Raw genomic sequence first — 56719 nt, 5'->3', positions numbered from 1 at the left:
GAGCTCCACCGCGTCTGCGCGTACCTGGAGCAAGTGCCCAAGGTGCTGGTCCTGGCCGGCACGGAAGGCGTGTTCGCGTCCGGCGCCGACATCGCGCAGCTGCGTGAACGACGGCGCGACGACGCGCTGCAGGGCATCAACTCCACCATCTTCGTCCGGATCGCCAAACTGCCGATGCCGGTCATCGCGGCCCTCGACGGGTTCTGCCTGGGCGGCGGCGCCGAACTGGCCTACGCGGCCGACTTCCGGATCGGCACCCCCGGGGTGCGGATCGGCAACCCCGAAACGGGACTCGGCATTCTTGCCGCCGCCGGGGCCAGCTGGCGGCTCAAGGAACTGGTGGGGGAGCCGGTGGCCAAGGACATCCTGCTGGCCGGCGCCGTGCTCCGCGCCGACCGGGCGCTCGCCGTCGGGCTTATCACCGAGATCCACGAACCCGAGCAGCTGATGGACGCCGCCCACGCGCTGGCGGACCGGATCGCGCAGCAGGACCCGCTCGCGGTGCGGATCACCAAGTCCGTGTTCCATGCCCCGGCCGAGGCGCACCCGCTGATCGACCAGCTGGCACAGGGCATCCTCTTCGAATCCCAGGCGAAGTTCGACCGCATGCAGGCCTTCCTCGATAAAAAGTCCAAGAAATCAGCCACGAAGTTCGACCAGAATTCAGACCGGAAGAAGAACTGACGATGAGCAACTCGGTACTCCCCGCTAACCTGCCCGCAACTGTCGGGGTGCTCGGCGGCGGCCGGATGGGCGCAGGCATCGCCCACGCCTTCCTGATCAACGGCGCCAACGTGCTCGTCGTCGAGCGTGACGAGGAGTCTGCCGAGGCCGCCCGGGAGCGCGTGGAGTCCGCGGCGGCCAAAAGCATCGAGCGCGGCGCCATTGACGGGAACCTCGACGAGATGGTCTCCCGGCTCGCCGTGACCGTGGATTATGACGACTTCAAGGATCGCCGGCTCGTCGTGGAGGCCGTCCCCGAGGACTGGGACCTGAAGGTCGCGTCGCTGCGCGGAATCGAGGAACGGCTCGCCGCGGACGCCTATCTCGCCTCCAACACTTCGTCGCTCTCGGTCAACGGCCTGGCCCGCGAGCTGAAGCGCCCGCAGAACTTCCTGGGCCTGCACTTCTTCAACCCGGTCCCGGCGTCCACCCTGATCGAGGTTGTCCTGGGGGAGCAGACCTCGGAAACCCTCGCCCTGGCAGCCCGCGGCTGGGTGGAGGCGCTCGGCAAGACTGCCGTCGTCGTCAACGACGCCCCGGGGTTCGCTTCCTCGCGGCTGGGCGTCGCGATCGCCCTTGAGGCGATGCGCATGGTGGAGGAGGGCGTCGCCTCCGCCGAGGACATCGACAACGCCATGGTGCTGGGCTACAAGCACCCCACCGGCCCGCTGCGCACCACCGACATCGTCGGCCTCGACGTCCGGCTGGGCATTGCCGAATACCTGGCCTCCACGCTGGGCGAGCGCTTCGCGCCGCCGCAGATCCTCCGGGACAAGGTGGCCCGCGGCGAACTTGGCCGCAAGACCGGCAAGGGCTTCTTCGACTGGGCCGACTGACGCCGCCTGCGGGCTAGCCTGCTGCCAGCGCGTCGAGCCTCTTTTTCATGCCGTCCATGGCGGGACCGGCCAGTGACTGGAAGGCCGGCTTCGCGAACGGTTCGGCGAGCTTGCGCCATCCCTTAAGCCGGAATTCCGCCGTGTACCGGACCTCTGAGCCCGCGCCCGAGGGCTTGACGTCGATGGTGTCCACGGAGATGACTGTCTTGTTTTCGCCGCGCAGCTTGATGACCGTTCCGGTGAGCTCCACCACCTCGTAGATCAGCGTTTGGCGTTTGCCGCGGAACTCCGCTTCGGCGTGGTAGCGGTGTCCCACCGCCACCGGGCCCTCCGAAAGCTTCCTGACCACCGGCGTGCCGGGGTCCCACTCCGGCGTGTGCTCGAAAGCCGAGAGATACGCGAAGGCTTTGCCGGCCTCCAGTGCGGAGCGGACCGTGCCGGTGACTGTGATCATGGGCCCAGCCTACCCAGAACGCCAGGCATTGCCAGCCCGCCCGGGCAGGTGGCCCGCCCAGGTGACCTTCAGCCGCAAGCCTGCCCGCGGCGTAGCCACGCCTTTAGGATGGTGCCGTGACTACCCCGGCGCTGCCCCGCATTGACCCGATCACCCTCACCGGCCAGTACGTGGTGCTGGAGCCGCTCAACCGCGCCCACCACGACGGCCTGGTGGACGCGGTCCGGGACGGTGCGCTCTGGAAGCTCTGGTACACCTCCGTCCCCGCCCCCGAGGCCATGGCTGCCGAAATCGACCGGCGCCTGGCCCTGCAGCAGGCCGGGTCGATGCTGCCGTTCACCACCCGGCTGCTGGACCCGGCCACCGGCAAGCCCGGAAAGGTGATCGGCATGACCACCTACATGAACATCGACCCGGCGACGCCCCGGGTGGAGATCGGGTCCACCTGGAACGCCGCCTCCGCGCACGGCAGCGGCAGCAACGCGGACTCCAAACTGCTGCTGCTCCGGCACGCCTTCGAAACGCTCGGCTGCCCCGCCGTCGAATTCCGCACCCATTGGCTCAACCACCAGTCCCGTGAGGCGATCGCCCGGCTGGGCGCCAAACAGGACGGCGTGTTGCGCAGCCACACCCGGACGGCGGACGGCGTGCTGCGCGACACCGTGGTGTTCTCCATCCTCGAGCACGAGTGGCCGATGGTCCGCGCCGGCCTCGAGTTCCGGCTGGCCAAGCGGCGCTAGGGAGCGGAATAGGCTCCGGCGCTGCTCAGAGCCGTGAAGTACGCTACGTAGCCCTTGGCGTTCGGGTGGAAGCCATCCGGGCTGTCCGGAATGGCGCCGTTGATCCACGGGTCTTTCGAGAGGATGCCATGGCCAGCGAAAGCGGTCCGGACGTCGACGTACTTGACCCGGAGGGCAGTGGGGTCGGTGGCTGCGGCGGCCACCGCGATGGAGTCGTTGAGGCCGCGGGCCAGGTCAGTGGCCCGGTAGATGAACTGGGACATCGGATCGGTCCGGCCGACGGGAATCGGATCAAAGAGGTAGGGGTAGCCGGTCACCACGATCTTGGCGTTGGGAGCGGCAGCCTGCACGCTCTGGATCATGGAAGCCACATCCCCGGCCAGCTGTCCGCTGAGTAGCTTGGCCTTCGCCGTTGCGCTGGCATCGGCGCACGCCGCAGCAAAGGCGGAATCGAAGATTGCCGTGCCGCAGTTGGTGACGATCTCCCCGAATCCGAGGTTGTTACCGCCGGCCGTGATGGTCACGAGCTCCGTGCTCCTGTTCAACTGGCGCAGCTGGGTGGCCACCACTTCTTGGGTCGTCTTGCCGCTGCAGGCTGCGTTGGTGACCAGTTTGATGGCCTTGTCGTCCGCGGCGAGCTCGGAATAGGTGTTATCGCTGCGGTAGCAACTGTCCAGGTAGGGCCCCGCTCCCTGTCCGGCGGCGTAAGAGTCGCCGAGCGCGATGTACTTGGTCTTCTCCGCGGCCTGCGCGGGAACCACCGCCAGACCCACCGCCATCGCCAGGGTTGCGAGACCGGCCGCCAGAGCCGTTCGCCGTCGCCGGAGTTTCAGATTTCCCATGGTGTTCCCCTTAGTAGCACGCAGGCACAGCACCCGTGCCCTACTGGGGTGCCAGTCCCGGCGGCAGGGGCTGAAAAATGGGGCTCGGCGGCTGCCGGGTCCACCGCCACCCTATGCGGCGGCCCGGTTCCGGGCCCATGCCAATAGTCCCGAGGTGTCCGTGTTTCGCGAATCGGCCCGCGCGGCGGGGCCGGAATGTGCTTAACTTTCCAGATGACAAATCCTGCCCCGCGCAGCGTCCACGCCCCCGGCCTGACGGAGCCCGGTGCGGTGGACTGGGACGGGGCCGTCAACGCGTGGCACATCTGCGGCAGCGTCTACCGGATGGGGCGCCGGGAATGGCTCACCGAGGCGGGCTGGCAGCAGGCGTACGACGGCGGCATCCGGACCGTGATCGACCTCCGCAATCCGGACGAGATCCACCGCCGCGACACCGATCCGCCGGTGGACGAGGCGGTCCTGGCCGCGTTCGACGTCGTACACGCCCCCACCGAGGATCCCGGCAACAGCGAGTTCCGGGCGCTTTGTGTTCCCTACCTGAACGACCCGGCGTCGTATGCGGACAACGCCAGGATCTTCCCCGGGAACCTCGCGGCTGTCTTCAAGGCCGTGGCGGCAGCGCCCGGCGGCGTCGTCATCCATTGCTCGGCCGGCCGCGACCGCAGCGGCATGGTGGCGGCGATGCTCCAGGACCTGGGCGGCGCGGGGGAGGCTGAAATCGCCCTGGCGTACGAGCGCGCCGTACGGGGCATCAACGACTACCACCGCGTCTCCGGGGTTGCGCATCCGTATGAGAGGTACCTGCCCGAGGAGGTCCTCGTGCCCCTGATCGAACGGCGACAGCAAAGCCTGCTGGGCTTTGTGCGGCAGGTGCGGACCGCGGAGTTTTTGGGCCACAATGGCGTAACGGTCCCGGAGGTGACTGCCATTCTGCGCAAACTGGGGCGCTAGAGTAACCGGGTGAAGACTCCCAGGTACCAGTCGGTGATGCGCGCCGTGGCGGCCGTCGCCGTCGCGCTCGCGGGGTCGTCGCTGGCCGCCCCCGCCCTTGCGGAAGCCGGGCCGTCCGGGCCCGCATCGCCGACTGCCTCCCCGCCGGCCGGCATCAGCGACGCCGGACTCGCCGAAGCGGTCCGCCGGGACCTGGGCATGACCCTCGAGGAGTTCAACGCCGCCGGCGCGCTGGCCAAGCGGGCCGCCGACGCCGTGCCCGGCCTCCGCGGGCTGCCGGGCTACGTCGGAATCCGGCTGAAAGACGGGGAAATCGTCGTGGAGGGCTCCGGCGCGGAGCTCCAGGCCCGGATCGGCGAACTCAACTCCGCCGGGCCGGCCGAATTTGCGCTGCACGCCCCCACGCTGGAAGCGCCGGCGCCGAAGGCCCCGGATGCAACCGCCCCGACGGCCGTGGCCCGGACCGCCCCGGAACTGGTCGCCGGCAGCACGGAACAGCTCTTCGAAGCCTACGTCCGGGAGGTGGGACCGGCCGGGCTGCAAGCTGTGGCGTACGCCGACGGCCACTTCATCATCCGCACCGGCGGCACCAACACCCCGGAAGCGCAGGACCCGGAAGCGCAGGACCGGGAAGCGCAGGCGGCCGGGAGCCTGAACCGGGCCGCGGAACCGGTGGCCGGGAAAATCTCGCCCGCCGACTTCGTGTCGCGGTACGCCAACGTGCTGCTGGAAAAGGGCACGGCCATCAAGACCGAAGATGACCTGTTCGGCGGCCAGGGCTACGTGATCGACAATATGACTATTTGCTCTGCCGGCTTCGGAGCCTTCGACCCGAGCGGCCTGCCCCTGGTGCTGACGGCCGGGCACTGCGCCGAAGACGGAACGGCGGTCAACGCCGACGTCGAGCCGCCCACCGCGGCGCCCGCGGGAGGCTCGACGACGGGCCTCCCGGCTGTGCTCAAACCCCTGGGGACGTTCGGGTTCAGCCAGTTCGGCGGCCCGAAGAACTCGCCCATCACGGGCTCGGAGGCGAGCCCCGGCAACATCGGCACGGACATCGCCGTCCTCAAGGGCCTGCGTCCGGGACTCAACGTCCAGCCCTCCGCCACCACATGGGAAAACCCGGCCAGCCCGGCACGGACCGCCGTGAAGATCGTCGGCACTGCGGCCCCGTACCAGGGCCAGGCGGTCTGCCGCTCCGGCCGCACCGACGGCTGGTCCTGCGGCACCGTGGCCGAGACCGGTATCTACGTCGCCGCCGGCAATCCCACCGTCGGCACTACCTGTGCCGACGCCAACGGCATGCCAGTCACCCCCTGCGATCTGCGCGCCTTCAAGGGTTTCCTCTCTTACGACGTCACCTCCAGCGGCGGAGACTCCGGAGGGCCCTGGATCAGCGGCAACTACGCGGTCGGCACGCACTCGGCCGGGGAACCCCAGGGTGCCCCCAACTTCGCCGTCGCGACCTCCCTGGAGGACGCCCTGTCCCACATCCCGGGCGGCGTCCAGCTCCAGCTCTTCCTCAACACCCCCGAGCTGACCGGCAACCCGGGCGGCGCCGGCGCCGAGGCGGTGGCCGGCGAGCCGATCACGGGCACCGTCCGCGCCGAGCCCAACACCGCGCTGCCGGCGGGCACCACAGTGCACATCACGGTTGCGGGCCCGCACCCCCTGGCGGGGCAGACCCTTGAGGTCCCGGTGGGGCGCTCGGGAGCCTGGCAGTTCCCCGCTCCGGCGCCGGCCGGGCCGCTCACCTTCACGGCCACAACGCTCAACGGCTTCAGCCGGTCGGTGCCGGCGTCGCTCACGGTGACAGTGGCGCCGGCCACCCCCGCCGCGCCCACGCTGACGACGCCGACCCGCGACCCGGTCGGTTCGCTCACCCGGATCGAGGGCACCGGGATGCCCGGCGCCGCGGTGACGTTGTCCGGCGACGTGGCCGGCGCCGGAACGGTGTCACTCGACGGCCACTGGACGGTTCAACTGGACCACCCAGCGCCCTACGGCAAGGTGGACGTGCTGGCCGTGCTCTCAACAGCGGGGGCACCGGACAGCCCCGCCGCCGCGGCAACCTTCACGGTCCGCCCGCCCGCCCCGGCGGTCTCCGGTATCACCGACGGCGCGCAGATCCGCAGCGACTCGCGTCCCCGGACTATCCAGGGGACCGGCGTCGACGGCGCCGAGGTGAAGGTGCTAATTGACGGAGCACCCGTGGCTGCTCAGGCCGGCGGGGGAGCGGCGGCCGGTTCTCGGACCGTGACCCTGGCGCTGCCGCAACTGGTGGTGGCCGAAGGGCGCTGGAGTGTTCCCTTCCCGGCCCGCCTGGCTCCCGGCCGCCATATCCTGTCCGTGACCCAGTCGGTCGACGGGGTCGCCTCGGCCCCGCGGAAGGTGGCGTTCACGATTCTGGCAGCACCGGCGGCAGCCCCGGTGGAACCCGGAACCCCGGTGGAGCCCGGAACCCCGGCTGAGCCGCCCGCCCCTGCGGCTGACGCCGCGGCCCCGGCTGCCCCGGGCGCCCCGGCGGCCCCGGCCGCTGCGACCAACGCCGACAGGCCGGTGGTGGTGACAGCCGGATCCGGCCAACTCGCGGACACCGGGGCCGGGACGATCCTGACGACAGTCGGCCTTGCCGCCGGCGCGCTGCTCCTGGGCGCCGTCGTCCTGGCCGGGGTCCAGGTGGCGGGGGTGCGGCGACGCATCCTCCGCTAAGGGCTGGCCGGCCCGCCCGGTCGGCAGGGACAGCAGCCTGCCGCGGCCGGGGCAGGGAGACCGGCGGCTGCCGCTGCTACTGGAAGTCTGCCAGCCAGAGATCGGGTCCGAAAACCTCGTACTGGATGTCCTTGGCCGGCACGCCGCCGGCGATCAGGGCGCTGCGGACGGATTTCAGGAACGGCAGCGGGCCGCAAAGGTAATACTCGGCGTCGTCGGGAAGTTCCGCCTGGCTGACATCCATGAAACCGGAGAACTCCGCACCGGACGCCGCCCCTCCGTCGGAGGGATTCAGGAACCACGTCGTCAGGGACCCGTCCGGCAGTGCCGCGAGATCTTCCCGGACCTGCGCCCGGAGCGGGAACGACGTCTCGCTGTCATCGGCATGCAGGAGCATCACCCGGCGCTGGGATCCGGACTTGACCAGGTGGGACAGCATGCCGGCCATCGGAGTGATCCCAATTCCTGCGCTCGCCATAACCAGGGGCCGGTCCGTGTATTCCAGCACCACGTCGCCAAACGGCGCCGAAAGCACCACCTCGTCGCCGACCTGCACGTTGTTGTGGAGCAGCGTAGACATCTCGCCGTCGGGAGTCGCGAGCCCATGGACCCGTTTTACGGCGAACTGCCGGTGGTGCCCGTCATCGGCCCTGGTGAGGCTGTACTGCCGGGGTTGGTGCACGCCGTCCGGCATCATCATCTTGATCGTCACGTATTGCCCCGGCAGGGACGGTTTGACGTCGCGCTCGTCGGTGCGTTCGACGACGAAAGAGAGGACGTCGTCCGTCTCCTGGATCCGTTGCACCACCCGCCATGTCCGCCAAATGGTATCGGGGGAGAGGTGCACAGCGTTGTACAGCCCGCGCTCCTTGTTGATGAGCAGGTTTCCCATCAGCCAGTAGACCTCGTCCCAGGCGGCGGCGACCACTTCAGTGACGGCATCACCGAGCACATCCACGATCGCCCACATGAGGTGGTCGTGGACAATCTGGTACTGGTCCGGGCTGAGCCCCAGCGAGACGTGTTTGTGGGCCACCCTGGACAGCAGGTGGTCCGGCACCTGGTCCGGATGCTCCACCAGCATGCCGGCAAAGGCTGCGATGGAACCGGCGAGCGCCTGTTGTTGTCGTCCGTCCGCCTGGTTCCCCCGGTTGAAGAGGCCGTCCAGAAGGTCCGGTCGCGCGTCGAACATGTGTTTGTAGAAGCGTTTGGCGATTTCCTCGATGTGCTCGCCGACCACGGGCAGCGTTGCCTGGATGACGGGAAGTGAAGTGTCTGAGAGCATGGTAGGCCCCTTCCGGTGCAACCGGTACTGCCCGGTGGTGCCGGGCGACTCAGCACTTCCACGCTAACAGCCCGGGCCGGAGGTGTTCCGGGCCGGTCGGCCCTACATCTCGGTGGCCGTGCCGTGTAGGCGGGCGGGCTGGCCTCCTCGGCCCTTGCGTTCCGGCAGCTGGTGGGTGCTCAGCACGGGGCGGGCGGGGCCAACCGGCCGCGCCCGCCGTCGTCCTAGCCGAAATCAGCGACGTAGCTGGGCACTCCGACTGCGTCTGTCGAGACCGCTGCGCCGGTGTCATTGACGACGTGGTCCAGGGTCCCGGCGCCGAGGTTGACCGTCAGCAGCCCGTGGAGCTTCACGCCTGGCGTGACCGGAACTTCGAAGCCCCGGGTGGCGTGGATGGTGGGGTCAACGTTGTTGTAGACATAGCTGCCGCCGCCCCAGAGTTCGTGCATGCGCACCGAGTCGGCGACCTTGTAGCCAGCCCAGCCCAGGACACCGTCATGCTGCCACGCAGCCTGGTTGGGGGCGTCGTACGGCAGTTCGTTCTGGAAGAAGACTGTCCTGCCATGCTCGCCGTTCCACGTGACGTTGTACTTCTGGTAGTGCTCCACGAACAGGCCGGTGGCAGTGACATGGTCACCGTTGACAATGACGCCAAAGTCAGCGGTGTTGGAGGTCCAGCCCACGCCCTTTCCGTGGTCCGCGCGCCAGGCCCAGATGTGGTCCAGGAGCACGTTGTCGCTGTTGACTTCGAGGCTGAGGGTGGCCTTGCCGACGTGCGGTCCGCCGATGCGGAAGAACACATCGTGGAGCGAGGTGGGGTTGGCGGGGTCGCTGTGCCGGCCGGCGTTGCCGGGGTTGGGCGCCTTCCCGACCCGCATCAGCGCCGGTGAGTTCACCGTTCCGGCATCAATGGTGATCCCGGCGATTTCGGCGCCGGGGACGTCCGCGACGGTCAGCGGCACGGCGCCGCCGACGGCGGTGAGGGTGGCCATGCCGAGCCCGAGCACGACGGTGTTGGCGCGCTTGACCTCGATGCTGCTGTCAATGTCGTAAACGCCCGGGGTGAACAGCAGGTTCTTGCCCCGGGCCAGCTGGGAGTTGATGGTCTTGGCCGAGTCGGATGGGCGGGCGACGAAGAAGTCGGACAGCGGGATGCTGCGGCCCGCCGTCGGGCCGTTTTCCCACGTGGTGCCGGTGGAGTCTGTCCGGACCGCGGGAACGAAGACGCTGTACCGGCCCGCGGCGTCGATGGTCAGGTACGGCTTCTCGCGGCTGACCGGGGTGCTGGGCAGAGTGGTGTAGGGCGGGTTCGGGAAGGACTGGGCCGGTGCGCCGTTGACTCCGGAGAACACCTGGTTCCAGACGCCGTTGGACCAGCCGCCGATGCTGCTGTCACGGACGTAGTACTGCTGCTGCGAACCGTTGATGACGGTACCGGTCTTCGAATCGGAAATGTAACCGCCGCTGGCGTACTGCGGCCCGGCCGTGCAGTAGTCCATCAGGGAGAGATTCCCGCCGGTGACATTGACCCGCCGCATCGGGGAGGCCTGCGACGCGGCCCAGAAGTTCGCCGAACCGCGGCAGCCGTCGAGCCCGGTGACGTTGATGGTGAGGTTGGAGACCGAGCGCCAGAAGTTGTTCAGGGCGATGCAATTGTCCGCGGTCAGGCACCGGTTGTACGCGTCGACGTGGCCGTTAATGGTGACGTCGGTGGGCGAGGCTCCAAGGCCTGCCACTTCCGTTGAATAGCCGACCTGAACGATCAGGGGATTTTCAGCGCTGCCATAAGTGCCGGGTTTGAACAGCAGGGAGTAACGGTTGGTTCCCATTTCGTCGTCAACCTGTGCGGCCGCGATGGCATCCACCGCGGCCTGGATGTCCGCCACGGGCATGCTGGGGTCGAAAATCCGGACGTTGGGGCCCAGATCGGCAGCTGCTGTGGGCCTTGCCTGGGCCGGAGCCGGTTTGCCTGGCAAGACGGCGCCTGAAGCGGAGGCGGCGCTGGCGCCGGTGGCCAGCAGGCCCAGCACGACGGCGGCGGTCCCCGCGAGCAGCTTGCCGCGGAGGCGCGCGGGCTTCCTGGGGTGGCTGGGTATGGCCGTCGGGCGGCGGCGGAAGGGGGCTAGCGGCATTGCTGGTCCTGCTCTCTGTGGGGTGCGGGGCTCTGCGCGGAGGGATGGGGAATGCCGCGCCGGCGGGGTGTGGGAGCGCTCCCGCCGGGAAGCGTAACACCCGCCTCCGACGCCGGGCAAGGGGTCCGGGTGCGCTGGGCGGCGGCGCTTGACAAGCCGAAGTGATCTGCGACACCATGCTCGTGAGAGCGCTCCCACGCCGAGGCCGAGGCCCTCTCTGCCAGCGATCCGGGGCGTCCGCCCCCGCACCGCTCCGGTGCACCCACCCTGACAAAGGAGTCCCCGCGTGAAATTTCCCCGCAAGCTAGCCGCCCTGTCGGCGTCAGCTGCCTGCCTTACCCTCGCCCTGAGCGGCTGCGGAGCGGATGCGCCCAAGGCCGCCGCCCCGACGGGTGAAACCGGCAAGGAGCCGGTGACCCTGACCCTCGCCACCTTCAACGAGTTCGGTTACGAGGGATTGCTCAAGGAATACGAGGCCCTCAACCCCAACGTCAAGATCCAGCACAAGAAAGCCGCCACCACCAACGAGGCGCGCGACAACCTCACCACCCGCCTGGCCGCAGGATCCGGCCTCTCGGACGTCGAGGCCATCGAGGTCGACTGGCTCTCCGAACTCAAGCAGTATCCCGACCAGTTCGTGGACCTGAAGGATCCCGCCGTCGAGGGCCGCTGGCTGGACTGGAAGACCGAGGCCGCAACCACCCAGGACGGCCACCTCATTGGCTACGGCACCGACTCCGGTCCCGAAGCTGTCTGCTACAACTCGGCACTGTTCAAAGCCGCGGGTCTCCCCACGGACCGCGAAGCAGTTGCCCAGATGCTCGGCACCACCTGGGACAGCTACTTCGATGCCGGCAAGAAGTTCGTTGCCGCGAAGACCGGCGCGGCCTGGTTCGACTCCGCCGGAGCCATCTACCAGGGCATGAGCAACCAGCTGGAAAAGGCCTACGAAAACGAGGACGGCACCGTCATCGCCGCCGAAAACCCGGCCGTGAAGGACGTCTACACCAAGGTCCTTGATGCCTCGACGAAGGACAACCTCTCGGCACACCTGGCCCAGTGGAGCAACGACTGGGTGGCCGGTTTCCAGTCCCAGAAGTTCGCAACCACCCTCTGCCCGGGCTGGATGCTCGGCGTGATCGAAGGCAACGCCACCGGCGTCAAGGGCTGGGACGTGGCCAACGTCTTCCCCGGCGGCGGCGGAAACTGGGGCGGGTCGTACCTGACCGTTCCGGCACAGGGCAAGCACCAGGCCGAAGCCAAGAAGCTCGCGGCCTGGCTGACCGCCCCGGAACAGCAGATCAAGGCCTTCACCGCCAAGGGCACGTTCCCGAGCCAGGTCAAGGCGCTGGACAGCGAGGCGCTGCTGGGCCAGACGAACAAGTTCTTCAATAACGCCCCCACCGGCAAGATCTTCGCAGAGCGGGCCAAGGCCGTCGGTGCCACCCCGTTCAAGGGCCCGAAGTTCTTCGCCATCAACGACGCCATGCAGCAGGCCCTCACCCGCGTGGACGTGGACAAGAAGGACGACGCCGAGTCCTCCTGGGCGAAGTTCCTCACCGCTGTGAAGTCCCTGTAAGTCATGTCAGTAACGGACCGGGTCAGGCCTCACGGCCAAGTGGTTGACGACGAAGAGTCCAGCAGCAAGAACGTCCGGCGGCTCGCGTTTTCGCAGCGGCTGTCACGGTGGGACGTCAAGGTGTCGCCCTACCTGTACATCTCGCCGTTCTTCCTGCTGTTTGCCCTCACGGGCTTGTTCCCGCTGCTCTATACCGGCTGGGTTTCCCTGCACAACTGGAACCTGATCGGCGGCCAGGGCAAGTTCATCGGACTCGAGAACTTCGGCTTGGTCCTTGGACAGCCGTATTTCTGGAACGCCGTGGGCAACACGCTGAGCATCTTCCTGCTCTCCTCCGTGCCGCAGGTGGTGCTGGCGCTGTTGATCGCAGCCGTGCTGGACGCGAACCTGCGCGCCAAGACGTTCTGGCGGATGGGTGTTTTGGTGCCCTTCGTCGTCGCTCCGGTGGCAGTTGGACTCATCTTCAACAATTTGTTTGCGGACCAGTTTGGTCTCGTCAACGAAACGTTGGACCTCGTCGGCCTTGACCCGGTCCGCTGGCATTCCGACCAGCTGGCCAGCCACCTCGCGATCGCCACCATGGTGAACTTTCGCTGGATCGGCTACAACGCATTGATCTTCCTTGCAGCGATGCAGGCCATCCCGCGCGAGGTCTTCGAAGCCGCCACCATCGACGGCGCCGGCCGGGTCAGGCAGTTCCTGTCGGTGACGGTCCCGATGCTCCGGCCCACGGTCATCTTCGTGGCCATCACCTCCACGATCGGCGGCCTGCAGATCTTCGACGAGCCGCGCGTGTTCGACCAGTCCGGGCTCGGCGGCGCCGACCGGCAGTGGCAGACCCTCACCATGTACATCTGGGAACTGGGCTGGGGCCAGCGCAACTTCGGCAGGGCATCGGCGGTGGCGTGGCTGCTGTTCCTGATGATTGTGCTCATTGCGCTGCTGAACTTTCTACTCACACGGCGTATCGCCGGCCAGGGAGGCCGCAAATGAGCTCCATTCCCATGATCCGGCAGACCGCCGGCAAAGGCGCCGCGAGGGCTGCGGCCAGCCGGCCGAACCGCCCAGCCGGCGGCCCGCGCAATCGGCGCGGCGCAGGCGGCGGACGCCGGCCCGGATCCCTGACCTACGGCTTCCTCGGCGCGGTCCTGCTGGCGTCGCTTTTCCCGCTGTACTGGTCCTTCCTGGTGGGCAGCCATGACAGCACGGTGCTCAGCCGGGGTGTCCCGGTCCTGCCGGGCGGGAACTTCCTGGCCAACGCGGCAAAGGTCTTTGACAGCATCCCCTTCTGGAAAGCCATGGGCAACAGCGTCCTGGTTTCCACCGTCACGGCCGCCTCGGTGGTGGCCTTCTCCACTCTCGCGGGCTTCGCCTTCGCCAAACTGCGCTTCCGCGGCAGCAAGGGGCTTCTGGTTTTTGTGATCGCCACCATGGCGGTACCCACCCAGCTGGGCGTGGTTCCGCTGTTCATTGTGATGGCGAAGCTGGGCTGGACCGGTTCCCTCTGGGCGGTCATCATCCCCGGGGTCGTCACCGCCTTCGGAGTGTTCTGGATGACCCAGTATTTGCGCGATGCCCTTCCGGACGAGCTCATCGAAGCCGTCCGGATGGACGGAGCGTCCATGATCCAGGCGTTCTGGTACGTCGGCTTCCCCGCGGCCCGGCCGGCCGCGGCGATGCTGGCTCTCTTCACCTTCGTCGCCACCTGGACCAACTTTTTCTGGCCCTTCATTGTGCTGGACCCGTCCAACCCGACCCTGCCGGTGGCACTGCAGTTGCTGCAGGCTGCGCACTTCGTGGATTACTCAGTGGTGCTGGCCGGGGCTGTCCTCGCCACCATCCCGCTCTTGCTGCTCTTTATTGCGGCAGGTCGCCAACTCGTTTCAGGAATCATGCAAGGAGCAGTCAAAGGATGAGCACCACCCCAATCACATTCCCCGACGGTTTTCTGTGGGGCGCGGCCACCGCGGCTTACCAGATCGAAGGGGCTGCCCATGAGGGCGGACGGAAGGACTCGATCTGGGACACCTTCGCCCGGGTCCCCGGTGCCGTCGCGGACGCCCACAACGGCGACGTGGCGTGCGACCACTACCACCGCTCGGGCCAGGACGTCGAGCTAATGAAATCGCTGAACCTCAAGGCGTACCGCTTCTCGACGTCGTGGGCCCGCTGCATGCCCGATGGCAGGACGCCGAACCCCGAGGGGATCGCGTTCTACTCCCGGCTCGTTGACGCCCTCCTCGCCGCAGGCATCACTCCCTGGCTGACGCTCTACCACTGGGACCTGCCGCAGGCGCTGGAGGACGAAGGGGGCTGGGCAAACCGCGAAACCGCCGAGCTCTTCGCCGCCTACGCCGTGCTCATGCACGACGCCCTGGGCGACCGGGTCCGCATCTGGACCACGCTCAATGAGCCGTGGTGTTCGGCGTTTCTCGGTTACGCCGCTGGTGTCCACGCCCCGGGCCGGCAGGAACCGGCGGCCGCCCTCGCGGCTGCACACCACCTCCTGCTCGGACACGGGCTCGCGGCCGCGGAACTGCGCCGGCGCGACCCGGAGGCCAGCCTCGGCATCACCCTGAACCTCACGGTCGCCGACCCTGCCGACCCCGGCTCCGCCAGCGACAGGGATGCAGCCCGCCGGATCGACGGCCTGCACAACCGGATCTTCCTCGACCCGCTCTTCCACGGCGAGTACCCCGCGGACGTGCTGGACGACGTCGCCGGTCTCGGGTTCGACACGGTGGTGCAGGACGGTGACCTGGCCGTCATCGCGGCGCCCCTGGATTTGCTCGGGGTCAACTACTACCAGGGCGAGGCGCTGACCCAGGGGGCGGAAGCCGAGGAACAGGTCCGGCCGGACCCCGTGACGACGACGGCGCAGGCCGCGCCGGAGTCGGCCGACAGGCGTGAGGCAACGCCGTTTGTCTCGGCCGAGGGTGTGCAGTCAGTGCCGCGCGGTCTTCCGGTGACCGGGATGGGCTGGGAGGTGCAGCCCGAGGGCCTGTACCGGTTGCTGATCCGGCTCCAGCAGGAGTACACCGGCCCGGCCGGCATCCCGCTCTACATGACGGAGAACGGCGCCGCGTACACGGACGCTCCCGACGCCAACGGTTTCGTTGACGACCAGGACCGGTTGGCCTTCTTCGACGCGCACCTGCGCGCCGTGCACGCCGCGATCGACGCCGGCGCGGACGTCCGCGGCTACCTCGCCTGGTCGCTGCTGGACAACTTCGAGTGGGCGTACGGCTACCACCAGCGCTTCGGCCTGGTCCGGGTGGACTACGAAACCCAGCGGCGGATCCCCAAGGCCAGCGGCCTCTGGTACTCGGCAGTGGCGGCGGCGAACGCCCTGCCGGCGGGGTAGGGCCCGTCCCTGGGCAGGCCGGGCATGTCGTATTCTCAAAGTGATGAGCGAACAGAAGCACGCGGGTCTCCGGTCCGGACCGGCGAGACCGACCCCCACGCTGGAAGACCTCGCGACGGCGGCGGGAGTGTCACGCTCCACCGCCTCGCGGGCTATCAACGGAGGCTCCCGTGTCAGCCCGGAAGCCCAGGCTGCGGTTAATGCCGCGGTGATATCCCTGGGGTACACGCCCAACCGGGCCGCACGCAGCCTCGTCACGCGCCGGACCTCGTCGATCGCCCTGGTGATCAACGAACCCGATGCCCGGGTCATGATGGACCCGTTCTTCGCCGCCGTCATCACGGGGGTGACGGAGGCGCTGCGGGAGACGGAAATGCAGCTGGTCCTGCTGATGTCCCGGGCCGGCGGCGATCCCTCCCGGACGCTCCGGTACCTGCGGGGTGGCCACGTGGACGGCGCCATTGTCGTCTCACACCACAAGGCAGACGGCTGGACCGAAGAGCTTGCCGCCGCGGGGCTGCCCACCGTCTTCATCGGACGGCCATGGGATACCGGGCTGGGGATCCACTACGTGGATGTGGACAGTTTCGAAGGCGGCCGCCTGGCGGCGCTGCACCTGGCGGCCGCCGGACGCACCCGGCTGGCAACCATCACCGGCCCGCTCGACATGACCGCAGCCGCGGACCGGCTCGAGGGATGGCAGGCCGGCCTCAGGGAAGCCGGGCTGCCGCCGGGGCCGGTCGCACACGGAGATTTCACCCCTGCCGGGGGCACCGAAGCGGCCGAACGGCTCCTGGCCGAGGACAGCAGCGTCGACGGCATTTTCGCCGCGTCCGACCTCATGGCGCGCGGTGCCATTACGGCCCTGCTGGCGGCCGGGCGCACGGTGCCCGGGGACGTCGCCGTCGTCGGCTTCGACGACCATCTCGCGGCGCCGGGCGAGCTGCCCTTGACCACGATCAACCAGCCCACGGTAGAAATGGCGGCCCAGGCGGGCCGCCTCCTGCTCGCGGACATCGAAGACCCTGGGACCAGCCGGGACCCGCTGATTTTCCCGGCCCGCCTCGTTATCAGGGACAGCACCCTGCCGCAGCCGGGGTAGGCGGACCGGCGGCTGCCGGCAGGGGCGTTCCAGAGGACCGGCGTTATCGGGCCGGCCCTACCGGACCGGTCGACGGCGGCTTAGCGGCCGTGCCGGCCGTGGCCGTGCCATCCGGCCGAGTCGACCACCTGGACCGCGAAGCCGAGGGTGCCCTTCTTGAGGCTGCCCCAGGCGTACACAATCGTGTTCTTGCCCGCGGTGACCGGAATGTCCGCCGGGCCGATCAGCGGCTTGGTGGTCCCGGCGGCCGCGACCGAGGCGGACACCTTCCCGGCCTTCAGCGTCAGCACTTCCTGGTCCGGGTTCGTCAGGTCCTCGATGACGGCGGTCTTCCCCGCAAGAACGTCCACGGCGGGCGCCGCCGCCACGTGCCTGACCGTCAGCTTGCCCTGGCCCCGGGGGCTGGGCGAGGTGTCGTTCTTGAACAGGGTGGCGGTGGGATCCCCGTCCTCATCCAGGTGGGCCACGGCGGTGTAGTTCCGGCCCTCCCTGAGCTTCACCTCGACCGGGCCGATCACCGCGTCGTCAGCGCTCTTGGCGTTGGCGGCCGTGACAGCAATCTTGTAATTGCCGCTCTCGAGCTTCAGCGGGCCCGCAAGCTTGCCGGGCTTGAAGTCGTCCAAGGTGAGCTTGCCATTCACCCATACGTCCACGGTCAGGCCGGGGACGCCGTGCAAAACGGACAGGACGGCGTCGTCGCCGTGGTGCCTGCCGCCGTCGTGCTTCCCGCTGGCCTGGGCGGGGGCAGCAAACGCGAGGGCGGCCGCCATCGACACGGCACCGGCGGCATAAACGGTTTTACGCATTTCAAACTCCTCATTGAGTTGCCCGGATCCGGGCGGTGATTTGCTTACACCGTTACTACCGGCCCGAACCCCTCTTTGGATGCAGCCGGGCGGAACTTTGCCGAAGCGCTCAGCCCTTGCGGTCCAGCAGCAGGTTGGTGATCCGCAACGTGCAGAGCCGGTCGCCGGCCTCGTTGGTGATCAGCACCTCGTGGGTCGTCACCGTGCTGCCGAGGTGGATCGGGGTGGCCGTAATCGTGACCAGCCCCTCTCGGGCGGACTTGTGGTGCGTGGCTGAAACGTCCACACCCACCGCGGTCTTGCCCAGTGTGCTGGCGTGGATCACCGAAGCCCAGGAACCCACGGCCTCGCCCACGGCCAGCGAGGCGCCGCCGTGCAGCAGACCGAAGGACTGGCGGTTTCCTTCCACCGGAATGGTCGCCACGACGCGTTCCACCGACTCCTCGACGATTTTGACCCCCATCTTCTCGTCCAGTTCGCCGAGGGTGATCTTCCACAGCTCGGTACCGCGGGGCTCGGGCGTCATAGCGTCTCCTCTGGTGCTCTGGCCTGTCACGGGCCGTCCGGTCCTGCCGCTACTAGTGTGCCGCAGGGCTCATTCATGTACTGTAGACATATTACCGAACGGACGGTCAGTAATGCGCTGGCCGTGTTGATCTTGCCCCGCGTTGGAAGGACCCGTCAACGATGACCACCACTGCAACAGCTCCGGAACCCTCAGTAGGCACCGTCGAGATCGTCCCCAGCTTCATCCGGAACTCGTGGTGGACCCCCGACGCCGCCTCCGCAGCCGGCGCCGCCCCCGTGCTGGACGCCAGCACCGGTGAACTCCTGGCCAGGGTGAGCACCGAGGGCCTGGACCTCGCCGCCGTCGTCGACTACGGCCGCACCACCGGGCAGGCCGAACTGGGCAAGCTGACCTTCCACCAGCGCGCCCTCAAGCTCAAGGAGCTGGCCCAGTACCTCAACGGCCGCCGCGAGGAGTTCTACGCGCTGTCCGCGCAGACCGGCGCCACCAAGATCGATTCGATGATCGACATCGACGGCGGCATCGGCGTGTTGTTCACCTTCGGCTCCAAGGGCCGGCGCGAGCTGCCCAACGCCCAAGTGGTGGTGGACGGCCCGATGGAGGTGCTCTCGAAGGACGGGTCCTTCGCCGGCGAGCACATTTACACCCGGATCCCGGGCGTCGCCGTGCAGATCAACGCCTTCAACTTCCCGGTCTGGGGCATGCTCGAGAAGCTCGCCCCGGCCTTCATCGCCGGCGTCCCCACCATCGTCAAACCCGCCACCCCCACCGGCTACGTCGCCGCGGCGGTGGTGAAGGCGATCGACGAATCCGGCATCCTGCCCCAGGGCTCGCTGCAGCTCGTCTCCGGCTCGGTCCGCACCCTGCTGGACCACCTGGACTACCGTGACCTCGTGGCTTTCACCGGCTCCGCGTCCACCGCCAACACGCTCAAGTCCCACCCCAACGTGGTCAAGGGCGGGGTGCGCTTCACCTCCGAAACCGACTCGCTCAACGCCGCCATCCTGGGCCCGGACGCCGTGAAGGGCACGCCGGAATTCGACGCGTTCATCAAGTCCCTGGTCACCGAGATGACCGCCAAGGCCGGCCAGAAATGCACCTCCATCCGCCGCGCGATCGTGCCGCAGGAACTGGTGTCCGACGTCGTCGCCGCCGTGGGGGAGCGGATCACCGAACGCGTCGTGCTCGGCGACCCGCGCGCCGAGGGCGTCACGATGGGCGCCCTCGCCTCCCGTGAGCAGCTCGCCGACGTGCGCGCCGCCGTCCAGTCGATGCTCGACGCCGGCGGCGAGCTCGCCTACGGCACCCTCGACTCGCCCAAGGTCACCAGCGCGGACGGGAGCGTCGGCGTCGTCGAGGACGGCGCGTTCATGTCCCCGGTGCTGCTGAGCTGGGCCGACCCGGAGGCCGAAGAGGTCCACTCACTCGAAGCCTTCGGCCCGGTCTCCTCGGTGATCGGCTACACCGACCTCGCCGACGCCGTCCGCCTCGCCGCCCGCGGCGGCGGCTCGCTGGTCGCCTCGGTCTGCACCAACGACCCGGCCGTGGCCCGCGAACTCGTCACCGGCATCGCAGCCCACCACGGCCGCGTCCTGATGCTCAACCGCGAGGACGCCCGCAGCTCCACCGGCCACGGCTCCCCGGTCCCGCACCTGGTCCACGGCGGCCCCGGCCGCGCCGGCGGCGGCGAGGAACTGGGCGGCATCCGCTCCGTCATGCACCACATGCAGCGCACCGCCATCCAGGGCTCGCCCAACATGCTGACGGCCGTCACGGGCGTCTGGCACGCCGGCGCGGACCGCAACTTCACGCTCGAGACCGAGGGCCAGCACCCGTTCCGGAAGCACCTGAGCACGCTGCACATCGGCGACGCCATCCGCTCGGAACTGCGCGAAGTCTCGCTGGAGGAGATCACCAAGTTCGCGAACTCCACCGGCGACACGTTCTACGCCCACACCAACCAGGAAGCGGCGGAAGCGAACCCGTTCTTCCCCGGCATCGTGGCGCACGGCTACCTGCTTTTGGCTTGGGGTGCCGGGCTGTTCGTGGAGCCTGCGCCGGGCCCGGTCCTGGCCAACTACGGTCTGGAAAACTTGCGCTTCATCACCCCGGTCGCGGCCGGCGACTCCATCCGGGTCACCCTGACGGCCAAGAAGATCACCCCGCGCGAGACCGACGAATACGGCGAGGTGGCCTGGGACGCGGTCCTGACCAACCAGCACGATGAAATTGTGGCCACCTACGACGTGCTCACCCTCGTGGAGAAATAGCCCCTTCCGACGCTCCCTCACATAATGCGGTTCCGTTGCGGACGCTCCCTCACATAATGCGGTTCCGTTGCGGACGCTCCCTCAGGTCCGGTCACTTCCTGCCTGACGCTCCCTCAGGTGATGAGGGAGCGTCGGCCGTGGGGCTGCCGGATGTGAGGGAGCGTCGGCCGTGGGGCAGCCGGACGTGAGGGAGCGTCGGGTGCTAGGTGCGGAATTGCCGGGTTCTTTCAGCCCGGCTGCGGCGTAAAATCGTGCTCGTAGGAGGTGGCGAAATGTCCCTAGTACTGAGTAAAGCCACAACAGTCCTGCCAGTCGACGACGCAGCACGTGCCCGGCATTTCTATGCGGACACCCTGGGGCTCCCGCACCGTGGCGTGGCAGAGGACGGAAGCGAACTATTCGGCTCAGAAGGCGGCCCCATGCTGCAGCTGATGCCCGTCAAGGATGGAAAGCATTCAGAGCACACCACCCTGAGTTTCGAAGTCAGCGAGATCGAGCGCACCGTCAAAGAGATGGAAGCCAAGGGCGTCACGTTCCAGGACTACGATCTCCCCGATCTCAAGACCGAGAACCACATTTGTACGACGGATTCGGAGAAGTGCGCCTGGTTCATGGACTCCGAGCACAACATTCTCTGCGTGCACGAGAACATCACCACGGCAGCCGACTACCAGCTCTGAGCGGCGGCGCCCGGCCTTCCGGGGCGCTGTTCCATGTCCGCGCTAGGGCCGCGGGGGCCTGTCCCCGTGCTGCACCCCGGGTGTAGCTTGAAACCGGATTCCCGGTTAGCGGAGGCGAGGCGCGCAGACATGACTGATTCGTCTTCCCGGCCGGCATCCGAAACCAGGAACCGTCGCGTCGCCTGGCTGCCGCGCACCCGGATGGGCAACGTGGCACTGGTCCTGGACCTCGCCATGGTTGCCTTCCCGTTGTGGGTCCTGCCGTCCTGGTACCTCGTGACGCTAGTGGTGGGTGCCGGCGGCATGTTCGAGTCGCCCCGGGCGGTGGCCGCGAACAGCATTTTCCAAGGCCTCGTGGTGGCCGGCACGCTGGGGGTCAACCTGGCCGCATTGCTCCGCGCCAGGGACTACTCGATCCTGCTCGGGCTGGCCGTGCTCCCGCTGTCCGCCGTGGTGCTGTACATGGGCTGGTTCGCGGCCGTGAACGGCTTTCCCGGCCTTGCGGGGGCGCATTGACACGGACACGCCGACGGGTGGCGGTGAACCACGCGCAGCACCCGTCAAAGTGCCCCCGGACGGTCCGACCGGCCCGTCAGCGGGAACCGCAGCGCGATCCCGCGGTAGGCGGCGTCAGGCCTTGCCGGGGACGTGGAGGCCGTGGAAGGCCATGGTGATAACGTCGTCGGCCAGCTTCGCAGGGGAGAGTGAACCGCCCGGCTTGTACCACTCGACGATCGAGTTGATGGTGCCGAACAGCAGCCGGGTCACAGTGCGGGGATCAATGTCCTGGCGCAGCGAGCCTTCGTCGCGGGCCTCGGAAATCAGGGCCGCCACCTTGTGGTCGAAGGTGCGCCGGCGCTCCAGCGCGTCACGCTCGATTTCGGTGTTGCCGCGCAGCCGCAGCAGCAGGGTGACGAACGGTAGCCGTTCCACCAGGACAGAGATGGTCTCGCGGATCACGAACTCCAGCCGGGCCTCGGCGGTCCCGGTCCTCGCCTCGGGCCGGTCCAGGATGGCCTCGAGGCCGCCCAAGGCATGGTCGAGGGCAAGTTTGAGGAGATCGCCCTTGGACGGCACGTGGTGGTAGATCGCGGACTTCGAGATGCCCAGGTTCTCGGCAAGGATGCCCATCGAGGTGGCGTCGTAGCCGTGGCGGTTGAAGACGTCGACGGCGATCAGCAGCACCGACTGCTGGTCATAGCCGGGGCGGCCGCGCTTGGTGCTGGTTCCTGTGCTGGGCATACTCGCTAGTTTCTCATGAACGGTCGGTCGGCCCGGCAGCCGTGGCCTGGGAGGTCGTGGCTGCCGGGCCGGCCCGGTGGCTGAACAAACCCGAGGAGGTCAGGCCTTCGGGCGCAGGTCGTAGATCCGGCGCAGCTTGCCGTTGGAGCGCTCCAGCGAACCGGGATCGACGACGTCGACCGTGCAGGAGGAGCCGACGTGGATCTTGATCTGCTGCTGCAGCACCTTCGCCGCCGCCGCGCTGCCCTCGATCGTGACGGCCTCGCGGCGCTCGATCTTGACCGTCAGCTGGTCCATCCGCTGGCCTTCCGGGCGGGTGAGTTCCAGCTGGAAGTGCGGGCTGAGCTCCGGGATGCGCAGTGCGATTTCCTCGATCTGGGAGGGGAACAGGTTCACGCCGCGCAGGATGATCATGTCGTCGCTGCGGCCGGTGATGCGGCCCATCCGGCGGTGCGCCGGGCGGGCGGTGCCGGGCAGCAGCCGGGTGAGGTCCTTGGTGCGGTAACGGATGATCGGCAGGGCTTCCTTGGTGAGCGAGGTGAAGACCAGCTCGCCGGGTTCGCCGTCGCCCAGGACCACGGACGGGTCGAAGGCGTCGATGATCTCGGGGCGGAAGTGGTCCTCCCAGATGTGGCTGCCGTCCTGGGTCTCCACGGCCTCGCCGGCGACGCCCGGGCCCATGACCTCGGAGAGGCCGTAGATGTCGCAGGCCTTGATGTTCATCATCACTTCGAGCTCGTGGCGCATTTCCTCGGTCCACGGCTCAGCGCCGAGCACGGCGTACTTGAGCGAGGTGGAGGCCGGGTCGATACCCTGCTTCATCATCGCGTCCGCGATGGTCAGCAGGTACGTCGGCGTGGCCAGGATGGCGTCGGGCTTGAAGTCCTGGATCAGCGTAATCTGGCGTTCAGTCTGGCCGCCGGAGATCGGTATGACGGTGCAGCCCAGGGCTTCGGCCCCGGCGTGGGCGCCCATGCCGCCGGTGAACAGGCCGTAGCCGTAAGCGTTGTGGACCTTCATGCCGGGCCGGACGCCGGAGGCACGCAGCGAACGGGCCACGAGCTTGGCCCAGTCGGCGAGGTCCTTCTTGGTGTAACCGACCACGGTGGCGCGGCCGGTGGTGCCGGAGCTGGCGTGGATCCGCGCTACCTCGTGCTGCGGCACGGCGAACATGCCGAAGGGGTACTCCAGCCGGAGGTCCTCCTTGGTGGTGAAGGGGAACTTCCCCAGGTCCGAGAGCTCGCGGAGGTCCGTCGGGTGCACGCCCGCCTCGTCGAACTTGCGCTTGTACAGGGGGACGCGGTCGTAGGCGTACGCCAAGGTGTGCTGCAGGCGGCTGAGCTGCAAGGCCTCCAGCTCGTCGCGGGAGATGGTTTCTTCGCGGTCCAGGACGGCGTCGCTGGGGGCGAGGGCAGATTCGGCGGTGGGGGTGGTCATCTGGGTCCCTATTTCTATTTCTTGGAGATGGTGCGGCTGCGGCCGCGGAACTCGGCGATGAGTTCGCCCGGAGCGATGTCGGTGGGGAGTCCGCCCGGGAGTGTGGTGGTCGGGGTGGAGCTGGCTGGAGACTCTGCCGGGCCGGGGGTGGCGTCGGGGTCGGGGTCGGCGGCGTAGATCTGGACGTCGTAGAGGCCGCTGCGGCCGGTGCTGGCGCGGTGGTTGGCGACGGCGGTGAGGATCTGCCCGCGGAAGGCCGGTTTGATGAAATTGATGTCGACGCCGGAGGCCACCGTGATGGACCCCGCGTCGGCCGGGCCCGGCTTCACCGGATTGCAGGCGAGGGCAAACGCGGTGTCGCCGAAGGCGAAGATCATTCCGCCGTGGGCCATGCCGAAACCGTTGAGCATTTCCTGTCGGAGCGGCATCCGGATGGTGGCGTGGCCGTCGTCGAGCGCCAGGACCTCAATGCCCATCCATTCGGAGGCGTAGTCGTCTTTCAGGACGGGGTGGGTGTCACCGGAAATCGTCAGTTCAGCCATGCGTCGTTGCCTCCAGCTTTATTTACCGAATGTTCATTAGGTAATCCCATCCGGGTGCCCGCTGTCAAGGGGTGTAAGTATGCTGGGACACATGGCCAAAGGAATATATGTCAGCGCGACGACCCCGGGATCCGGAAAGTCGCTCATCGCCCTGGGCCTGGCGGACACGCTCCACCGGCACGCGGACCGCATCGGCTTCTTCAAACCCGTCGTGCACGGCCGCGCCGACGCCGACCCGATGGTCGCGCTGATGAAATCCCGGTTCGACCTCGACGACGACCGCTGCCGCGCCGGCCTGACCTTCGCCGAGGTCCGCGGCCTCCTTGCGGAAGGAAAACGCGAGGAGATCGACTCCCGCTGCGTGGAGATCTTCGCGGAAATGTCCCGGCACTGCGACGTGGTGATCATTGAGGGCACAGACCTGACCGGCCAGGATGCCGCCGTCGAATTCGACCTCAATGCCCGGCTCGCCAACAACCTCGCGGCGCCGATGGTCGCCGTCGTCGGGGCAAGGGGCCGCACCGTGGCCGAAACCGCGGACGCCGTCGAGGTGGCCCGCAAGGAGCTCCTCGCCGAGCGGTGCGCCCTGCTCGCGATCATGGTCAACCGCGCCGATCCCGAGGACGTGGAGGCGATCGCCGCGGCGGTCCGCCCGGGTGCCTCCGGCCGCCCCGTGTACGTCTTCCCCGAACTGGAGGACATCGCGCGCCCCACCACCGGCGAGGTGGCGTCCGCGCTGGGCATCGGCCAGGTGGCCGGCCTGCCGGACCTGGAGCGCGACGTGCACTCGGTCAAGGTGGCGGCCATGAACGTGGCCAACTTCCTGCACGTGCTCGACGACGGCGCGCTGGTGATCGTCCCCGGCGACCGGGCGGACGTACTGGTGGCCTGCCTCGCGTCCTCGTTCTCGCCGGAGTTCCCGGTGCCGTCGGCGCTCATCCTGACCGGCGGGCTGGCCCCGGACCCCACCATCTACTCGCTGCTGGCGCAGGCCCCGTTCCCGATCTTCGCCGCGCCGGACGACACCTACGTGACCGCCAAACGCGTCTCCGAGGTGCGCAGCGAAATCTGGTCCGGCCACCGCCGCAAGGTCGCTTCCGCGCTGGGCCTGTGGGCCAAACGGGTGGACGAGGCGGAACTGCTGGAACGCCTGCACCTGCCGCGGCCGGAGCGGATGACGCCGCTGCGGTTCCTGCACGACCTGATCGAACGGGCCCGTTCGCAGCGCCGCCACATCGTCCTGCCGGAGGGCACGGACGTCCGGATCCTGCGGGCCGCGGAGATCCTGCACCGCCGCGACGTCTGCGAGCTCACCGTGCTGGGCCGCGAGTCCGTGGTCCGCGAGCTCGCCGCCACGCAGGGAATCGACCTGACCGGGATCAACATCGTGGACCCGGCCACCTCGGAGCTGCGGCAGGGCTTCGCGCAGAAGTACGCGGAACTGCGCGCGCACAAGGGCGTGGACCTGGCGAAAGCGCTCGAGGTGATGCAGGACGAAAGCTACTTCGGCACCATGATGGTCCAGCTCGGCGTGGTGGACGGCATGGTCTCCGGGGCCGCGCACACCACGGCGCACACCATCCGGCCGGCGCTGGAGTTCGTCAAGACCCGCGAGGGCGTCAAGATCGTCTCCTCGGTGTTCCTCATGCTGATGCCGGACCGGGTCCTGGTCTACGGCGACTGCGCCGTCAACCCCGAACCCAACGTGGAACAGCTCGCGGACATCGCGCTGGCCTCGGCGGAAACCGCGGCCCAGTTCGGCGTCGAGCCGCGGGTGGCGATGCTCTCCTACTCCACCGGCGGCTCCGGGTCCGGCGAAGCGGTGGACGCGGTCCGCCAGGCCACCGAGCTGGTGCGCCAGCGGCGCCCGGACCTCGCGGTGGAGGGCCCCATCCAGTACGACGCCGCCGTCGACGCCGCCATCGGCGAGTCCAAGATGCCCGGCTCGTCCGTGGCCGGGCAGGCGACGGTCTTCATCTTCCCGGACCTGAACACCGGCAACAACACCTACAAGGCGGTCCAGCAGTCCTCCGGTGCGGTCGCCGTCGGGCCCGTGCTGCAGGGGCTCCGCAAGCCGGTCAACGATCTGTCCCGCGGCTGCACCGTGGACGACATCCTGAACACGGTCGCCATCACGGCGATCCAGGCCCAGTCGGTGCAGCCGGCCGCCGAACCGCCCGCAGGGCAGCCCACCGCACTGCCCGTTGACGCCAAGGCTTAGGAGGCCCCATGCTCGTGCTCGTCATCAACTCAGGCTCGTCCTCGCTCAAGTACCAGGTCCGCGACGTCGAAGCGGGCAGTGTCCTCGCCGAGGGGCTGGTCGAGAAGATCGGGATGGGCAACGGCGGCGACGGCGACGGCGAGATCGAGGGCCCCCGCGACCACGCCGAGGCACTGGAACAGGTGGACGCGGCGATCCACGAGGCGCTGGGCGACCGGCCGCTGGACGCCGTGGGCCACCGCGTGGTGCACGGCGGCGAACGCTTTTCCGAACCCGTGCTGGTCAACAATGAGATCACCCGCGCCATCGAGCGGCTGAACCCGCTTGCGCCGCTGCACAACCCGGCCAATGTGCTCGGCATCCGGGCGATCGCGAAAAAATGGCCGGACCTGCCGCAGGTGGCCGTCTTCGATACCGCCTTCCACCGCACCCTGCCCGAACACGCGTGGCGCTACGCCGTGCCGGGCGAGCTCTACACCAACCACGGCATCCGGCGCTACGGCTTCCACGGCACCTCGCACGAGTACGTGGCGCACCGGGCCGCGGCGCTGCTGGACCTGCCGGTGGAGGAGTTCGACGCCGTGATCGCCCACCTCGGCAACGGCGCCTCGGTCACCGCCATCCGCGGCGGCAAATCCATTGACACCTCGATGGGCTTCACCCCGCTGGAGGGCCTGGTGATGGGCACCCGCTCCGGCGACCTGGACCCCTCCATCCTGGTCTTCCTGGGCCGGGCCGGCTGGTCCGCCGAGGACATTGATTCGATGCTCAACCGCCAGTCCGGGCTCAAGGGCCTCGCCGGGAACAACGACATGCGCTCGGTCGTCGAGGCGGCGGAGGCCGGCGACGCCAGATCCGCGATGGCGCTTGCCGTGGCTTCCTACCGGCTGGCGAAGTACATCGGCGGCTACCACGTGGCCGTCGGCGGCGCGAAGGCGCTGGTCTTCACGGCCGGAATCGGCGAGAACTCGCACCAGTTCCGCAGCCTTGTCACGGAACGGCTGGGGGCGCTGGGCGTGGAGCTCGACGCCGGACTGAACCGCGAGCGGTCCAAGGAACCTCGGGTGATTTCGACGCCGGGTTCGGCGCTGCCGGTGCTGGTGGTGCCGACCGACGAGGAACGCGCTATCGCGGAGGCGACGGCCGCCGTCGTCGCCCACTCATCGGTTGCTCCGTAACCGCCCTTTTGGCCGCGCATAACGGCACTGCTGGGCCCACGCCGGCAGGGTTCCCTGACCGAGCTTGCGAGGGGAGGGGGCCGGCGGGGAGCAGCCGACGGGGTTACGGGTCCTAGGCTGGGGAGATGACCGAACTGAACCTGCCCCTGCGCACCCGGCGGCTGGTGCTGCGCCGTTTCGAGGCCGGGGACCTCGACGCGTTCTACGCCTACCATTCGCTGCCCGAGACGGCCCGATTCCTGCCCGGGGAGGCGAAGAGCTACACCAAGTCCATGGAGTCCGTGGGCAAGTACGCCAACTTCGTCTTCGAGAAGGAGGGCGACTGGATCTGCCTGGCCATCGAAGCAGCCCAGGTGGACAAGTGGCATTACAAGGGCCAGTGGGCCACCGAGGTGGTTTACGCGATCCTCGCTGACGAGTGGACGGCCCGGCAGACGTCCGGCTGAGCTTGTCCAGCCGGGAGTTCCGCAGCGGCGGCCAGTCGGGTTGTCTGGACCGTGGTGGGCGTCGACGGAGAGGACACGAGGTCGGTGACTTGCCAAAGATGGCCGCTTGGAGAGTTCCATAGCGGCCATCTTCGGCAAACGAACCTGTGCGTAGCGCTTCGGCGTAGCCTGCCGTGCCGGGAACGCCCCCGCTCCCGGTTTACGGCCCCGCCTCCAGTTCGGCTCCCACCCCCCTACGGTGCGGGCGGGGCTGTGTCCGTGGGGGCAGCCGACGTCGTGACCGGGGCCGGTTCGACGGCGCCACCCGCAGTGTCGCCGCCGGCAGGCTGGCTGGGATCGGGCGCCAGCGTGGAGTCCGGCGCGGGCGGCACGGTTTCGCCCGGCGGGGGCGGTTCCGTGACGCCGGTCGACGGCGATGGGGAGGACGACGGCGTGGCCGACGGGGAAGCCGTTGCCGGCGGTGTCGGCGTGGCAGCCCCGGCCGGCGCCGCGCTGGGATCCGTTCGGACGATCTCCATGATCTGTTCCTTGAATCCACTCAACGTGCCCTGGATCTCAGCGAGCGGGACGTTCTGCAGGTTGCGCCCGTACTCGGCGATCTGCTGCCACAACGCGTTGAGCCGGGACGTGCCCTCCGGGCTTAGCGGCCCGTCCAGGGTGAGGACCAGCTGGCTGGCCAGGGCGTAGGTGAGGCAGCGGAGGCAGTTGTTGTTGGCCGCCGCGGAGAGGTTCTCCGGAACGATCACATCCGCCTGCCCCACGATCAGCACAACCTGGAATCCCACGGCGACAGCGGCGCAGTCCTTGCAACTGGCGAAGGCGTAGGCCTCGTTCCGGTTGCGCACGTCCTCCCCGTCCTCGGCCCAGACCAGCGCGAAGGCGACGTCATAGACCACAGAGCTATCCGTGGTGTTGACTGCCAGTGACTGGTTGCCGCCTTCCGCGGGAGCCGCCGGTTTGTCGAAGGGGAACACCCAGGAGGGGGCCTCCGCCGTGGTGCCGGATCCGCCGGTCGGGACAGACCCCTCGCGGGGCACCAGGACCATGCTCAACTGGGGGTCCTCGCGGGTCGGTTTAGGGGCGCCCTGGGGCCAGAGCGCCACTGTCCGTCCGGCCTGGCCTTCCTTCATCCGGTTGGCCGAGGCGGCGGGGAAAACAGCTGTGGTGATGTCGCCCAGGGTGCCCCGTTCATAGGGCTGAACCGGGCGGTAGCTTTCGGCGCCGGGCCACCAGGCCCACGCGAGGCCCGCGGCGACAGCGACGACGGCGGCCATCGCCACGCCGCGCTGCAGTGCCTTGCCCTGCGTCTTTTGCCAGAGGCTGCTGATCAGTTGACGCCCCGTGCGCAGCAGGATGTAGAAGATGCCCAGGATGGGCAGTCCGATGCAGATGATCGCCAGCACACGCACGGCCGCGTCGGCGAAGTCGCCGTTGGCTGCGCTGTGGGTGAGCATGGCCTGCTGCTTCCAGCCGTTGTCCCAGGCCGTGCCGAGGATCCTCGGCAGGGCAATGACCATGGTGACCAGGCTGAACACCAGCAGGGGAACCGTGACCAGCACCCAGACGGTGACGACGGCGCGGGCCCAGGGCTTGAGCAGTTGGGCCTCGGGATCGGTCTTGCGCCAGGGGACCAGGGCCAACAGGGTCGGTTTGATCCGCTGGAACAGGTCCGGGACCCCAGTGGCGTCGGCGAGGATGTGGTAGCCGTCAAAGCGGACCATGGGCATCAACTGCCGGACCATTTGCAGGATCTGGGTGACCACCACCAGCAGGAGCGCATCGAAGCCGGTGGCCCACCAGACGCCCATGATGGCCACGGCCACGATGGCGTTGAAGTACAGGCCGCCCATATCGGTGCGGAGGCGTCCGGCGCGGCCCAGCCGGTAGGAGTCGGTGACGTCGGTGTAGAAGGCGGGCCACATCAGGTACAGGCCGGTGCCCATGGCGCCCGGCGTGGCGCCCCCGCGTCGGGCGGCCGCAGCGTGACCGAATTCGTGGAAGCCGGCCGAGAGTACGGTGACCAGCAGGATCAGCAGCACCAGCCCGGGATTTGCGAAGGCCTCGTGCGTGGCCGAGGCAAGTCCCTTGACCATCAGCACCCACCAGCAGGTGGCGAGGAAGGCGGCAGTCACGGCGACGACGATCAGCGGGTTGAACAGCGTTGCGAACGGTGCGGTGAGCTTCCGGGTGCGTTCCGGATCCGTGACGGAGTACCGGAACCGCATGCCCAGGAGCGGGTTGGATTTCTTGACCGCCGGCTGGGAGCCGTCGGCCAACCGCAGCAGGCCCAAGGGCAGCAGCTGGGACTCGATCAGGGTCTGGACGTTTCCGGCACTGACCTGCTTTCCGTAGGCGCTGCCGGCGTGCTGTGCAATCTCCTCCAAACTGCGGCGGCCGTCCACGGCTTCCAGCACCAGGTAGAGCAGCCGCGTCAACTGCAGTGTCTGTCCGTCGGCGCGCCGAACCAGGGACGGCGCCTGCTTGTAGCCGGAGCCCTTCGTCTCGCCGAGTAGTTGAACGCCGTCGGCCAGGGTCGGGGGCGGCAGGGTGACGGCGGCAGCAGAGACCGGCGGGCCGTCCTGCGCGGACGGCCCGCCGTGCAAAGTAGTCACTGAGCGGCTACTGCTGGATGTTCGACTGCTGATCGGCCGAGGCCGCAGCCTCGCCCTCGATGTTCTGGTTGATGATCGCGTCCTGCTGCGAGACCGCGTAGGAATCGCTGTCGATTGAACCGATGTTGGCCGCGACCGCGGCGTCGATCGGGGCCGCAACGTTGGCATTGGCGGCCACCGCGCCGTTAATCGGCGCGGTGATGCCGGCGTTGGCATCGAGGTTGACGTCGACGTTGAGTAGGTTGCCGTTGAGGGCGCCGGCAGCGTCGGTCGGCAGCGCACCAAGGTCGGGCGCCGTGCCGTCCGGCAGGACATTCGTGGCGCCGTCCAGCGTCCCGTCCACGGCGCCGTCGAGGGTGCCGCCGTCCAGCGTGCCGCCGTCGAGGGTGCCGCCGGCGTCGACGGTGGGGGAGGTGGCGCCGTCGGCCGTCCCGGCATCGCCGGTGGTGGCGGGCGCGTCGGAACCGGAGGCCTGGTCGATGCCGCTGTCCTGGACGGAGGTGGCGTTGGCGTCGGCGACGATGCCCTGGTTGATGATGACGCCCTGGTCGGAGAGGGCCTGCGACTCCGAGCCGGCGGAGAGGATGTTCGCCGATGCAGCGGCGTCGATGGGTGCGGCGACATTGGCGTTGGCCGCGACGGCAAGGTCGATCGGCGCGGCGGCTTCGATGCCCAGGTTCAGGTCGGCATTTAGGTCCAGGACCGAGGCCACTTCCTTGTCCGGCAGCGCGGTGGCAGCCTCGGACATCAGTTCCTCGTCGGACAGGGCGTTCATAGCGGGTTCAGTACTCACGATTGACTCCAGTTCCGGCACGGTTGCTGCTGCCCCCAATGAGCAGTCTCTCCACCGATGTGCCTAGTGCAGGTCAATAGTAAGCATGATGATCAAATTTGGGTATGCGGCGGACCGGGAGTCCGCGGGATCGCAGGTGGATATGTGCCACCTTCGAGCGCCGGCGCGCCGCCGAAGCCGGCCTCCCGGACGAAAAACTGAGTGCGGCACCAGGCCAAGGGCCGGACCGGGGTCCCGACGCTCCCGCCCAGTTGTGCCCGTCTGCTCGGCTTCCGGCCCCGGCAGGTTCCCGGAAACCTGGGGCGGCCCGGGGCCAACCCGGGTTGCGGTGGCGAACAACTGGGCTGGAGCGCCGCCGACCGGTCATGGCTGCGGCCCTGCACTTCGCGTTCACCGGGTGTTCCGGGGTCGGATGCCTGGCTCTCCTAGTCTCGCCGCAGGAGCGGCACGTTTGAGTTGCCGTCCAGCGACGAGAGGGAACGATGATTTCGAACATCAGCGAACATAAACTGAGCAGGCGGGCGGCCCTGGCTGCCGCCGGGACGATCGGGGCGCTGGGCGTCGCGATGTCCGCAGCGGCGGGGAGCCAAGCGGCCCCGGGGGCCAAGGCCCCCAAGCCCACCCTGGTATTCCGCCCGGACGGCACGTTCAAAGTGGTCCAGTTCAACGACACGCAGGACGATGAGCAGACCGACCGCCGCACGATCGAACTGATGGACCGCACCCTCGATGCCGAAAAGCCTGATTTCGTGGTCATCAACGGCGATGTGATCAATGGTGGATGCGACACGGCCCTGGACGTCAAGCAGGCACTCAACCAGGTGGTCCGGCCGATGGAGAGCCGGAAGATTCCGTGGGCGGTGACGTTCGGCAACCATGACGAGGATTCGGCGAACAGGACGGGCATGACCGAAGCAAAGATGCTCCGGTTCCTGCAGACCTACCAGTACAACCTGAACGCGGACTCGGTGCCCGGCCTGACCGGAACCTCCAACTCTCAACTGCTGGTCCAGTCCTCCCGGTCACGGGATGCGGCTTTCGGCCTGTGGCTCATCGACACGGGCCGGTACGCCCCGGACGCCATCAACTGCCAGGACTTCGCGGGCTATCCGGACTGGGACTGGGTACGCATGGATCAGGTCACCTGGTACCGGAACCAGTCCCTTGCTACGGAGCGGAAGTATGGGAAGAAGATTCCCTCCCTCATGTGGGGCCATATCGCCCTGCACGAGCACCGCAATATGTGGTTCGCCAGCATCGACTCGCGGACGGACGCGGACCACGCACGGGCCGTGGCCAAACACGGCATCGTCGGCGAGCGCAACGAGGCCGAATGCCCGGGGCCCTTCAACTCCGGGCTGTTCAGCGCGTTCCTCGAGCGCGGAGATGTGCGCGGCTACTTTGTGGGCCACGACCATGTCAACACCTACGTCGGCAACTACTACGGCGTTCAGCTCGGCTACGGGCCCGGGACCGGCTTCGGAGCCTACGGGCTGGCCGGCGCGGATCGGAACAGGCTGCGCGGCGCACGTGTTTTTGAGCTCGACGAGAACCACCCGGGAATCTATAAGGACACCCGGCTGGTCTTCGCCAAGGACTTTGGCATCGATCTGACGGCAAATGACCAGCCGATCGTTCCGCTCCCGCTGGACCCGGCCCAACGTTAAGGCGCAACGCAAAGGCGCAAAGCTAACGGGTCCGGCGCGGGAGCCTGCGCCGCCAGGACCGCCGGTTGCTCCGTAACCGCCCTCTTGAGGGCTCAAAACGGCGGCTACGGAGCAGTCGGTCGAAGGAGGCGGCTACTTCAGCCCGGCGCCGGGCAGCAGGTCGGTGGCGCGGAGCGAGTCCGCGACGAAGGCGTAGTCCCAGGCGCGTTCCTTCCACTGCACGTACCGGCCGGAGGCGCCGCCGTGGCCGCCGTCCATTTCAATCTTCATCACGATCGGCTCGCTGCCGGTGTTCACCTCGCGCAGCCGCTGCACCCATTTGGCTGGCTCCACGTACAGCACGCGCGTGTCATTAAACGAGGTGACCGCGGCGATTTTGGGATACGCCGCGGACCGGACGTTCTCATACGGCGTGTACGACTTCATGTACCTGTACACCTCCGGGTCCGTGATCGGGTTGCCCCATTCCTCCCATTCCAGGGCGGAGAGCGGCAGTTCCGGATCCAGGATGGTGGTCAGCGCGTCGACGAACGGCACGGCCGCGACAATCGCCGCGTACTTTTCCGGTGCCAGGTTGGCCACCGCGCCCATCAGCAGGCCGCCGGCGGAGCCGCCCATGGCCGCGATCCGGGCCGGGTCCACCCAGCCGGAGCCCGCGAGCCAGTCGGTGGCTGCGATGAAGTCGGTGAAGGTGTTCTTCTTGTGCAGCTTTTTGCCGTCGTCGTACCAGTGCCGGCCCAGTTCGCCGCCGCCGCGGATGTGCGCGATCACAAACACGATGCCGCGGTCCAGCAGCGAGAGCCGGGGAATGCCGAAGCCCGGGTCCATGCTCAGCTCGTAGGAGCCGTAGCCGTACACCAGCCCGGCCGCCGTCGAATCCTGCGCCACGGACGCGTGCCGGAGCACCGAGAGCGGGATGCGGGTCCCGTCGGAAGCGACCGCCCATTCCCGGGTGGCGACATAGTCGGCGGACGAGTAGCCGCCCAGCACCGGGCTTTCCTTGCGCAGCAGCAGTTCGCCGGCGGGCAGCTCCGCCGTCGGGAGCACAAAGTCGTAGACCCGCGACGGCGTGAAGTAGGAGGTGTAGCCCATCCGGATCACCGGGGCCTCGTAGTCGGAGCCGGCCACCCCGGCTGTGTACAGCTCCTCGTCGAAGGCCGGTTCCACGGGCGCGCCCTGCGCCGGGGTCCCCAGTCCCGCCAGCGGCAGGACCTGCACCCGTTCGATCGTGTCCTTGCGGATGGACAGCACCAGGTGGGTGGAAGTCACGCCGGCGCCGTTGACGCGCACCTGGTCCGAATGTTCGACGACGGTCCGCCACTGCTGCTCGGCGGCCGGCTTCGCGAGTTCGGCCGGGTCCACGAGCGAGACCATCGAGTTGATGGCGTCCTTGTTGTGGGTCAGCAGGATGGTCTCGCGGCCCTCCAGCAGGAACGGTTCCGCCTCGTACAGGATGCGCTCGTCGCGGGAGATCACGGTCATCAGCCCGGAGTCCGGCGCGTCGAAGCGCAGCAGGCGGGTTTCGCTGAACTCGGAGCAGCCGATGCCCAGGACCAGGTGGCGCCGGTCGGCCGAGAGCTCGAAGCCGAGCCACATTGCGACGTCGTCCTCCTGGTAAATCAGCTCGTCGTCGCTGACGGGCGTGCCCAGCACGTGGGCCTTCACCTGGTAGGGGCGCCAGGAGGCGTCCACGACGGTGTAGAAGATCCGGTTGCCGTCGGGGGAGAAGGACACGCCGTAAAACACGTTCTCGATCACATCCGGCAGCAGCTCGCCGGTACGCAGGTCCTTGATGCGGAGGGTGAACCGCTCGTCGCCGGCGTTGTCCACGGCGTAGGCATACAGGTTCCCGTCAATGGTCACCGCGGAGCCGCCGACGGCGAAGAACGGTTTGCCTTCCGCCTCCACGTTGCCGTCCAGCAGCACCTCCTCGCCGGGGATCGCGACGCCGACCTCGACGGCGGGCGGAGTCCAGTCCGCCACGCGGTCGCCGCTGTCCTGGGCACGGACGCGGCACTGGATGCCGTATTCCTTGCCCTCGACTGAGCGGGTGTAGTACCACCAGCCGTCCTTGCGGTTGGGGACAGAGAGGTCGGTCTCCTGGGTGCGTCCCTTGATTTCCTGGAAGATGGCCTCGCGCAACGGTTCCTGGTGGGCGGTCACCGCTTCCTGGTAGGCGTTTTCGGCCTTCAGCAGTTCCACGACCTCGGCGGATTCTTTGTCCCGCAGCCACTCGTAGTTGTCCTCGAAAACATCACCATGGTGGGTGCGGCGGGCGGGCACTTTCTTGGCCACGGGGGGCTGCGGGGAAGGCTGCACGGGAGTCTGCGTCATGGACCCAATCTACCGAACATCTCTCCGGCGGCTGGGCGGTCAATTGCCGTTTTGCAGTTTGTGGGCGGCTACGTAAGTGTCGAGTTTGTTGGCCCGCAGCGCGGCCACAAGCTCGGCGGTTTTTGCGGGGTCCTGGACCACAATGGATTGCCCGTCGTCGCTGGTCCCGTCTCCCGCCGTCGGCAGGGTGAAGAACGCCCCGCCGGCAGGGGTGTTCCGGAAGCTGAACGTGAGGCGCGCCAGCGCGTCGAGGGTCAGGCCCGGGACAACGGTGACACGCGGCAGCACGGTGGCGGCCAGCTTGCGGGCGGCGGCGCGGTCGGCCACGCTTTGCTTGACGGCCTTGGCCAGGACCGCTTTGAGGAAGGTCTGCTGGTTCCGGACGCGCTGGTAGTCGCCGTCGACGAACGCTTTGCGCTCGCGGACAAAATCCAGGGCCCGCGCGCCGTTGAGCCGGTTCACGCCGGCCGAAAACGCTACCCCGGGGTCGATGGTCGAGGGGAACGGCAGCTTCACGCTGACATCGACACCGCCCACCGCGTCGGTCAGGGCGGCGAAGGCCTGGAAGTCGACCATCACCGTGTGGTTGATCCGCTGGCCGAGCAGGGATTCGACGGTTCGCGTTGCGAGCGGAATGCCGCCTAGTTCGAGACTCGCGTTGATTTTCGCCTCGCCGTGGCCGGGAATGCTGACCCACAGGTCACGCATCAGCGAAATGCCGTAGACCTGCTGCCGGTTCGCGGGGAGGTGGAGGAAAACGAGGGTGTCCGCCCGCTGATCGGAGGCTTTGCCCGCGGCGGCCGCGCCCCGCTGGTTGACCCGACTGTCGCTGCCGATCAGCAGGATGTTCAGCGCGGTGGGCGGCGGCTCCGGCGGCGGCGTGGGGCTCGGCGTCACCGCCGCGCTCGGCGCGGGGGATTGCGCCGGACCGGCGTCCGGCATCCGCGGCGGGGACAGCAGGAAAGCGGCGGCGGCGACGCCGGCAGCCAGCAGCGCGCCCAGGACGGCGAACAGGATCCGACGGCGCCGCCGTCCGGCCGGCGCAGAGGGCTGCCCCGCCGGCGGTTCTGCTGGTTCGGGCGTGACCATGAGCGGACGATACCACCGGCCGGCGGGGGTGGGGCAGGGCCACACGGCGCTGAGCGGGCGGGTCTACGCCGGCCAGGTCAGGCGGGCGAAGCGCAGGACGGCCAGAACGGCCGGTGCCAGCTGGTCCTCCATGGCGTCGTAGACGTCCTGGCCGCGCCCGTACGGGTCAACGACGTCGTTATCCGCCGGATCCGAGGGCAGCGCCAGATGCCGCACGGACGCGGCGCGGGCGGGAAGGCTCCGCCAGTCTTCCGTCCCGCCGGCGTCGGCCGCACCGGTGCCCGTCGCCCGGCTGTCGGCCGCCCGGCTGTCGGCCTCGCCGGCGTCGGCCACCCCCCGTCCGGACAGTCCGTGGCGCAGCTCCAGCTGGGACAACAACCGGGCGAATTCGCGGATCGTGAATGTTCGCCGCAGCAGCGAGGCATCCAACTGCAGGACCTCGCCGCGGTGCGTGGACGTCATGGTGAGGACCAGATCCGCTTCCCGGAGGAGCTGGCCGGTGAGCTGCCGAGCGGAGAATCCCTCCGGGCTGCCGCCATAGGTTCGAATAATGTCGGCCGACGGCGGCTGGATCGGATAGCCCACCATGGCCCGGGTGCCGGCGCTCCGAACCACGAAGGCGCCTGCCTGTACCTGGTCCAGGCCGGCCTGGAGCAGGCGTTCGGCCACGGGCGACCGGCAGATGTTTCCGGTGCAGACGGTCAGGATGCGAACGGGCGGGGGCGTTTCCACAGACAACCCTTTCGGAGCTCGGTGCTGGACCGGCGTGATCCGCGCCCCCAACTTAACACGGGGATTTCGGCCGGAGGCAGAGGGGTTCGCCGGAAGCTGCGCCGCGGGCGCCGGGTGCTTGACTCGCTTCCCGCCTTCCGCATATCCTGAACGAACGGTCGGTAATTATTTATCGGAAATGCATAGGAGCAACCATGGCATCGCAGACCCTGCAGTCAGTGCCCGCCGAGCCATCGCCGGCGCGGCACAAAACTCGGCACGAAATGAGCCCCGAGGACGCGGCCCGCCGTGATGCCGAGGGACAGGCCTACTTTGACAAGGTCATGGCGGAGGATTCCCGGATCGAACCCCGTGACTGGATGCCCCCGGCCTATCGCAAGACCCTGCTGCGCCAGATCTCGCAGCATGCGCACTCGGAGATCATCGGCATGCAGCCGGAGGCCAACTGGATCTCCCGCGCCCCGAGCCTGAAGCGCAAGGCCATCCTGATGGCCAAGGTCCAGGACGAGGCCGGCCACGGCCTCTACCTGTACTCCGCCGCCGAGACCCTCGGCCAGCCGCGCGATGCGATGATGCAGGACCTGATGGACGGCAAGGCGAAGTATTCCTCCATCTTCAACTACCCTGCCCGCACCTGGGCGGACATGGGTGCTATCGGCTGGATGGTCGACGGCGCCGCGATCGCCAACCAGGTGCCGCTTTGCCGGGCCTCCTTCGGCCCCTACGGCCGCGCGATGGTCCGTGTCTGCAAGGAAGAGTCTTTCCACCAGCGGCAGGGCTTCGAAATTCTGCTGGAACTCTCGCACGGCACCCCGGAGCAGAAGCAGATGGCCCAGGATGCCGTGAACCGCTGGTACGCGCCGGCCCTGATGATGTTCGGCCCGCCGGACGACGATTCGCCCAACTCCAAGCAGTCCATGGCCTGGAACATCAAGCGCTTCAGCAATGACGAGCTCCGCAACCGCTTTGTCGGCATGATGATGGAGCAGGTCAAGGTCCTGGGGCTCACGCTGCCGGACAAGGACATCCGCTTTAACGAGGAAACCCGCAAGTGGGAGCACGGTCCGCTGGACTGGGATGAGTTCCACGAAGTCCTGGCCGGCCGTGGCCCGTGCAACGCCCAGCGCCTGGAACGGCGCCGCGAAGCCCACCAGAACGGTGCCTGGGTGCGCGAAGCAGCAGCGGCCTATGCAGCGAAGCAGGCCAAGAAGCACGCAGAGAAGGAATTTGCAGCATGATCCCCAACGACTCCCCAACCTCGCAAGCTCGGCCGGGGACCCCTGTCGTCGTGGCCCCCACCCCCGAGCCCCACGCAGGCAACGTCTGGCCCATCTGGGAAGTCTTCGTCCGCTCCAGCCGCGGCCTCTCCCACGTGCACGCCGGATCCCTGCACGCCCCGGACGCCGCGATGGCGCTGCGCAACGCACGCGACCTGTACACCCGCCGCAACGAGGGCGTGTCCATCTGGGTGGTTCCCGCGGACGCCATCGCCTCGTCCGACCCGGATTCCAAGGGCGCCTTCTTCGAGTCGCCGCAGGGCAAGGACTACCGGCACGCGACGTATTACACCAAGAGCGAGGGCGTGAAGCACCTGTGAGCACCCCCGAAGCAACCACTGAAACCAGCAGCCACGACGGCGGCCACGGGGACATCTCCGTCGGCGTCCAGGGATCCAGCGGCAGCGGCGAGGCCACGGCCAGCGCCACGCGCACCACGCCGGGCAACGCCCTCCGCCCCGAGGACATCGCCCTGGCCGTCAGCCGCGGCACCGCGAAACCGAGCGGGGACGTCGCCGAACTGGCCCTGCGCCTGGGCGACGACGCCCTGGTCCTGGCCCAGCGCCTGGGCCACTGGATCTCCCGTGCCCCCGAGCTCGAAGAGGACATCGCGTTGGGCAACATCGCGTTGGACCAGCTGGGCCACGCCCGGTCCTTCCTGAGCTACGCCGGGGGCCTGGACGGCAGGAGCGAGGACGACCTCGCCTACTTCCGCCGTGAGCACGAATTCCGCTCGGTGGAGCTGTTTGAGCAACCCAACGGCGACTTCGCGGTCACCATCGCCCGGCAGTTTGTCGTGAGCTATTACCAGTTCGAGCTGTACCGCCGGCTGGCCGACTCCACCGACGCCACCCTGGCCGGCATCGCGGCGAAGGCCGTCAAGGAAGTGGACTACCACCGCGACCACAGCGCCCAGTGGGTGCTGCGCCTGGCGCTCGGCACGGACGAGTCCCGCGCGAAGATGATCCACGGCTTCAAGGTCATCTGGCCCTACGTGGACGAGCTGTTCCGCGACGACGAACTGACCGGACGGCTCAGCGAGTCCGGCGCCGCCGTCCAGCCCTCCAGCCTGCGGGCCGAGTTCGACCGCCTCACCGGCGAGGTGCTGGCCGAGGCGGAGCTCGACGTTCCGCAGGTCCAGCCGGCCCCGGGCGGCGGGCGCCGCGGGCTCCACTCCGAGCACCTGGGCTATCTCCTCGCCGAGATGCAGGTCCTGGCACGCGAATTCCCCGGAGCGAGCTGGTAGCCATGCCGGAGATGTACGTCAGCCACCCCACGGCCGATGCCACGGCACCCGGGGAACAGAAGTCAGCCGAACAGCGGACTGCGGACCAGAAAGCCTGGCAGATCGCCGCGACGGTCTGCGACCCGGAAATCCCGGTCCTCACCATTGAAGACCTGGGGATCCTGCGCGGTGTCCGGGTTGCCAAGGAGCCCAACGCGGACGACGGCGGCATGGTCCCCGCCGTGCAGGTCACCATTACGCCGACCTACTCGGGCTGCCCCGCCATGGACGCCATCCGCGATGACCTCACGGCCGCCTTCCACCGGGAGGGCTACCCCAGTGTCAACGTCGAACTGGTGCTCTCCCCGGCGTGGACCACGGACTGGATGAGCGAGGCCGGCAAGGCCAAGCTGGAGCAATACGGCATCGCCCCGCCCTCCGGCCACTCCAACGCTGTCCGGCACGCCGGGCCGGTCCGGCTGTCCCTCGCCGTCAAATGCCCCCAGTGTTCGTCGCTGAACACCAAGGAACTCACCCGCTTCGGATCCACCTCCTGCAAGGCGCTCTACGTCTGCCAGGACTGCAAGGAACCGTTCGACTACTTCAAAGTTTTGTAAGGAACAGGTGCCCCCATGACTGTTGTCCGCCAGACCGCCGCCGAAGCGGCCACAGCGACCGGCCGCCGTCGTGCGTCCTTCCACACCCTGGCGGTGGACGAAGTCCGCCGGCTCACCGACGACGCGATCGAGGTCACTTTCGGTGTTCCGCCCGAGCTGGCCGGACAGTTCGACTACCTTCCGGGACAGTACGTCGCCCTGCGGACCACCCTGCCGGACGAAAAGGGCGAACCGCACGAGGTGCGCCGCAGCTACTCGATCTGCGCGGAGCCGCGCAGCTTTGCCGACGGCAGCAGTGAGATCCGCGTCGCCATCAAGAAGGACCTCGGCGGCTTGTTTTCCACCTGGGCCAATGCCGAACTCAAGGCCGGCGACGTCCTGGACGTCATGAGCCCGATGGGTGCGTTCGTGTCCAAGCACGGCCGCGACGGCAAGCCCGTGGAACAGAACGTCATGAACTCCATGAACCATCCCGAGGACTTGGCAGGGGAACCCGGCTCGTTCGTCGCAATCGCCGCCGGTTCCGGGATCACGCCCGTCATTGCGATCGCCCGGACGCTGCTCGCGGCCCACCCGGAGACCCGTTTCGACCTCATCTACGCCAACAAGGCCGCGATGGACGTGATGTTCCTCGAGGAACTCGCCGACCTGAAGGACAAGTACCCGTCACGGCTCGCCCTGCACCACGTGCTCTCGCGCGAACAGCGGATCGCCCCGCTGCTCAGCGGCCGGATCGACGCCGAGAAGCTGCAGGCGCTGCTGGGCACCGCGATCCACGCGGACGACGTCGACGAATGGTTCCTCTGCGGACCGTTCGAACTTGTCCAGCTGTGCCGCGACACCCTCGCGGCCCGCGGCGTGAAGCCGGAACATGTCCGGTTCGAGCTGTTCACCTCCGGCAAGCCGGACCGCCCCGAAGGAAACATCGGCCGGCCGGTCGTCGCAGACGAGTCCAAAGCGACCTACAAGATCACCTTCAAGCTCGACGGCTTGCAGGGCGAGGTCGCCAGCCCGACGCACGCCCGCGAATCGATCCTCAACGCGGCCCTGCGGGTCCGCCCGGACGTCCCGTTCGCCTGCGCGGGCGGCGTCTGCGGCACCTGCCGCGCCAAGGTGGTCGCCGGGTCCGTCACGATGGACGAGAACTACGCGCTGGAGCAGGACGAACTGGACAAGGGCTACGTCCTGACCTGCCAGTCCCACCCCACCACGCCCGAAGTCACCGTCGACTTCGACGTCTAACTCTTTCCGAATCCTAGGAGCCGCATGATTTCCCTGACCATCGCCGACGGCATCGCCGAGGTTGTCCTGGACGCACCGCAGAAGCTGAACTCGCTGGACGAGCAGGCCCTGCAGGATTTGGCACAGGCGTACGACGACGCCGCCGACGCCGCCGCGCGCGGGGAGGTCCGGGCGCTGCTGCTCCGCGGCGAGGGCCGCGCGTTCTGCGCGGGCAGGGACATCGCCGGCGTGACCCCGGAGAGCGACGACGCCCAGGCCTACCTGGGCGGGCTGGTCCAGCCGCTGCTGAAGAAGATGAGTTCCTTCCCGGCGCCCACCTTTGCCGCGGCGCAGGGCGCCTGCCTCGGCGTGGGGCTCGGGCTGCTGCTGGCGACCGACGTCGTGTACGTCGCGGACACTGCCAAGTTCGGTTCCCCGTTTGCCAAGCTCGGGGCCACCCTGGACTCGGGCGGGCACTGGTACTTCACCGAACGGCTGGGTATGCACCGCACCCTGGACCTGATCTACACCGCCGAGCTCATGAGCGGCGCAGAGGCGGTGGCCCAAGGGCTGTTCAGCCGCGCAATGCCGGCGGATGAGCTGCTGGAGAACACCCGTGGCATCGTCGCCAAGGTTGCCACCGGCGCCACCGGGGCGTTCAACGCCAGCAAGGAGCTGGTGGCTCACATCCGGGACCAGCGGCTGGGGCTCTGGGAAGCCATGGAGGAGGAGAACGCGGAGCAGGCCCGCCTCTGCAAGAGCGAGGACTACGCCGAGGGGTTCCTGGCGTTCCAGGAGAAGCGCAGTCCCGTTTTCCGGGGTTAGCCGTTAGACTCCCCCCATGACTTGGGGGAAACCAGTGACCAAAGCAGTGATCCCGGCCGCCGGACTTGGCACACGCTTCCTTCCGGCAACGAAGGCAATGCCGAAGGAAATGCTTCCGGTGGTGGACCGGCCGGCCATCCAGTACGTCGTCGAGGAGGCCGTCAAGGCAGGCCTGGACGACATCCTGATGATCACAGGCCGCAGCAAGCGCGCCCTGGAGGACCACTTTGACCGTGAGCCGGGGCTTGAGCGGGCATTGGAGCTCAAGGGTGACACCGAGCGCCTCGCCACAGTCCAGGAGGCCTCCGACCTTGGGCCCATCCACTACGTCCGACAGGGCGAAGCAAAGGGCCTGGGGCACGCAGTTTTGTGCGCTAGGCAGCACGTGGGCAACGATCCGTTCGCCGTCCTCCTGGGCGATGACCTGATCGATGAAGCAGAGGACCTGCTGACCACCATGATGGCGGTGCAGCAGAAGACCGGCGGTTCCGTGACTGCCCTGATCGAGGTGGATCCTTCACAAATCAGCGCTTACGGATGCGCGGACGTCACGGCCATCGAGGGCGAGAGCTTCGTCCGCGTCAACAGCCTCGTGGAGAAGCCGACTGCCAGCGAGGCACCGTCCAACCTGGCCGTCATCGGCCGGTACGTGCTGCACCCGTCCGTCTTTGGCGTCCTGGAGACCACTCCGCCGGGCCGCGGCGGCGAGATCCAACTGACAGATGCGCTTCATACGCTGGCCGCCGGTGAGGGCGAGGGCTCCGGCGTCTACGGCGTTGTCTTTAGGGGCCGGCGCTACGATACCGGCGACAAGCTCAGCTACCTTAAGGCAGTGATTACCATCGCCTCCGAGCGCGTTGAGTTCGGCGAAGAATTCAAGATCTGGCTCAAGGGCTTCATCAACACCTAAGCGCGAACGTACAGTTGCGGCCCGCCACCTAAGCGCGAACGTACACTTGCGGCGCAGCCCAGCGCCGGCACGGGGCCCGAAGTGTACGTTCGCGCCTGGGGGCTACCTCGTGTCAAGGTCTTCGAAGACCAGGAACGTCTGTGTGTCCAGGACCCCGGGCATGGACTGCAGCTGGTCGAAGATCACCCGGCGCAGGTCCACGTTGTCCACCGCCCGGACCAGCAGGATCACGTCGAAGTCGCCGCCCACCAGTGCGATGTGGTGCACCTCGGGAATCGCCCGGAGCAGCTCCCGCAGCTCCCGCCAGGAGTGCTGGCGCACCTTGAGGGTCACGTAGGCGGAGGACTTCAGCCCGGCCTTGATCGGATCCACCAGTGCCGTGAACTTGGTGAGCACCCCTTCGCCGGTCAGCCGGGCAATCCGGGTGTACGCGTGGGCGCGGGAAATATGGACATTCTCGGCCACCTGGGTCACGGACATCCGACCGTCCCGGGTCAACTCCGCGATGATGTTCCGGTCGACGTCGTCCAGCGGAACAGCCTGGTCCGCCTCCGTCTCTGCCATTTGTCTACAACCCCCGCCGGTAATCTAGCTCACACTTACAGTTCGTCTTTCAGAATAGGGCAATCCTGGATAGTTCTCCACAGTTTTAGCTGGAGGTGGATACGAATCTGCGGCTGGGACCATACTGGGAGCGAATAGTGGCTACAGAAGGACAGACCAATGACGATCTCCGCAGACCACACTGCGCAGCAGCCGGCCCCCGGGCAGGCGTCCTCCGCCGCGGCGGACGACGCCGCCGCGGACAACCCTGCCGCGTCGGAAAACGCCGCCAGCGAGGCCGTGCGCAAGTTCGGCATCACGGTCGAGGACTACATGCTGCCCGCCCGGCACCCGATCCAGATCGTGGGCCCCGACGGCGCGGTGAACGCCCACACGGAGCAGGGCGCGCAGCCCGGCCACGAATACAGCCTCCCCGGGGACGCGGAACTGATGGCCGCCTACGAGCAGCTCGTCGTCGGACGCCGCGTCAACGACCAGAACTCGGCCTTGGTCCGGCAGGGCCGGATGGCCGTCTACCCCTCCAGCCACGGCCAGGAGGCCTGCCAGGTCGCGGCCGCGCTCTGCCTCTCCGACGGCGACTGGATGTTCCCCACCTACCGTGACTCCGTGGCCGTGATGGCCCGCGGCGTGGACCCCGTCCAGACCATGACGCTGTTCCGCGGCGACTGGCACGGCGGCTACGACCCGGCGAAGCACAAGGTCGGCATTCAGTGCACCCCGCTGACCACCCAGCTGCTGCACGCCGTCGGCGTCGCCCACGCGGCCAAACTCCGCGGCGAGGACACCGTCGTCCTGGCCATGTGCGGCGACGGCGCCACCAGCGAGGGCGATTTCCACGAGGCGCTGAACTTCGCCGCCGTGTTCCACCTGCCGGTGGTCTTCTTCGTTCAGAACAACCAGTACGCCATCTCCGTGCCGCTCGCGCACCAGTCGGTCGCGCCGTCGCTCGCGCACAAGGCCGTCGGCTACGGCATGGCCGGCGAACGCGTGGACGGCAACGACATTGTCGCGCTCCTGGCCGTGCTGGGCCGGGCCGTGAAACTGGCCCGCGACGGTTCCGGCCCGCTCCTGGTGGAAGCGCATACCTACCGGATGCAGGCCCACACCAACGCCGACGACGCCACGCGCTACCGGCAGGACAGCGAAGTCGCCGAATGGGTGGCCAAGGATCCGCTGAGCCGGATGAAAACCTACCTGACGGAGCGCGGACTGCTCGACGACGACGGCGCCGCCCGGATCGCCGAAAAGGCCGAAACCGTAGCCTCGCAGCTGCGCGACGGCCTGGGCGAGGACGTCCCCGTGGATCCCCAGGACCTCTTCAAGTACGTCTTCTCCACCCCGACCCCGCAATTGCAGGAACAGTCCGCCATGCTCGCCGACGACCTGGCACGCGACGCCGCCGCCCCAACTTCCGAGGAGTCCGCACGATGAGCCCCACCATCACCACCTCCTCCGAGGCGAACGGCAACGTCAGCGCCGCCACGGCCCGTGCCGCAGCGAAGGCCGCTGTTGAAGCCGAAAAGACAGGCCCGCAGACCGTCACTCTGGCCAAGGCGCTCAACACCGCCATGGCCGACGCCATGCACGCCGATGACTCCGTCCTGGTCTTCGGCGAGGACGTCGGCATGCTCGGCGGCGTCTTCCGGATCACCGACGGCCTGACCAAGACCTTCGGCCAGGGCCGCTGCTTCGACACCCCGCTGGCCGAATCCGGCATTGTGGGCATGGCCGTTGGCATGGCCATGAACGGCATGCGCCCGGTCATCGAGATGCAGTTCGACGCCTTCGCCTACCCGGCGTTCGAACAGATCGTCAGCCACGTCGCCAAGATGCACAACCGCACCAAGGGCACCGTGAAGCTGCCCATCGTCATCCGCGTCCCCTACGCCGGCGGCATCGGGGGAGTGGAGCACCACTGCGACTCCTCCGAGGCTTACTACGCCCACACCGCCGGGCTGAAGGTTTTCACCCCTGCCACCGTGGCCGACGGCTACCGGATGCTCCGCGAAGCCATCGACTCGGACGACCCCGTCATGTTCATGGAGCCCAAGAAGCTGTACTGGTCCAAGGACCAGGTGGACCTGGGCGCGCTCCGCGCCGAGCACGCCGCGAACACCAAACGCGGGACCTCCTCCGAGGGCCGCGCCGCCGTCGCCCGCCCGGGCACCGACGCCACGCTGATCGCCTACGGACCCTCCGTCCCGACGGCGCTCGCCGCCGCTGCCGCTGCTGCCGAGGAGGGCCGCTCGCTTGAGGTAATCGACGTCCGCTCGATCGTGCCGTTCGACGACGAGACGGTTTGCGCTTCGGTGCGCAAGACCGGCCGTGCCGTGGTGATCGCCGAGGCGCACGGCTTCGCCTCGGTGGCCTCCGAAATCGTGGCCCGGGTCCAGGAACGCTGCTTCCACCACCTCGCCGCCCCGATCCGCCGCGTCACCGGCTTCGACGTGCCGTACCCGGCGCCGAAACTCGAGCACTATTACCTGCCCGGCGTGGACCGTATCCTCGACGCCGTTGACGACCTCCAGTGGGAAGACTGACCATGACCGAACCGAAAGTATTCCTCCTGCCGGACCTCGGCGAGGGCCTCACCGAAGCCGAGCTCGTCAGCTGGCTCGTCGCCGTGGGTGACGAGATCCGCGTCGACCAGCCGATCGCCGAGGTTGAGACCGCCAAGTCCATGGTCGAAGTTCCTTCGCCGTATGCCGGCACCGTCGCCGTGCTGCACGGCGAGCCCGGCCAGACGCTCGACGTCGGCAAGCCGCTGATTTCGGTGACTCCCACTGCTGCGGCCGGCGCCGCCGCAGGCAACGCCGCCCCCGCCCCTTCGCCGGACAGCATTCGTCCTTCGGAAAATGCTGCCGGCTCAGTCAGGCCCGATGCCACTCCCGGGGCGGCATTGCCTGCGTCGGCGGCGTCGGTGGGCACGTCACCTGCCGATATTGGCGACTCGCCTTCCGATGTTGGCGGGTCCCCTGATGCTGCTTCGTCGGCTTCGGCGGACTCATCGTCGTCCTCCTCCGCTGCCGCCGAGGTTTATCGCGAGGAGGAGAAGGCTGGGTCGGGGAATGTGCTGATTGGGTATGGGACTCCGGGCGGGCATGGGGTTGCTCGGCGGATGCGGGCTCCCAAGCGGGCTGTCTTGGCTGAGACGGTGGCTCAGGTGTCGGCGGCGGAGAAGGCTGCCGATGACCTTCTTTTGATGCGGACCCGGGTTCCGGGGAAGCTGGGGGCTGTGATTTCTCCACTGGTCCGGCGGATGGCTCGGGACCATGGGGTTGATTTGGGGGAGCTCCAAGGCTCGGGGACCAGCGGGCTGATCATGCGCCGCGATGTCGAGGCCGTCATCAAGCCAGCTCCGGCAGCTGAGCGGCCCGCGGCACAGCCTGCCGAAACGCCGGTGCCGGCGGGCGAGGGCGGCACCGATGCTCGGACCGGTCTTGGCATCACCGGGCGCACCCCGGTCCGCGGTGTGCGCAAGGCCGTGGCCGCGAACATGAGCCGCAGCCGGTCCGAGATTCCCGAGGCCACCGTGTGGGTGGACGTGGACGCCACGGCGCTCGTGGAACTGCGTGCCGCGCTGAAGAAGGCCGATCCGCACCACACCCCGGGCCTGCTGGCGTTCATCGCCCGCTTCGTCACCGCGGGGCTGAAGAAGTTCCCGGAACTGAACACCCGGATCGTCACCACCGAGGACACCGCCGGCGGCGCCAGCCAGGAAATCGTCGCCTTCGACGGCGTTAACCTCGGCTTCGCCGCCCAGACCGACCGGGGACTGATGGTCCCCTCCGTGCGCAACGCGGACAAACTCAGCGCCCGCGAACTGGACGCGGAGATCCGGCGGCTCACCGCCGTCGTCCGCGACGGCAAGGCGACACCGGCGGAACTGGGCAGCGGCACCTTCACGCTGAACAACTACGGCGTCTTTGGCGTGGACGGCTCCGCGGCGATCATCAACCATCCCGAGGTGGGCATCCTCGGCGTCGGCCGCATCATCGACAAGCCGTGGGTGGTTAACGGGGAGCTCGCCGTCCGCAAGGTCACCGAGCTGACGCTCACCTTTGACCACCGCGTGTGCGACGGCGGCACCGCCGGCGGCTTCCTGCGCTACGTAGCCGACGCGATCGAAAACCCGGGGTCCGTGCTGGCCGATCTGTAAGCCCGGAAGCTAGGGCACGGGTGCGCGGCCGGGGACCTGCCCCGGCGGCACCTTGGACAGCAGCGTCCGCGCTGCCATCTGGGCCATCTTCCGGGTCGCCGGCGACAAGAAGGCGCCCTCCCGCTGGATCAGGGCGATGGTGTCGAACAAGGGCTCCGCGAAAGGGACGGCATGGACGTTTTTCGGAAAACCGGGCCCGCTGACGATCGCCTGGGGAACAAAAGAGTCAGCCGCCCCTGTGGCGACCAGCCCCAGCGCCGTGTCGACATGCTCCACCTCGATGGCCGGATCGATTTTCAGGCCCTTAAGATGGGCGCGTTCCAGAATCTGCCGGCGGGTGGGGTCCCGCCAGCCGGCGAAGGCGTCATAAAGCACCAGCTTGGACCCAGCGAGCTCCTCAATGGTGACCGGGCCGCGTGAAGGATGCCGGGTGGCCGACACGAAAAACACTTCATCGCGGAAGAGCGGCCGCACCTGCAGGCCGGCTTCCGCCACCGGCAGCACAATCAGCCCCGCCTCAATCTCGCCCGACGCCACTGACTCGGCCACGGTCACCGAATTCAATCCGACAAGGCGCACCCTGACTTTCGGGTACCGGCGGTGGAAACGCTGCACCAGGTCGGCGAGGTCGTAATGGGCTCCGTAGCGCAGCACTCCGAAGGTGCAGACGCCTCCCTCCAGCGCCGACATGGACCTCAGCGCCTCCACACCGTTGTCGAACGAGGTGACCGACTGCAGCGCGTGGACCTGCAGTTCCACCGCCGCGGTGGTGGGAATGAGCCGCCGCCCGCCGCGGGTGAACAGGCTGTGCTGCAGCTCGTGCTCGAGTCTGCTGATGAGCTCGGAGACGGAGGCCTGGCTTGTTTCCAGTTTTCGTGCCGCCGCGGTGAAGGAACCAAGCTCGTAGGCCGCTAGGAAGGCCCGGAGTTGCGCGAGTGTCATGGCTAAACCCTGGCTCTCAGTAAGGCATTCGGCAGGTTTGCAGGCAACGTTGCGGGGTGGACCGCTCGGGTGGCGCGGGCAAAAAACAGCTGCCTTAAGCATAGGACAACCCTGTACGAGGCACATGTTGGGGTCCCGTTGTGCGATGGCGCAGGCGTCAGTAGCTTTAGGCCATGCACATCACCCAGCGTGACCGGGCTCACATCCCAGGGAAGTTCACTACCCTCAAGGCCCCCGCCATCGAGGACGTGCCGGCGCAACGGCTTCCCGAAGTGGTGGCCACGGTATCCGCAATGCTGGGTGACATCGAGGCCCGGGGCATGGACGCGGTCATCAAGTACGCCCGGGAGCTGGACAGGTGGCAGGGTACGAACCTGGAGATCAGCCAGAACGAGCTGGCAAAGACCGGCGAGTCACTCTCCCCGGAGCTTCGGGAGGCCCTGCTGGCCAGCGCGGAACGGACCAGGCTGTTCGCGGTAGAGCAACGCGAACACCTCACCGATTTCGAAGTCGAGCTCATCCCCGGCGTCTTCACCGGACAAAAATACGTGCCCGTGGCACGCGTCGGAGCCTACCTTCCGGCGGGACGGTTCCCCATCCTTGCCAGCGCCTTCATGACGGTGGGGGTCGCCAAGGCCGCCGGCGTCCCCAACGTCCTGGCCTGCACGCCGCCAACCGCCCAGGGCGGAGGCAACCCCGCGGTGCTGTACGCCGCATACCTGGCCGGCGTGGACAGGGCGTTTGCCCTCGGCGGGGTCCAGGCCCTGGCCGCCATGGCCTTCGGGCTCCTGGGGGAGCAACCGGTCGACATCCTGGTCGGCGCCGGCAACGCCTATGTCACCGAGGCCAAACGGCAGCTGTTCGGCCGCGTCGGCATCGACCTGCTGGCCGGCCCGTCCGAGGTCGCCGTGATTGCCGACGAATCGGCCGACGCTGAGCTGGTGGCCGCTGACCTCCTCGGCCAGGCCGAACACGGGCCGCAGTCGCCGGCCTCCCTTGTGACCACCTCCCAGGAGCTGGGAGAAGAGGTCATCAGGCACATCAACAAGCAGCTGCGGACGCTGGCCACCCGGGACATTGCGGGGCCGGCCTGGCGGGACTACGGCACCGTATATGTGGCCGAGGACCGGGAAACGGCGGTGCGGATCATGGATCTGCTGGCACCGGAACACCTGGAGATCCAGACCTCGGACGACGTTTACTACCACCACAACCTGCAGAACTACGGCTCCATCTTCCTGGGTCCCTGGTCGACGGTGGCCTACTCGGACAAGGGCTCCTCCGGCACGAACCACGTGCTCCCGACCGGAGGGGGCGCCCGGTCCTCGGCCGGGCTCTCCGTGTCCCGGTTCCTCAAACCCCTCACCTTCCAGCGCGTCGAAAAAAGTGCAACCCCGCGGCTGGCCAATTACGTCACCACGATCTCCGACACCGAAGGAATGGCAGCCCATAAGGCCACCGCCACTCTGCGGCTCGACCGCTTCAACCGGTAGAAATCCATCTCTAGCAAAAGGCACCTCATGATGAATACAAAAATCCTCCGCAAGCGTTTCGCTGCATTGGTGCCCATGGGCGTTGCTGTGGCCCTCGCCATGACCGCCTGTGGCTCCGGAGGCGGCGGGGGCGGGGCCAGCGGCGGCGGTGACCAGAAGACCATCACCATCGCCACGTCCAATGACGCCCCCTTCTCCTTTACCGACCAGGCCTCCGGCGAGCTCAAGGGCATCGACGGGGAAATGATCAACGCGATCGCCCAGGCCAAGGGCTGGAAGATCAAAGTCTTCACCTCCGAATACGCGACCCTGATCGCCGCGCTCAACGCCAAGAAAGCCGACGTGATCGTGGACGCCATGTACATCACCGACGAGCGGAAGAAGCAGATCAACTTCACCGACCCCTGGTATACGGAAGGTGAAGCGATGGTGGTCCCGGCGGATTCAACACTGGCCTCGCGCGACGACGTGAAGGGCAAGGTTCTTGGCGCCCAGACCGGCACCGTGTTCAAGGACCTCGTCGACAGCCTTGGCGGCAGCCAGGTCAAGCTGTTCGACTCGCAGGCGTCCCTGCTGGCGGCGGTGGAAAACAAGCAGGTTGATGCGGTCTTCACCGACAGCGCCGTGATCGGTTACAGCCTGGTCCAGAAGCCGAATCCCAAGCTGAAGCTCGTCTCACCGTACAAGCCCTTCTACCCGGGCATCATCGGCGCCGGCGTCCGCAAAGAGGATTCGCAGCTGCTGCAGGACCTGAACTCCGGGCTGGCGGACCTCAAAAAGACCCCCAAGTACCTGGAGATCCTCAAGAAGTACGGGCTGACCGAAGCCAACGCCGTCAAATAAGTTCCAGCTTCCTGCCGGGCCGGCGTGATCCGCAACCGCGGAGCACGCCGGCCCCGCCCGACCCTAACCTAGGGATTTTCAGTGGACTTTATTACCAACACCATGGCCGTGTTCCCGGCGCTGCTGCAGGCCGTTCCCGTCGTCGTGCAACTGGCGCTTGGCGCCATGGCCCTGGCCCTCGTCCTGGGCCTCCTGATTGCCCTGGCCCGGATTTCCTCGATCAAAATCCTCCGCGGCATCGCCACGTTCTACCTGGAAGTGATCCGGGGGACTCCGCTGCTGGTGCAGCTGGTTTACATCTTCTTCGTCCTTCCCAGCATCGGCGTGAGCATCGAACCGGTTCCGGCCGGCATCCTGGGCCTGGGCCTGAACTACGCGGCCTACCTGTCCGAGGTCTTCCGCTCCGCGATCCTGTCCGTGGAGCACGGCCAGACCGAGGCCGCACTGTCCCTGGGCTACCCGCCCACCAAGACGCTGTGGAAGGTGGTTATCCCGCAGTCTTTCGTGGTCTCGATGGGGCCGATCGGCAACTACTTCATTGCGATGATCAAGGACACTGCACTGACGTCGGTGATCGCCGTGACGGAGATCCTGAAGACGGCCAACATCCTCAACAGCCAGACATTCCAGACCACGGCCATCTACACCGCCGCGGCCATTCTTTATCTGATCATCAGCCTCCCACTCTCCCGCGTCGTGGTGGTGCTTGAACGAAAGGCACGGGCCAATGGCTGACGAGACCATTATTGACGTCCGCGACGTCCACAAGACGTTCGTCTCCGAGACGAAACCGACGTTGTGGAAAAGGCTTTCCGGCAAGCCGCACGTGCAGAAGCGGGTGGAGGTCCTCAAGGGCGTGGACCTGGTGGTGCACCGCGGCGAAACCATCGCCATCCTGGGCTCCAGCGGATCCGGCAAAAGCACCCTGCTGCGCTGCATCAACAAGCTTGAGACCATCGACGCGGGCCGCATCTACGTCAACGGCCACCTGATCGGCTACGAGGAGCGCGGCGGCGAACTGATCGCCGAGAAAGCGTCCATCACGGCGCAGAAACGGACGGACATCGGCTTCGTTTTCCAGCACTTCAACCTCTTCCTGAACAAGACGGCGCTGGGGAATGTCATGGCGCCGCTGCGCGACGTCAAGAAGCTCTCCGCGGCGGAGGCCAGGAAAGTAGCCGTCCCCAACCTTGAAATGGTGGGCCTGGGCGACAAGATGGACAACTACCCCAGCAAGCTCTCCGGCGGCCAGAAGCAGCGGGTGGCCATTGCCCGGGCCCTGGCCATGGAACCCAGCGTCATGCTCTTCGATGAGCCGACCTCCGCGCTGGACCCGGAGCTGGTGGGCGAGGTGCTGTCCGTCATCAAGAAAATCGCCCAGCAGGGCACCACCATGGTGATCGTCACCCACGAGATGCAGTTCGCCCGGGACATCGCAGACCGGATCGTTGTCATGGACCAGGGCGTCATCGTGGAGGAGGGGCCGCCCAGCCGAATCTTCACCGCCCCGCAGCATCCAAAAACACGGGCGCTGCTGAGCCGCTCGGGCATCCTGCCGGCGTAGGCGGCAGGATTTAGGCGGGCACGTTCGGGGCGCGGACAAGCGCCGCTTCCGGGCATTCCCGCACGCCCGCGGGTAGAATCGTGGCCAGAACATCGCACCAACCACGCCGGCGCAGCGCCGGACTACGGAGATTTCATGTCACGATGGCTCGAGGTCGGCCAGGGCAACTATGTGCTGACCACCCAGGGATCCCTGCTCAACACCGGCCTGGTGGTGGGCACCGAACGCGCCATGGTGATCGACACCGGCGGCGGGCCCCGGCAGGGCCGCGAGATCCTGGACGCCGTGCGGGAAAAGACGCAACTGCCGCTGGTGGTCGTGAACACGCACGCCCACTACGACCACTTCTTCGGCAACGCCGTGTTCGCCGACGACGGCGTGACCGAGTTCTGGGGGCACGAAAACTGCGCCGCGGACATCGAGGAGAACGGGGACGCCCAGCGGGACCGCGTGGCGGCGGCGGAACCGGAAATGTCTGCCGGCGAGGGCGCCTCGGTGGAGCTGGTAGTTCCGAACGCCATCGTCAAGGACCAGCCAGTCCTGGTGGACCTGGGCGGCCAGACCGCAACGCTGTTCTACCTGGGACGCGGGCACACCGACGGCGACCTCCTGGTGGGCACGGGCACCACCCTCTACGCCGGCGACCTCGTGGAGCAAGGCGCACACCCGTCCTTCGAGGATTCCTTCCCCGAGGAATGGGCCGATGCCCTCCGGCATATTTCCGCGCTCCGGCACCGCTACGAATTCCTGATCCCGGGCCACGGCGAACCCTGCAGCGACCAGTTCGTCAAGACCATGGCCAACACCATGAGCACGGCGGTGCGGCAGGCCACCCAAGCCACCCGCGAGACGCCGAACGACGCCACCAAGGCCATCCCCATCCTGCCCTACGGACCCGAGCAATCCCGGTGGTTCATCAAGCGCCTGCAGGAAACCCGGGCCCACCACTAAGGCGGTCCCAAGGACCGGGGCCACGCCGGGCCGCGCCCGGCCGGGAAGCGGCCGAAACTAAGGGTGCTCACGACTGCGCCTAGACTTGCACATTGAAAGAAGTCACAACAAGCGCCGCAGCGTGCTCCGCGGTGAGTCCTGGGGGAGAAACCAAAAGATGCCCGAATCGGTGGAAGACAACTCAGCTGCCACTGCTGAAAACTCAGGCCAGCCTGAACTTCGCCGCCGCCGCGACCTGCGTCGTGCCGACGGCGGGGATCCAGCTGTCCGGACAGGAACCATGCCGGTCGTCAACCCCCGCAGCATCCCCGCGGAAACCCCCGCCCGCCCGGCCCCGCCGCGCAGCAGCTCCTGGGCTGCGGCCGCCGAGGCCGCCGATGAGCGCTTTGGACCCGCCACGGGCACCACTCCGGTGATCAGCCAGGTCCCTGCAGCGCCAAAGCCGCCGGCGGCCCCGCCGACGTCGGCCGCCCAGACGGTTGCCGCCCCGCCGGCGGCAGGGCCGACGACGGAGCCGGCCGCAGCGAAGACCGCGGCGCAGACAGCAGACCCCGCGGACGCTCCTGCCGCGGCGTCGGACCCGGCAACCGCCGCCGTTCCCCCGCAGCCCACCCGAGCCACCCGGTCCGCGGGCCGGGCCGCGGCCCTGGCCAACGCGCCGGTGCCGGACTTCATCAGCTCGCCCGGCCTCTTTGTCCGGGAACAGAAGCCCCGGCCGGTCGGCGGCTTCCGCGGCGCGCTCTACAAGATGACCGGCGGCAGCCTGAACCTGGGCCCAAGCGCCCGGCAACGCGAAGAGGACGAACTCGCGCGCCGGATTTCCCGCCAGCTCCAGGGCAGCTACAACACCGCGGTGCTGAGCCTCAAGGGCGGCATCGGCAAGACCTCCACCACCGTCGGCGTCGGGCTGACCCTGGCCGAATACCGCGGCGACCCGCCGTGCGCCATCGACGCCAACCCGGACTCGGGCGACCTCGTGGAGCGTGCCCTCGGCGAGGGGATCTATCAGCAGCAGGCGCCGCGGACCATCAGCGACCTGCTCCGCAACGTCGACTCGATCGATTCGCTGACCGCCCTGGCCCGCTACATGCACCACGCGGGCCGTCTGCACTTGATCGCCGGGGAACAGGATCCGGAGGTGTCCGACTCGCTCACCGCCGAGGAGTACCTGCGCATCCGCAAGCTCATCTCCGGCTACTACTCGGTGGCCCTCACCGACTGCGGCACCGGCGTCACCCACAACGCCATGAGCGGGATCCTGCAGTCCGCGGACAACCTGATCATCGCCGCGGGCTACGCCGTCAGCGGTGCCAAGCGGGCCCGGAGCACCCTGCACTGGCTCGCGGGCCACGGCTACGAGGACCTGGCCCGGAACGCCGTTGTCGTCATCACGGACAAGGACGAAGTCTCTTCCCGGGTGGACAAGGACGCCATCGAGGACCACCTCGCCGGCATTTGCCGCCAGCTGATCGCTGTCCCGCACGACCGCGGAGTGGCCGACGGCGACCTTGTCACCCTCGACTCGCTCCGGCCGGAGACCCGGCGGGCCTACCGGGAGATTGCGGCCGCAATCGTCGACGGCTACGTTTAGCGGCTACATTTAGGCCATGAGCAAGTATGCCGGGAACGACGCTGCCGTCCAGTTGCAGGACCTCATTGTGGGGACCGAGAACGTCGAGGACTTCCTGGAACGCCTCGCGGAGTTTGCCGCCTCCACCCTGAGCCACTCGCTGGGCACGGACATCGAATGCGGCGTGACCCTGCAGCGCCGGAAGAAGACCATGACCGTGGCCGGCAGCAGCAGCAACGCCGTCATGCTGGACCGGATCGAGCAAAGCCTGGGCGACGGGCCGTGCATCGAGGCGCTGCGGACCAAGGGCACCGTGCTGCTGGCAGACGTTGACACCGACCCGCGCTGGCCCGAATACCAGCAGCAGCTCAAGGCACACGGCTGCCTCAGCACCCTCGGGGTACCCCTGGAGATCGGGGAGGACTCTGCGGCTGCGCTGAACTTCTTCGCCTCCACCACCGGCGTCTTCACCGCTGCAATCGTGGCCGAAGCCTCCGGATTCGCCGACCTCGCCGGCCGTGCGCTGCGCTTGGCCGTGCGGATCGGCACTGCCCAGGCCCGCGCCGAGGACCTGCAGGCGGCCATGGAACACCGCACCTCGATCGATCTGGCCTGCGGCGTCGTGATGGCCCAGAACCGGTGCTCGCAGGACGAAGCGATGGCCATCCTCACCCGGGTCTCCAGCAACCGGAACCAGAAACTGCGCGATGTCGCGGCAGATGTGCTCAAGAACGTCACAGGTGAGGAAATCCACACCCACTTCGACGGCTGAACCTTCGGGCGGCCGAACCTCCGGCCGGCTGGGTACAGCCGGGCCTAGGATGAAAGCGATGACCACAACAAGCCCCGCCGCCTTCAGCCTCCGCAGCATCGCCGTCCCGGCCTTCGGCCCGGCCCTGCTGTTCAGCATCGGCGAGGGGGCGATCCTGCCGGTGGTGGCACTGTCCGCGCGGGACCTGGGCGCCTCGGTCGCCGTCGCGGCCCTGGTGGTGACACTGATCGGGCTTGGCTCCTGGTTCTTCAACCTTCCGGCGTCGCTGATCACGCTGAAGTTCGGCGAGCGCTGGGCGATCGTCGGGGCCGCGGCCGCAAGCGCCGTAGCCCTCGCCGCAGCCGCCGTCGCCCCGCTGGTGCCGGAGGGCCTCTGGGTGCTGGCCGCGGCGATGGTGGTGGTGGGCATGGCCGCCAGCGTGTTCAGCCTGGCCCGGCAGAAATACCTGACCGAGGCCGTGCCCGTCGTTCTGCGTGCCAGGGCCCTCT

General features: G+C 68.0%; 51 protein-coding genes (2 of these 51 only partly in view). 35 read left to right on the top strand and 16 right to left on the bottom strand.

What is annotated here, in order from left to right; all coding sequences use genetic code 11:
- Together AC1MED_RS15185 and AC1MED_RS15180 are read left to right on the top strand one after the other, a co-directional pair.
- A protein-coding gene (locus AC1MED_RS15185; protein WP_479784080.1) for an enoyl-CoA hydratase/isomerase family protein crosses the window boundary here: on the top strand, positions 1–684 show its 3' portion. The gene continues 132 nt to the left of window position 1, outside the view; 684 of the gene's 816 nt are visible here — the last part of the coding sequence; its start codon lies off the left edge, out of view; its stop codon occupies positions 682–684.
- A gap of 2 nt (positions 685–686) precedes the next feature.
- Positions 687–1559, top strand: a complete 873-nt coding sequence (locus AC1MED_RS15180) for a 3-hydroxyacyl-CoA dehydrogenase family protein (RefSeq protein ID WP_479784078.1) — start codon at positions 687–689, stop codon at positions 1557–1559.
- A 13-nt stretch (positions 1560–1572) separates the two neighbouring features.
- Here the strand turns inward: AC1MED_RS15180 and AC1MED_RS15175 are convergent, their stop codons facing one another.
- The gene (locus tag AC1MED_RS15175) at positions 1573–2013 is read right to left on the bottom strand and encodes an SRPBCC family protein (protein ID WP_346957772.1); all 441 of its coding nucleotides are present in this window, start codon (positions 2011–2013) and stop codon (positions 1573–1575) included.
- A gap of 131 nt (positions 2014–2144) precedes the next feature.
- Here AC1MED_RS15175 and AC1MED_RS15170 point away from each other — a divergent pair, with 131 nt between their 5' ends.
- Entirely contained in the window at positions 2145–2753 is a 609-nt protein-coding gene (locus AC1MED_RS15170) for a GNAT family N-acetyltransferase (protein ID WP_479786703.1), read from the top strand.
- Here AC1MED_RS15170 and AC1MED_RS15165 read toward each other — a convergent pair.
- Positions 2750–3595 (bottom strand): SGNH/GDSL hydrolase family protein, encoded by an 846-nt coding sequence (locus tag AC1MED_RS15165; protein ID WP_479784076.1) that lies wholly within the window; start codon positions 3593–3595, stop codon positions 2750–2752. The genes AC1MED_RS15170 and AC1MED_RS15165 overlap by 4 nt on opposite strands.
- 213 nt (positions 3596–3808) lie before the next feature.
- Between AC1MED_RS15165 and AC1MED_RS15160 the strand changes: the two genes are divergently transcribed.
- Positions 3809–4546, top strand: a complete 738-nt coding sequence (locus AC1MED_RS15160; RefSeq protein ID WP_479784074.1) for a tyrosine-protein phosphatase — start codon at positions 3809–3811, stop codon at positions 4544–4546.
- 9 nt (positions 4547–4555) lie between these two features.
- Entirely contained in the window at positions 4556–7258 is a 2703-nt protein-coding gene (locus AC1MED_RS15155) for a S1 family peptidase (RefSeq protein ID WP_479784072.1), read from the top strand.
- Positions 7259–7334: 76 nt separating this feature from the next.
- Here the strand turns inward: AC1MED_RS15155 and AC1MED_RS15150 are convergent, their stop codons facing one another.
- Together AC1MED_RS15150 and AC1MED_RS15145 are read right to left on the bottom strand one after the other, a co-directional pair.
- Entirely contained in the window at positions 7335–8543 is a 1209-nt protein-coding gene (locus AC1MED_RS15150) for a globin domain-containing protein (RefSeq protein ID WP_479784071.1), read from the bottom strand.
- A 224-nt stretch (positions 8544–8767) separates the two neighbouring features.
- The gene (locus tag AC1MED_RS15145) at positions 8768–10675 is read right to left on the bottom strand and encodes an adenylyl cyclase (protein ID WP_479784069.1); all 1908 of its coding nucleotides are present in this window, start codon (positions 10673–10675) and stop codon (positions 8768–8770) included.
- A 286-nt stretch (positions 10676–10961) separates the two neighbouring features.
- Between AC1MED_RS15145 and AC1MED_RS15140 the strand changes: the two genes are divergently transcribed.
- The 5 genes from AC1MED_RS15140 to AC1MED_RS15120 are packed head-to-tail and all read left to right on the top strand — an operon-like array spanning position 10962 to position 16720.
- Positions 10962–12254, top strand: a complete 1293-nt coding sequence (locus AC1MED_RS15140; RefSeq protein WP_479784067.1) for an ABC transporter substrate-binding protein — start codon at positions 10962–10964, stop codon at positions 12252–12254.
- Positions 12255–12257: 3 nt separating this feature from the next.
- Positions 12258–13247 (top strand): carbohydrate ABC transporter permease, encoded by a 990-nt coding sequence (locus AC1MED_RS15135; RefSeq protein ID WP_479784065.1) that lies wholly within the window; start codon positions 12258–12260, stop codon positions 13245–13247.
- Positions 13244–14170, top strand: a complete 927-nt coding sequence (locus AC1MED_RS15130; RefSeq protein WP_479784063.1) for a carbohydrate ABC transporter permease — start codon at positions 13244–13246, stop codon at positions 14168–14170. Before AC1MED_RS15135 ends, AC1MED_RS15130 begins: the two co-directional genes overlap by 4 nt.
- A complete protein-coding gene (locus tag AC1MED_RS15125) occupies positions 14167–15618 on the top strand; it encodes a glycoside hydrolase family 1 protein (protein WP_479784061.1) in 1452 nt (483 codons plus the stop codon). Before AC1MED_RS15130 ends, AC1MED_RS15125 begins: the two co-directional genes overlap by 4 nt.
- A gap of 43 nt (positions 15619–15661) precedes the next feature.
- Complete coding sequence (locus tag AC1MED_RS15120; protein ID WP_479784059.1) at positions 15662–16720, top strand: LacI family DNA-binding transcriptional regulator; 1059 nt, start codon at positions 15662–15664, stop codon at positions 16718–16720.
- 80 nt (positions 16721–16800) lie between these two features.
- On the opposite strand, the gene AC1MED_RS15115 is transcribed toward AC1MED_RS15120, so the two are convergent.
- Together AC1MED_RS15115 and AC1MED_RS15110 are read right to left on the bottom strand one after the other, a co-directional pair.
- Positions 16801–17526, bottom strand: coding sequence for a DUF4397 domain-containing protein (locus AC1MED_RS15115; protein WP_479784057.1), 726 nt, complete (start codon positions 17524–17526; stop codon positions 16801–16803).
- 109 nt (positions 17527–17635) lie between these two features.
- Complete coding sequence (locus AC1MED_RS15110) at positions 17636–18052, bottom strand: PaaI family thioesterase (protein ID WP_479784055.1); 417 nt, start codon at positions 18050–18052, stop codon at positions 17636–17638.
- A gap of 161 nt (positions 18053–18213) precedes the next feature.
- Between AC1MED_RS15110 and paaZ the strand changes: the two genes are divergently transcribed.
- The 3 genes from paaZ (at position 18214) to AC1MED_RS15095 (ending at position 21521) form a co-directional block, all read left to right on the top strand.
- A complete protein-coding gene (gene paaZ / locus AC1MED_RS15105) occupies positions 18214–20325 on the top strand; it encodes a phenylacetic acid degradation bifunctional protein PaaZ (protein ID WP_479784054.1) in 2112 nt (703 codons plus the stop codon).
- Between the two features lie 272 nt (positions 20326–20597).
- Positions 20598–21005: a VOC family protein gene (locus AC1MED_RS15100; RefSeq protein WP_479784052.1), complete on the top strand. Its 408-nt coding sequence runs from the start codon at positions 20598–20600 to the stop codon at positions 21003–21005.
- A 129-nt stretch (positions 21006–21134) separates the two neighbouring features.
- Positions 21135–21521, top strand: a complete 387-nt coding sequence (locus tag AC1MED_RS15095) for a hypothetical protein (protein WP_479784050.1) — start codon at positions 21135–21137, stop codon at positions 21519–21521.
- 114 nt (positions 21522–21635) lie between these two features.
- Here the strand turns inward: AC1MED_RS15095 and AC1MED_RS15090 are convergent, their stop codons facing one another.
- The 3 genes from AC1MED_RS15090 to AC1MED_RS15080 all read right to left on the bottom strand — a co-directional run bounded on the left by AC1MED_RS15090 (position 21636) and on the right by AC1MED_RS15080 (position 24226).
- Complete coding sequence (locus tag AC1MED_RS15090; protein WP_479784048.1) at positions 21636–22247, bottom strand: TetR/AcrR family transcriptional regulator; 612 nt, start codon at positions 22245–22247, stop codon at positions 21636–21638.
- Positions 22248–22346: 99 nt separating this feature from the next.
- On the bottom strand, positions 22347–23684 hold the full coding sequence (paaK, locus tag AC1MED_RS15085; RefSeq protein WP_346957755.1) for a phenylacetate--CoA ligase PaaK: 1338 nt from the start codon (positions 23682–23684) through the stop codon (positions 22347–22349).
- 14 nt (positions 23685–23698) lie between these two features.
- The gene (locus AC1MED_RS15080; RefSeq protein WP_479784047.1) at positions 23699–24226 is read right to left on the bottom strand and encodes a hotdog fold thioesterase; all 528 of its coding nucleotides are present in this window, start codon (positions 24224–24226) and stop codon (positions 23699–23701) included.
- A gap of 91 nt (positions 24227–24317) precedes the next feature.
- Here AC1MED_RS15080 and pta point away from each other — a divergent pair, with 91 nt between their 5' ends.
- From pta to AC1MED_RS15065, 3 genes are all read left to right on the top strand, one after another.
- Positions 24318–26447, top strand: coding sequence for a phosphate acetyltransferase (gene pta, locus AC1MED_RS15075; protein ID WP_346957753.1), 2130 nt, complete (start codon positions 24318–24320; stop codon positions 26445–26447).
- 8 nt (positions 26448–26455) lie between these two features.
- A complete protein-coding gene (locus AC1MED_RS15070) occupies positions 26456–27625 on the top strand; it encodes an acetate kinase (RefSeq protein WP_479784045.1) in 1170 nt (389 codons plus the stop codon).
- Positions 27626–27750: 125 nt separating this feature from the next.
- A complete protein-coding gene (locus AC1MED_RS15065) occupies positions 27751–28071 on the top strand; it encodes a hypothetical protein (protein WP_479784043.1) in 321 nt (106 codons plus the stop codon).
- Positions 28072–28304: 233 nt separating this feature from the next.
- On the opposite strand, the gene AC1MED_RS15060 is transcribed toward AC1MED_RS15065, so the two are convergent.
- Together AC1MED_RS15060 and AC1MED_RS15055 are read right to left on the bottom strand one after the other, a co-directional pair.
- A complete protein-coding gene (locus AC1MED_RS15060) occupies positions 28305–30683 on the bottom strand; it encodes a hypothetical protein (RefSeq protein WP_479784042.1) in 2379 nt (792 codons plus the stop codon).
- Between the two features lie 7 nt (positions 30684–30690).
- Complete coding sequence (locus AC1MED_RS15055; protein ID WP_479784040.1) at positions 30691–31476, bottom strand: peptidoglycan-binding protein; 786 nt, start codon at positions 31474–31476, stop codon at positions 30691–30693.
- Positions 31477–31958: 482 nt separating this feature from the next.
- On the opposite strand from AC1MED_RS15055, the gene AC1MED_RS15050 reads away from it, so the two are divergent.
- A complete protein-coding gene (locus AC1MED_RS15050) occupies positions 31959–33143 on the top strand; it encodes a metallophosphoesterase family protein (protein ID WP_479784038.1) in 1185 nt (394 codons plus the stop codon).
- A gap of 132 nt (positions 33144–33275) precedes the next feature.
- On the opposite strand, the gene AC1MED_RS15045 is transcribed toward AC1MED_RS15050, so the two are convergent.
- The 3 genes from AC1MED_RS15045 to AC1MED_RS15035 form a co-directional block, all read right to left on the bottom strand.
- Positions 33276–35477 (bottom strand): S9 family peptidase, encoded by a 2202-nt coding sequence (locus AC1MED_RS15045; RefSeq protein ID WP_479784036.1) that lies wholly within the window; start codon positions 35475–35477, stop codon positions 33276–33278.
- 39 nt (positions 35478–35516) lie between these two features.
- The gene (locus AC1MED_RS15040) at positions 35517–36566 is read right to left on the bottom strand and encodes an LCP family protein (RefSeq protein ID WP_479784034.1); all 1050 of its coding nucleotides are present in this window, start codon (positions 36564–36566) and stop codon (positions 35517–35519) included.
- 63 nt (positions 36567–36629) lie between these two features.
- Positions 36630–37298, bottom strand: coding sequence for an arsenate reductase/protein-tyrosine-phosphatase family protein (locus AC1MED_RS15035; RefSeq protein ID WP_479784032.1), 669 nt, complete (start codon positions 37296–37298; stop codon positions 36630–36632).
- Between the two features lie 194 nt (positions 37299–37492).
- Between AC1MED_RS15035 and paaA the strand changes: the two genes are divergently transcribed.
- The 7 genes from paaA to galU are packed head-to-tail and all read left to right on the top strand — an operon-like array spanning position 37493 to position 43373.
- Positions 37493–38536: a 1,2-phenylacetyl-CoA epoxidase subunit PaaA gene (paaA, locus tag AC1MED_RS15030; RefSeq protein WP_479784030.1), complete on the top strand. Its 1044-nt coding sequence runs from the start codon at positions 37493–37495 to the stop codon at positions 38534–38536.
- A complete protein-coding gene (paaB, locus tag AC1MED_RS15025; protein ID WP_479784028.1) occupies positions 38533–38895 on the top strand; it encodes a 1,2-phenylacetyl-CoA epoxidase subunit PaaB in 363 nt (120 codons plus the stop codon). The genes paaA and paaB overlap by 4 nt, the downstream gene beginning before the upstream one ends.
- The gene (gene paaC, locus AC1MED_RS15020) at positions 38892–39821 is read left to right on the top strand and encodes a 1,2-phenylacetyl-CoA epoxidase subunit PaaC (RefSeq protein WP_479784026.1); all 930 of its coding nucleotides are present in this window, start codon (positions 38892–38894) and stop codon (positions 39819–39821) included. Before paaB ends, paaC begins: the two co-directional genes overlap by 4 nt.
- A gap of 11 nt (positions 39822–39832) precedes the next feature.
- Positions 39833–40417, top strand: a complete 585-nt coding sequence (paaD, locus tag AC1MED_RS15015) for a 1,2-phenylacetyl-CoA epoxidase subunit PaaD (protein WP_479786702.1) — start codon at positions 39833–39835, stop codon at positions 40415–40417.
- Between the two features lie 15 nt (positions 40418–40432).
- Positions 40433–41659: a 1,2-phenylacetyl-CoA epoxidase subunit PaaE gene (gene paaE / locus AC1MED_RS15010; RefSeq protein ID WP_346957740.1), complete on the top strand. Its 1227-nt coding sequence runs from the start codon at positions 40433–40435 to the stop codon at positions 41657–41659.
- Between the two features lie 24 nt (positions 41660–41683).
- Complete coding sequence (locus AC1MED_RS15005) at positions 41684–42463, top strand: enoyl-CoA hydratase/isomerase family protein (protein WP_479784024.1); 780 nt, start codon at positions 41684–41686, stop codon at positions 42461–42463.
- A gap of 16 nt (positions 42464–42479) precedes the next feature.
- Positions 42480–43373, top strand: coding sequence for a UTP--glucose-1-phosphate uridylyltransferase GalU (gene galU / locus AC1MED_RS15000; RefSeq protein ID WP_479784023.1), 894 nt, complete (start codon positions 42480–42482; stop codon positions 43371–43373).
- Between the two features lie 102 nt (positions 43374–43475).
- Here galU and AC1MED_RS14995 read toward each other — a convergent pair whose 3' ends face one another.
- Positions 43476–43937: an Lrp/AsnC family transcriptional regulator gene (locus AC1MED_RS14995; protein ID WP_175321412.1), complete on the bottom strand. Its 462-nt coding sequence runs from the start codon at positions 43935–43937 to the stop codon at positions 43476–43478.
- 159 nt (positions 43938–44096) lie between these two features.
- Here AC1MED_RS14995 and pdhA point away from each other — a divergent pair, with 159 nt between their 5' ends.
- The 3 genes from pdhA to AC1MED_RS14980 are packed head-to-tail and all read left to right on the top strand — an operon-like array spanning position 44097 to position 48096.
- Positions 44097–45368: a pyruvate dehydrogenase (acetyl-transferring) E1 component subunit alpha gene (pdhA, locus tag AC1MED_RS14990; protein WP_479784021.1), complete on the top strand. Its 1272-nt coding sequence runs from the start codon at positions 44097–44099 to the stop codon at positions 45366–45368.
- Positions 45365–46477 (top strand): alpha-ketoacid dehydrogenase subunit beta, encoded by a 1113-nt coding sequence (locus tag AC1MED_RS14985; protein WP_479784019.1) that lies wholly within the window; start codon positions 45365–45367, stop codon positions 46475–46477. Before pdhA ends, AC1MED_RS14985 begins: the two co-directional genes overlap by 4 nt.
- Before the next feature lie 2 nt (positions 46478–46479).
- Entirely contained in the window at positions 46480–48096 is a 1617-nt protein-coding gene (locus AC1MED_RS14980; RefSeq protein ID WP_479784017.1) for a dihydrolipoamide acetyltransferase family protein, read from the top strand.
- 9 nt (positions 48097–48105) lie between these two features.
- On the opposite strand, the gene AC1MED_RS14975 is transcribed toward AC1MED_RS14980, so the two are convergent.
- Complete coding sequence (locus AC1MED_RS14975) at positions 48106–49038, bottom strand: LysR family transcriptional regulator (RefSeq protein WP_346957731.1); 933 nt, start codon at positions 49036–49038, stop codon at positions 48106–48108.
- A 173-nt stretch (positions 49039–49211) separates the two neighbouring features.
- Between AC1MED_RS14975 and hisD the strand changes: the two genes are divergently transcribed.
- The 8 genes from hisD to AC1MED_RS14935 form a co-directional block, all read left to right on the top strand.
- A complete protein-coding gene (gene hisD, locus AC1MED_RS14970; protein ID WP_479784015.1) occupies positions 49212–50531 on the top strand; it encodes a histidinol dehydrogenase in 1320 nt (439 codons plus the stop codon).
- A 27-nt stretch (positions 50532–50558) separates the two neighbouring features.
- Entirely contained in the window at positions 50559–51374 is an 816-nt protein-coding gene (locus AC1MED_RS14965; protein ID WP_346957729.1) for an ABC transporter substrate-binding protein, read from the top strand.
- Between the two features lie 81 nt (positions 51375–51455).
- Positions 51456–52109 carry an amino acid ABC transporter permease gene (locus AC1MED_RS14960; RefSeq protein ID WP_479784013.1) on the top strand — a complete coding sequence of 218 codons (654 nt, stop codon included), beginning with the start codon at positions 51456–51458 and terminating at the stop codon, positions 52107–52109.
- Positions 52102–52938: an amino acid ABC transporter ATP-binding protein gene (locus AC1MED_RS14955; protein WP_346957727.1), complete on the top strand. Its 837-nt coding sequence runs from the start codon at positions 52102–52104 to the stop codon at positions 52936–52938. The genes AC1MED_RS14960 and AC1MED_RS14955 overlap by 8 nt, the downstream gene beginning before the upstream one ends.
- A 135-nt stretch (positions 52939–53073) precedes the next feature.
- Positions 53074–53889 (top strand): MBL fold metallo-hydrolase, encoded by an 816-nt coding sequence (locus AC1MED_RS14950; RefSeq protein WP_479784011.1) that lies wholly within the window; start codon positions 53074–53076, stop codon positions 53887–53889.
- 280 nt (positions 53890–54169) lie between these two features.
- Complete coding sequence (locus tag AC1MED_RS14945) at positions 54170–55480, top strand: MinD/ParA family ATP-binding protein (RefSeq protein ID WP_346957725.1); 1311 nt, start codon at positions 54170–54172, stop codon at positions 55478–55480.
- 16 nt (positions 55481–55496) lie between these two features.
- Positions 55497–56231, top strand: a complete 735-nt coding sequence (locus AC1MED_RS14940) for a GAF and ANTAR domain-containing protein (RefSeq protein ID WP_346957724.1) — start codon at positions 55497–55499, stop codon at positions 56229–56231.
- Between the two features lie 58 nt (positions 56232–56289).
- Positions 56290–56719 carry the 5' end (the start) of an MFS transporter gene (locus AC1MED_RS14935; protein ID WP_479784009.1) on the top strand. The gene runs 785 nt beyond the window's last position, so only the first 430 of its 1215 coding nucleotides appear in the window; the start codon lies at positions 56290–56292; its stop codon lies off the right edge, out of view.

The organism is Arthrobacter sp. BI5 (assembly GCF_056680065.1).
The sequence above is the reverse complement of the archived record's forward strand: the minus strand, read 5'-3'. Positions and strand labels throughout refer to the sequence as shown.

Bases quoted from the DNA above. Each gene is read 5' to 3' on its own strand.
- AC1MED_RS15180 (WP_479784078.1), top strand. From the start codon at position 687: ATGAGCAACTCGGTACTCCCCGCTAACCTGCCCGCAACTGTCGGGGTG.
- AC1MED_RS15175 (WP_346957772.1), bottom strand. From the start codon at position 2,013: ATGATCACAGTCACCGGCACGGTCCGCTCCGCACTGGAGGCCGGCAAA.
- AC1MED_RS15165 (WP_479784076.1), bottom strand. From the start codon at position 3,595: ATGGGAAATCTGAAACTCCGGCGACGGCGAACGGCTCTGGCGGCCGGT.
- AC1MED_RS15160 (WP_479784074.1), top strand. From the start codon at position 3,809: ATGACAAATCCTGCCCCGCGCAGCGTCCACGCCCCCGGCCTGACGGAG.
- AC1MED_RS15150 (WP_479784071.1), bottom strand. From the start codon at position 8,543: ATGCTCTCAGACACTTCACTTCCCGTCATCCAGGCAACGCTGCCCGTG.
- AC1MED_RS15145 (WP_479784069.1), bottom strand. From the start codon at position 10,675: ATGCCGCTAGCCCCCTTCCGCCGCCGCCCGACGGCCATACCCAGCCAC.
- AC1MED_RS15135 (WP_479784065.1), top strand. From the start codon at position 12,258: ATGTCAGTAACGGACCGGGTCAGGCCTCACGGCCAAGTGGTTGACGAC.
- AC1MED_RS15130 (WP_479784063.1), top strand. From the start codon at position 13,244: ATGAGCTCCATTCCCATGATCCGGCAGACCGCCGGCAAAGGCGCCGCG.
- AC1MED_RS15125 (WP_479784061.1), top strand. From the start codon at position 14,167: ATGAGCACCACCCCAATCACATTCCCCGACGGTTTTCTGTGGGGCGCG.
- AC1MED_RS15120 (WP_479784059.1), top strand. From the start codon at position 15,662: ATGAGCGAACAGAAGCACGCGGGTCTCCGGTCCGGACCGGCGAGACCG.
- AC1MED_RS15115 (WP_479784057.1), bottom strand. From the start codon at position 17,526: ATGCGTAAAACCGTTTATGCCGCCGGTGCCGTGTCGATGGCGGCCGCC.
- AC1MED_RS15110 (WP_479784055.1), bottom strand. From the start codon at position 18,052: ATGACGCCCGAGCCCCGCGGTACCGAGCTGTGGAAGATCACCCTCGGC.
- paaZ (WP_479784054.1), top strand. From the start codon at position 18,214: ATGACCACCACTGCAACAGCTCCGGAACCCTCAGTAGGCACCGTCGAG.
- AC1MED_RS15100 (WP_479784052.1), top strand. From the start codon at position 20,598: ATGTCCCTAGTACTGAGTAAAGCCACAACAGTCCTGCCAGTCGACGAC.
- AC1MED_RS15095 (WP_479784050.1), top strand. From the start codon at position 21,135: ATGACTGATTCGTCTTCCCGGCCGGCATCCGAAACCAGGAACCGTCGC.
- AC1MED_RS15090 (WP_479784048.1), bottom strand. From the start codon at position 22,247: ATGCCCAGCACAGGAACCAGCACCAAGCGCGGCCGCCCCGGCTATGAC.
- paaK (WP_346957755.1), bottom strand. From the start codon at position 23,684: ATGACCACCCCCACCGCCGAATCTGCCCTCGCCCCCAGCGACGCCGTC.
- AC1MED_RS15080 (WP_479784047.1), bottom strand. From the start codon at position 24,226: ATGGCTGAACTGACGATTTCCGGTGACACCCACCCCGTCCTGAAAGAC.
- pta (WP_346957753.1), top strand. From the start codon at position 24,318: ATGGCCAAAGGAATATATGTCAGCGCGACGACCCCGGGATCCGGAAAG.
- AC1MED_RS15070 (WP_479784045.1), top strand. From the start codon at position 26,456: ATGCTCGTGCTCGTCATCAACTCAGGCTCGTCCTCGCTCAAGTACCAG.
- AC1MED_RS15065 (WP_479784043.1), top strand. From the start codon at position 27,751: ATGACCGAACTGAACCTGCCCCTGCGCACCCGGCGGCTGGTGCTGCGC.
- AC1MED_RS15050 (WP_479784038.1), top strand. From the start codon at position 31,959: ATGATTTCGAACATCAGCGAACATAAACTGAGCAGGCGGGCGGCCCTG.
- AC1MED_RS15045 (WP_479784036.1), bottom strand. From the start codon at position 35,477: ATGACGCAGACTCCCGTGCAGCCTTCCCCGCAGCCCCCCGTGGCCAAG.
- AC1MED_RS15040 (WP_479784034.1), bottom strand. From the start codon at position 36,566: ATGGTCACGCCCGAACCAGCAGAACCGCCGGCGGGGCAGCCCTCTGCG.
- paaA (WP_479784030.1), top strand. From the start codon at position 37,493: ATGGCATCGCAGACCCTGCAGTCAGTGCCCGCCGAGCCATCGCCGGCG.
- paaB (WP_479784028.1), top strand. From the start codon at position 38,533: ATGATCCCCAACGACTCCCCAACCTCGCAAGCTCGGCCGGGGACCCCT.
- paaD (WP_479786702.1), top strand. From the start codon at position 39,833: ATGTACGTCAGCCACCCCACGGCCGATGCCACGGCACCCGGGGAACAG.
- paaE (WP_346957740.1), top strand. From the start codon at position 40,433: ATGACTGTTGTCCGCCAGACCGCCGCCGAAGCGGCCACAGCGACCGGC.
- AC1MED_RS15005 (WP_479784024.1), top strand. From the start codon at position 41,684: ATGATTTCCCTGACCATCGCCGACGGCATCGCCGAGGTTGTCCTGGAC.
- galU (WP_479784023.1), top strand. From the start codon at position 42,480: ATGACTTGGGGGAAACCAGTGACCAAAGCAGTGATCCCGGCCGCCGGA.
- AC1MED_RS14995 (WP_175321412.1), bottom strand. From the start codon at position 43,937: ATGGCAGAGACGGAGGCGGACCAGGCTGTTCCGCTGGACGACGTCGAC.
- pdhA (WP_479784021.1), top strand. From the start codon at position 44,097: ATGACGATCTCCGCAGACCACACTGCGCAGCAGCCGGCCCCCGGGCAG.
- AC1MED_RS14985 (WP_479784019.1), top strand. From the start codon at position 45,365: ATGAGCCCCACCATCACCACCTCCTCCGAGGCGAACGGCAACGTCAGC.
- AC1MED_RS14980 (WP_479784017.1), top strand. From the start codon at position 46,480: ATGACCGAACCGAAAGTATTCCTCCTGCCGGACCTCGGCGAGGGCCTC.
- AC1MED_RS14975 (WP_346957731.1), bottom strand. From the start codon at position 49,038: ATGACACTCGCGCAACTCCGGGCCTTCCTAGCGGCCTACGAGCTTGGT.
- hisD (WP_479784015.1), top strand. From the start codon at position 49,212: ATGCACATCACCCAGCGTGACCGGGCTCACATCCCAGGGAAGTTCACT.
- AC1MED_RS14965 (WP_346957729.1), top strand. From the start codon at position 50,559: ATGATGAATACAAAAATCCTCCGCAAGCGTTTCGCTGCATTGGTGCCC.
- AC1MED_RS14955 (WP_346957727.1), top strand. From the start codon at position 52,102: ATGGCTGACGAGACCATTATTGACGTCCGCGACGTCCACAAGACGTTC.
- AC1MED_RS14950 (WP_479784011.1), top strand. From the start codon at position 53,074: ATGTCACGATGGCTCGAGGTCGGCCAGGGCAACTATGTGCTGACCACC.
- AC1MED_RS14945 (WP_346957725.1), top strand. From the start codon at position 54,170: ATGCCGGTCGTCAACCCCCGCAGCATCCCCGCGGAAACCCCCGCCCGC.
- AC1MED_RS14940 (WP_346957724.1), top strand. From the start codon at position 55,497: ATGAGCAAGTATGCCGGGAACGACGCTGCCGTCCAGTTGCAGGACCTC.